63 protein-coding genes (1 of these 63 running past the window's edge) are annotated in these 57,671 nt (G+C 37.5%); 8 read left to right on the top strand and 55 right to left on the bottom strand.

Features of this window, described 5'->3' with window-relative positions; all coding sequences use genetic code 11:
* Positions 1-1,079 carry the 3' portion of an amidohydrolase family protein gene (locus tag LT143_RS16455; RefSeq protein WP_246944680.1) on the top strand. The gene continues 175 nt to the left of window position 1, outside the view, so 1,079 of the gene's 1,254 nt are visible here — the last part of the coding sequence; its start codon lies beyond the left edge, outside the window; its stop codon occupies positions 1,077-1,079.
* A gap of 779 nt (positions 1,080-1,858) precedes the next feature.
* Here LT143_RS16455 and LT143_RS16450 read toward each other — a convergent pair.
* The 6 genes from LT143_RS16450 to LT143_RS16425 form a co-directional block, all read right to left on the bottom strand.
* Positions 1,859-2,356: an NUDIX hydrolase gene (locus LT143_RS16450; RefSeq protein WP_246944678.1), complete on the bottom strand. Its 498-nt coding sequence runs from the start codon at positions 2,354-2,356 to the stop codon at positions 1,859-1,861.
* 95 nt (positions 2,357-2,451) lie between these two features.
* On the bottom strand, positions 2,452-3,105 hold the full coding sequence (locus LT143_RS16445) for an NAD(P)H-dependent oxidoreductase (protein ID WP_246944676.1): 654 nt from the start codon (positions 3,103-3,105) through the stop codon (positions 2,452-2,454).
* A gap of 66 nt (positions 3,106-3,171) precedes the next feature.
* Positions 3,172-3,324, bottom strand: a complete 153-nt coding sequence (locus LT143_RS16440; protein ID WP_246944674.1) for a hypothetical protein — start codon at positions 3,322-3,324, stop codon at positions 3,172-3,174.
* Positions 3,325-3,343: 19 nt separating this feature from the next.
* Positions 3,344-4,240: an alpha/beta fold hydrolase gene (locus LT143_RS16435; RefSeq protein ID WP_246944672.1), complete on the bottom strand. Its 897-nt coding sequence runs from the start codon at positions 4,238-4,240 to the stop codon at positions 3,344-3,346.
* A 415-nt stretch (positions 4,241-4,655) separates the two neighbouring features.
* On the bottom strand, positions 4,656-4,889 hold the full coding sequence (locus tag LT143_RS16430; protein WP_246944670.1) for a hypothetical protein: 234 nt from the start codon (positions 4,887-4,889) through the stop codon (positions 4,656-4,658).
* A 128-nt stretch (positions 4,890-5,017) separates the two neighbouring features.
* A complete protein-coding gene (locus tag LT143_RS16425) occupies positions 5,018-5,875 on the bottom strand; it encodes a VOC family protein (RefSeq protein WP_246944668.1) in 858 nt (285 codons plus the stop codon).
* Positions 5,876-6,019: 144 nt separating this feature from the next.
* Here LT143_RS16425 and LT143_RS16420 point away from each other — a divergent pair, with 144 nt between their 5' ends.
* Positions 6,020-6,379, top strand: a complete 360-nt coding sequence (locus LT143_RS16420) for a winged helix-turn-helix transcriptional regulator (RefSeq protein ID WP_246944666.1) — start codon at positions 6,020-6,022, stop codon at positions 6,377-6,379.
* Positions 6,380-6,475: 96 nt separating this feature from the next.
* On the opposite strand, the gene LT143_RS16415 is transcribed toward LT143_RS16420, so the two are convergent.
* On the bottom strand, positions 6,476-6,829 hold the full coding sequence (locus LT143_RS16415) for a hypothetical protein (RefSeq protein ID WP_246944665.1): 354 nt from the start codon (positions 6,827-6,829) through the stop codon (positions 6,476-6,478).
* A gap of 208 nt (positions 6,830-7,037) precedes the next feature.
* Positions 7,038-7,757 carry a YebC/PmpR family DNA-binding transcriptional regulator gene (locus LT143_RS16410; RefSeq protein WP_246944663.1) on the bottom strand — a complete coding sequence of 240 codons (720 nt, stop codon included), beginning with the start codon at positions 7,755-7,757 and terminating at the stop codon, positions 7,038-7,040.
* A gap of 458 nt (positions 7,758-8,215) precedes the next feature.
* Between LT143_RS16410 and LT143_RS16405 the strand changes: the two genes are divergently transcribed.
* Entirely contained in the window at positions 8,216-8,368 is a 153-nt protein-coding gene (locus LT143_RS16405) for a hypothetical protein (protein WP_246944661.1), read from the top strand.
* 69 nt (positions 8,369-8,437) lie between these two features.
* Here the strand turns inward: LT143_RS16405 and LT143_RS16400 are convergent, their stop codons facing one another.
* Positions 8,438-9,349, bottom strand: a complete 912-nt coding sequence (locus LT143_RS16400; RefSeq protein ID WP_246944659.1) for an EamA family transporter — start codon at positions 9,347-9,349, stop codon at positions 8,438-8,440.
* Positions 9,350-9,612: 263 nt separating this feature from the next.
* Here LT143_RS16400 and LT143_RS16395 point away from each other — a divergent pair, with 263 nt between their 5' ends.
* A complete protein-coding gene (locus LT143_RS16395) occupies positions 9,613-9,777 on the top strand; it encodes a hypothetical protein (protein WP_246944657.1) in 165 nt (54 codons plus the stop codon).
* Positions 9,778-10,051: 274 nt separating this feature from the next.
* On the opposite strand, the gene LT143_RS20765 is transcribed toward LT143_RS16395, so the two are convergent.
* The 17 genes from LT143_RS20765 to LT143_RS16310 all read right to left on the bottom strand — a co-directional run bounded on the left by LT143_RS20765 (position 10,052) and on the right by LT143_RS16310 (position 29,107).
* Positions 10,052-10,198 carry a YjcZ family sporulation protein gene (locus LT143_RS20765; protein WP_418909844.1) on the bottom strand — a complete coding sequence of 49 codons (147 nt, stop codon included), beginning with the start codon at positions 10,196-10,198 and terminating at the stop codon, positions 10,052-10,054.
* A gap of 84 nt (positions 10,199-10,282) precedes the next feature.
* On the bottom strand, positions 10,283-10,381 hold the full coding sequence (locus LT143_RS16385; RefSeq protein ID WP_246944655.1) for a YjcZ family sporulation protein: 99 nt from the start codon (positions 10,379-10,381) through the stop codon (positions 10,283-10,285).
* Between the two features lie 221 nt (positions 10,382-10,602).
* Positions 10,603-10,818, bottom strand: coding sequence for a spore germination protein (locus LT143_RS16380; protein WP_246944653.1), 216 nt, complete (start codon positions 10,816-10,818; stop codon positions 10,603-10,605).
* Positions 10,819-11,191: 373 nt separating this feature from the next.
* A complete protein-coding gene (locus tag LT143_RS16375; RefSeq protein WP_246944650.1) occupies positions 11,192-11,704 on the bottom strand; it encodes a L,D-transpeptidase in 513 nt (170 codons plus the stop codon).
* A 40-nt stretch (positions 11,705-11,744) separates the two neighbouring features.
* Positions 11,745-12,698: an aromatic acid exporter family protein gene (locus LT143_RS16370; RefSeq protein ID WP_246944648.1), complete on the bottom strand. Its 954-nt coding sequence runs from the start codon at positions 12,696-12,698 to the stop codon at positions 11,745-11,747.
* Positions 12,699-12,784: 86 nt separating this feature from the next.
* Positions 12,785-13,222: a BrxA/BrxB family bacilliredoxin gene (locus tag LT143_RS16365; protein WP_246944645.1), complete on the bottom strand. Its 438-nt coding sequence runs from the start codon at positions 13,220-13,222 to the stop codon at positions 12,785-12,787.
* Between the two features lie 68 nt (positions 13,223-13,290).
* Positions 13,291-14,328 carry a methylmalonyl Co-A mutase-associated GTPase MeaB gene (meaB, locus tag LT143_RS16360; protein WP_246944803.1) on the bottom strand — a complete coding sequence of 346 codons (1,038 nt, stop codon included), beginning with the start codon at positions 14,326-14,328 and terminating at the stop codon, positions 13,291-13,293.
* Complete coding sequence (gene scpA / locus LT143_RS16355) at positions 14,303-16,471, bottom strand: methylmalonyl-CoA mutase (protein ID WP_246944641.1); 2,169 nt, start codon at positions 16,469-16,471, stop codon at positions 14,303-14,305. The genes meaB and scpA overlap by 26 nt, the downstream gene beginning before the upstream one ends.
* Positions 16,458-18,461 carry a methylmalonyl-CoA mutase family protein gene (locus tag LT143_RS16350; RefSeq protein WP_246944638.1) on the bottom strand — a complete coding sequence of 668 codons (2,004 nt, stop codon included), beginning with the start codon at positions 18,459-18,461 and terminating at the stop codon, positions 16,458-16,460. Before LT143_RS16350 ends, scpA begins: the two co-directional genes overlap by 14 nt.
* Before the next feature lie 235 nt (positions 18,462-18,696).
* Complete coding sequence (locus tag LT143_RS16345) at positions 18,697-19,992, bottom strand: dihydrolipoamide acetyltransferase family protein (protein WP_246944636.1); 1,296 nt, start codon at positions 19,990-19,992, stop codon at positions 18,697-18,699.
* Between the two features lie 37 nt (positions 19,993-20,029).
* Positions 20,030-21,013: an alpha-ketoacid dehydrogenase subunit beta gene (locus LT143_RS16340; RefSeq protein ID WP_246944634.1), complete on the bottom strand. Its 984-nt coding sequence runs from the start codon at positions 21,011-21,013 to the stop codon at positions 20,030-20,032.
* Positions 21,014-21,029: 16 nt separating this feature from the next.
* A complete protein-coding gene (locus LT143_RS16335) occupies positions 21,030-22,022 on the bottom strand; it encodes a thiamine pyrophosphate-dependent dehydrogenase E1 component subunit alpha (RefSeq protein ID WP_246944632.1) in 993 nt (330 codons plus the stop codon).
* A gap of 169 nt (positions 22,023-22,191) precedes the next feature.
* The gene (gene lpdA, locus LT143_RS16330; RefSeq protein ID WP_246944630.1) at positions 22,192-23,613 is read right to left on the bottom strand and encodes a dihydrolipoyl dehydrogenase; all 1,422 of its coding nucleotides are present in this window, start codon (positions 23,611-23,613) and stop codon (positions 22,192-22,194) included.
* Positions 23,614-23,632: 19 nt separating this feature from the next.
* The gene (buk, locus tag LT143_RS16325; RefSeq protein ID WP_418909843.1) at positions 23,633-24,763 is read right to left on the bottom strand and encodes a butyrate kinase; all 1,131 of its coding nucleotides are present in this window, start codon (positions 24,761-24,763) and stop codon (positions 23,633-23,635) included.
* A gap of 70 nt (positions 24,764-24,833) precedes the next feature.
* A complete protein-coding gene (gene bcd / locus LT143_RS16320) occupies positions 24,834-25,937 on the bottom strand; it encodes a Leu/Phe/Val dehydrogenase (protein ID WP_246944625.1) in 1,104 nt (367 codons plus the stop codon).
* 50 nt (positions 25,938-25,987) lie between these two features.
* Positions 25,988-26,899 (bottom strand): phosphate butyryltransferase, encoded by a 912-nt coding sequence (gene yqiS / locus LT143_RS16315; RefSeq protein ID WP_246944622.1) that lies wholly within the window; start codon positions 26,897-26,899, stop codon positions 25,988-25,990.
* Between the two features lie 153 nt (positions 26,900-27,052).
* Positions 27,053-29,107 carry a sigma 54-interacting transcriptional regulator gene (locus LT143_RS16310; RefSeq protein WP_246944800.1) on the bottom strand — a complete coding sequence of 685 codons (2,055 nt, stop codon included), beginning with the start codon at positions 29,105-29,107 and terminating at the stop codon, positions 27,053-27,055.
* Between the two features lie 134 nt (positions 29,108-29,241).
* On the opposite strand from LT143_RS16310, the gene LT143_RS16305 reads away from it, so the two are divergent.
* The gene (locus tag LT143_RS16305; RefSeq protein WP_246944620.1) at positions 29,242-29,481 is read left to right on the top strand and encodes a DUF2627 domain-containing protein; all 240 of its coding nucleotides are present in this window, start codon (positions 29,242-29,244) and stop codon (positions 29,479-29,481) included.
* 98 nt (positions 29,482-29,579) lie between these two features.
* On the opposite strand, the gene LT143_RS16300 is transcribed toward LT143_RS16305, so the two are convergent.
* On the bottom strand, positions 29,580-30,302 hold the full coding sequence (locus LT143_RS16300; protein WP_246944618.1) for a glycerophosphodiester phosphodiesterase: 723 nt from the start codon (positions 30,300-30,302) through the stop codon (positions 29,580-29,582).
* 147 nt (positions 30,303-30,449) lie between these two features.
* Between LT143_RS16300 and LT143_RS16295 the strand changes: the two genes are divergently transcribed.
* Complete coding sequence (locus LT143_RS16295) at positions 30,450-30,596, top strand: YycC family protein (RefSeq protein WP_246944616.1); 147 nt, start codon at positions 30,450-30,452, stop codon at positions 30,594-30,596.
* Between the two features lie 159 nt (positions 30,597-30,755).
* On the opposite strand, the gene spo0A is transcribed toward LT143_RS16295, so the two are convergent.
* The 27 genes from spo0A to LT143_RS16160 form a co-directional block, all read right to left on the bottom strand.
* Entirely contained in the window at positions 30,756-31,547 is a 792-nt protein-coding gene (spo0A, locus tag LT143_RS16290; protein ID WP_246944614.1) for a sporulation transcription factor Spo0A, read from the bottom strand.
* A gap of 385 nt (positions 31,548-31,932) precedes the next feature.
* Positions 31,933-33,228, bottom strand: coding sequence for a SpoIVB peptidase (gene spoIVB, locus LT143_RS16285; RefSeq protein WP_246944612.1), 1,296 nt, complete (start codon positions 33,226-33,228; stop codon positions 31,933-31,935).
* A gap of 135 nt (positions 33,229-33,363) precedes the next feature.
* The gene (gene recN, locus LT143_RS16280) at positions 33,364-35,085 is read right to left on the bottom strand and encodes a DNA repair protein RecN (protein WP_246944610.1); all 1,722 of its coding nucleotides are present in this window, start codon (positions 35,083-35,085) and stop codon (positions 33,364-33,366) included.
* A gap of 28 nt (positions 35,086-35,113) precedes the next feature.
* A complete protein-coding gene (gene ahrC / locus LT143_RS16275; RefSeq protein WP_246944607.1) occupies positions 35,114-35,563 on the bottom strand; it encodes a transcriptional regulator AhrC/ArgR in 450 nt (149 codons plus the stop codon).
* A 348-nt stretch (positions 35,564-35,911) separates the two neighbouring features.
* A complete protein-coding gene (locus tag LT143_RS16270) occupies positions 35,912-36,760 on the bottom strand; it encodes a TlyA family RNA methyltransferase (protein ID WP_272495836.1) in 849 nt (282 codons plus the stop codon).
* Between the two features lie 6 nt (positions 36,761-36,766).
* The gene (dxs, locus tag LT143_RS16265) at positions 36,767-38,659 is read right to left on the bottom strand and encodes a 1-deoxy-D-xylulose-5-phosphate synthase (RefSeq protein ID WP_246944604.1); all 1,893 of its coding nucleotides are present in this window, start codon (positions 38,657-38,659) and stop codon (positions 36,767-36,769) included.
* A gap of 9 nt (positions 38,660-38,668) precedes the next feature.
* Positions 38,669-39,283: a hypothetical protein gene (locus tag LT143_RS16260; RefSeq protein WP_246944602.1), complete on the bottom strand. Its 615-nt coding sequence runs from the start codon at positions 39,281-39,283 to the stop codon at positions 38,669-38,671.
* Between the two features lie 733 nt (positions 39,284-40,016).
* Positions 40,017-40,913 carry a polyprenyl synthetase family protein gene (locus LT143_RS16255; protein WP_418909842.1) on the bottom strand — a complete coding sequence of 299 codons (897 nt, stop codon included), beginning with the start codon at positions 40,911-40,913 and terminating at the stop codon, positions 40,017-40,019.
* On the bottom strand, positions 40,910-41,149 hold the full coding sequence (locus LT143_RS16250; RefSeq protein ID WP_246944600.1) for an exodeoxyribonuclease VII small subunit: 240 nt from the start codon (positions 41,147-41,149) through the stop codon (positions 40,910-40,912). Before LT143_RS16250 ends, LT143_RS16255 begins: the two co-directional genes overlap by 4 nt.
* Positions 41,142-42,500, bottom strand: a complete 1,359-nt coding sequence (gene xseA / locus LT143_RS16245) for an exodeoxyribonuclease VII large subunit (RefSeq protein WP_246944598.1) — start codon at positions 42,498-42,500, stop codon at positions 41,142-41,144. The genes LT143_RS16250 and xseA overlap by 8 nt, the downstream gene beginning before the upstream one ends.
* 80 nt (positions 42,501-42,580) lie before the next feature.
* Positions 42,581-42,976, bottom strand: a complete 396-nt coding sequence (gene nusB / locus LT143_RS16240) for a transcription antitermination factor NusB (protein WP_246944596.1) — start codon at positions 42,974-42,976, stop codon at positions 42,581-42,583.
* 253 nt (positions 42,977-43,229) lie between these two features.
* Positions 43,230-43,637, bottom strand: coding sequence for an Asp23/Gls24 family envelope stress response protein (locus LT143_RS16235; protein WP_246944595.1), 408 nt, complete (start codon positions 43,635-43,637; stop codon positions 43,230-43,232).
* A gap of 22 nt (positions 43,638-43,659) precedes the next feature.
* Positions 43,660-45,012 carry an acetyl-CoA carboxylase biotin carboxylase subunit gene (gene accC, locus LT143_RS16230; protein ID WP_246944593.1) on the bottom strand — a complete coding sequence of 451 codons (1,353 nt, stop codon included), beginning with the start codon at positions 45,010-45,012 and terminating at the stop codon, positions 43,660-43,662.
* Positions 45,013-45,027: 15 nt separating this feature from the next.
* Positions 45,028-45,531 (bottom strand): acetyl-CoA carboxylase biotin carboxyl carrier protein, encoded by a 504-nt coding sequence (accB, locus tag LT143_RS16225; RefSeq protein ID WP_246944591.1) that lies wholly within the window; start codon positions 45,529-45,531, stop codon positions 45,028-45,030.
* Between the two features lie 846 nt (positions 45,532-46,377).
* Entirely contained in the window at positions 46,378-46,977 is a 600-nt protein-coding gene (locus LT143_RS16220; RefSeq protein ID WP_246944589.1) for a SpoIIIAH-like family protein, read from the bottom strand.
* On the bottom strand, positions 46,978-47,661 hold the full coding sequence (gene spoIIIAG, locus LT143_RS16215) for a stage III sporulation protein AG (RefSeq protein WP_246944588.1): 684 nt from the start codon (positions 47,659-47,661) through the stop codon (positions 46,978-46,980).
* A complete protein-coding gene (spoIIIAF, locus tag LT143_RS16210) occupies positions 47,645-48,298 on the bottom strand; it encodes a stage III sporulation protein AF (protein ID WP_246944587.1) in 654 nt (217 codons plus the stop codon). Before spoIIIAF ends, spoIIIAG begins: the two co-directional genes overlap by 17 nt.
* Positions 48,299-48,310: 12 nt before the next feature.
* A complete protein-coding gene (spoIIIAE, locus tag LT143_RS16205) occupies positions 48,311-49,486 on the bottom strand; it encodes a stage III sporulation protein AE (protein ID WP_246944586.1) in 1,176 nt (391 codons plus the stop codon).
* 30 nt (positions 49,487-49,516) lie between these two features.
* Positions 49,517-49,912 (bottom strand): stage III sporulation protein AD, encoded by a 396-nt coding sequence (gene spoIIIAD / locus LT143_RS16200; protein WP_246944789.1) that lies wholly within the window; start codon positions 49,910-49,912, stop codon positions 49,517-49,519.
* Between the two features lie 6 nt (positions 49,913-49,918).
* Positions 49,919-50,125, bottom strand: a complete 207-nt coding sequence (gene spoIIIAC, locus LT143_RS16195) for a stage III sporulation protein AC (protein ID WP_246944585.1) — start codon at positions 50,123-50,125, stop codon at positions 49,919-49,921.
* Positions 50,126-50,147: 22 nt separating this feature from the next.
* On the bottom strand, positions 50,148-50,663 hold the full coding sequence (gene spoIIIAB, locus LT143_RS16190) for a stage III sporulation protein SpoIIIAB (RefSeq protein ID WP_246944584.1): 516 nt from the start codon (positions 50,661-50,663) through the stop codon (positions 50,148-50,150).
* Positions 50,657-51,607, bottom strand: coding sequence for a stage III sporulation protein AA (spoIIIAA, locus tag LT143_RS16185; RefSeq protein ID WP_272495835.1), 951 nt, complete (start codon positions 51,605-51,607; stop codon positions 50,657-50,659). Before spoIIIAA ends, spoIIIAB begins: the two co-directional genes overlap by 7 nt.
* Positions 51,608-51,968: 361 nt before the next feature.
* Complete coding sequence (locus LT143_RS16180) at positions 51,969-52,250, bottom strand: YqhV family protein (RefSeq protein WP_246944582.1); 282 nt, start codon at positions 52,248-52,250, stop codon at positions 51,969-51,971.
* A gap of 173 nt (positions 52,251-52,423) precedes the next feature.
* Complete coding sequence (gene efp / locus LT143_RS16175) at positions 52,424-52,981, bottom strand: elongation factor P (protein ID WP_246944580.1); 558 nt, start codon at positions 52,979-52,981, stop codon at positions 52,424-52,426.
* Between the two features lie 31 nt (positions 52,982-53,012).
* Positions 53,013-54,074, bottom strand: coding sequence for a M24 family metallopeptidase (locus LT143_RS16170; protein WP_246944577.1), 1,062 nt, complete (start codon positions 54,072-54,074; stop codon positions 53,013-53,015).
* A complete protein-coding gene (aroQ, locus tag LT143_RS16165; protein WP_246944574.1) occupies positions 54,067-54,519 on the bottom strand; it encodes a type II 3-dehydroquinate dehydratase in 453 nt (150 codons plus the stop codon). Before aroQ ends, LT143_RS16170 begins: the two co-directional genes overlap by 8 nt.
* A 68-nt stretch (positions 54,520-54,587) precedes the next feature.
* Entirely contained in the window at positions 54,588-55,097 is a 510-nt protein-coding gene (locus LT143_RS16160; RefSeq protein WP_336296625.1) for a YqhR family membrane protein, read from the bottom strand.
* 212 nt (positions 55,098-55,309) lie between these two features.
* Between LT143_RS16160 and LT143_RS16155 the strand changes: the two genes are divergently transcribed.
* Complete coding sequence (locus tag LT143_RS16155; RefSeq protein WP_246944570.1) at positions 55,310-56,248, top strand: DUF1385 domain-containing protein; 939 nt, start codon at positions 55,310-55,312, stop codon at positions 56,246-56,248.
* A 74-nt stretch (positions 56,249-56,322) separates the two neighbouring features.
* The gene (locus LT143_RS16150) at positions 56,323-56,667 is read left to right on the top strand and encodes an SA1362 family protein (RefSeq protein ID WP_246944568.1); all 345 of its coding nucleotides are present in this window, start codon (positions 56,323-56,325) and stop codon (positions 56,665-56,667) included.
* 43 nt (positions 56,668-56,710) lie between these two features.
* On the opposite strand, the gene LT143_RS16145 is transcribed toward LT143_RS16150, so the two are convergent.
* Complete coding sequence (locus tag LT143_RS16145) at positions 56,711-57,595, bottom strand: patatin-like phospholipase family protein (protein ID WP_246944565.1); 885 nt, start codon at positions 57,593-57,595, stop codon at positions 56,711-56,713.
* Positions 57,596-57,671 lie beyond the last annotated feature (76 nt).

Raw genomic sequence — 57,671 nt, 5'->3', positions numbered from 1 at the left:
GCTATTCTTATGTGGCAAAGGGGATAGGAAGAGATATTAAAATTGAAGAATGGTGTAAAGATAGTCCGCAAGGTAGAGTTCAAAACCAATTGTTTAAATCCATTGACGGGTTATCAGATGAAGAGTATCAAGTGATTTGTATGAAAAGTTATATGGAAATGGCGAAAAAAGGAATAACTTTCGTGAGTGAATCTGAACCGGGGAACAATCCAGGTATTACTGCTGAAGGAATACGTAAAATTGGATTAAGAGGATTTGTTGATACTTATCATCAAATTGAGGAGTATTATGAAAGACAACAGCAAAACCTCACATTTGGAACTCACTTATTAGAGGAGGAGGATATAACGGATGAAACAATTTTAAGTTGTTTACAGGCAAAGGAAAAATATCCTTCTTCTCTCTTTTTAACTCATTGCATGGAAAACGATTGGAGAAGAGATTTAATCTATTCAGCCTATAATAAATCCTCTATCGTATTATATAAAGAACATGGATTACTTGATCATAAGACTGTGTTATTCCATAGCGTTTACGCGAATGATCATGATATTGAATTAATAAGAGATGCTGGTTCCTCAATTGTCCATTGCCCTGTCTCCAATCATTGGACGGGTGCGGGAATCGCTCCTATAGGTAGAATGCTAGAAAAAGGAATAAACGTTTGCATTGGTACGGATTATGCAAGCACGGATATATGGGAGACGATGAAGGCAGCTTATTTCCTCCTAAAAAATCATAGACCAATGGACCGATTTACAGCAGAAGATATTTTCAAAATGGCAACTATAAGTGGAGCAAAGGCATTCCACCAACCATCTTTAGGCTCCATTAAACATGGGTACGATGCGGATCTAGTTTTCATTAAAAAGGATTGTTTTATCCCTTCTATTCATACTGATGGTTTTTCTAATCTCGTACATAATTTACTGTTTGAAACAAAGGAAGAGCAAATACAACATTGTTTAGTTCAAGGTAGATGGATTATGCGTGATCGCCAGTTACTGTTGGTAGATGAAGAAGAGATCAATAAGAAGTATATGGATATATTAAATAAATTATTTGGTAACTATAAATAAAAAGATTGTGAACAGGTAAAAACATTGGAACCAATAATCTTTTTGATCTCCTATAGTATCTAGCAATTATATAGATTATATTTTTCTAGATTAAGTATTAAATGATAGAAAATAAAAGGGATATAAAATATTAGTTATAATTAATATTCTATATCTCTTTTTCTTCAGCAAACAAATTTGCTAAAATTTGTTACGTGTTTTTAGCTCAAGCCTCTGAAGTAAAAAAGGTAACTGGAGGTGCGTGAGATTAAATATCTCCACTTTTTTGTACTCTTTTTTCTCATTCTCAATCCATTCCTCAGTAGCATTCCTTATCAGGAATTCATTTTCCTTATCGATCTTTCCACTTCTAACTTTTAAATAAGTGATAGAGATGATAAAACCAATAGTAACACATCAGTGTAATTATTAAATTACCCGAATTATAGAACATAGTATTATCCACTCATTCAATACAATTTCTCTGTTCAACTCTACTCACCCGTTAGCTAAATAAACATGCCATTATTTTAAATGCACGTACTGCCACTAGATTGTTCAGGTATAATAAAACCTGTTACTCCTGTATAGCCCAGAATATTAAAAGATCCTTTATGCAAAGATTCACAAAGAAACCTGTCGTATATTTATAGGTTAATATTTACAACTACTTATATTCTATTAAAAAGAAACGACTGGCCTAATCATTTTTAGTTTTTCCTCAGTATTATGGGAAAATCTCACTAGTTTTCATCATTATTTAAGCAAGATGTACCCATTAGCGAGCATCAACTATCAATCTAGTTATTACTTTTCCCTGTAGCAACTTCAAGAATCTCTTGGTACAGTTCGTTCCAATCATGATAATACTCCGTTACATTATTAGGATTTATTAAGATCCTTTCTGCAGACTCATACTTTGCTTTAAAATCATGCATTTGGTCAATATCCATTCGATAAAAGACTTGATATCCTATTTTAGGATATGGACCATTTTCATCCCATTTTGGGTTTTCTTTGTGATCTACTGTTATATGCCCTAAAAGTGAGCAACTCCCAGTTATATAACCTTCTTCATATGCTTCTCGTTTTAAGCATTGTTCAGGAGTTTCTTCACTCTCAATATGACCTCCTGGAAAGTCCCAGCCTCTATGGCCTACATTGACTAATAATAAATTACCACCCTTAAAACACAATCCATGAACACTTGTTATTAAACCACTTGGTGGGAGTTGGTTATCGAAATTCCAGGTTAATTTAACTTTTGCTTCTCCCCAATTAACATATTTTGTAGTCATGTATAATCTCCAAATTACCATTTTATTTTGTTGAACAATACTTAATTAGTATAGGAAAAAACGATTGCAAGTTAAGAAAACGCGTGCTACTTTATTTAAATATATAAAGGAGTTTCATCTAAAATAGTTTCCAAACGCTTCGCCCAAGCTTTCTTTTGCTGCAATCTCGTCTCCTCATCTGCACCAGCTGGGAACAGAAAAGGCTCTAAAACCGTCATTCCACAATAGAATAGCTTCTCGTGTTGAATATTGTATAAACGTTCTTCCACTTTTCCCTTAATACCACTTTCACCGTATTCCGATAGATCACTAGCTCCGTGAGTTACCGATACGATAGCCGTTTTGCCTTTTAAATTTCCTTCTCTATATCTACCTGGGCCGTACGCAAAACCGTAGGAGAAAACTCGATCGAACCAGCCCTTTAATATAGCGGGTGCGTCAGTCCACCACATCGGATATTGAAAAATAATGAAATCTGCCCAATTTACTAGTTCTTGTTCTTCCACAATATCAGCTACGAAGGTGTTATTTTTTAAAGCGTGATACTGTTCGGATATGTAATTAAAACGGTCTGGATTTTTAAGCACAAGAAAATCATCTTTATCAGCAATAGCTTTAAATTTCTTTTCGTATAAATCTGTTATATGTACTTCATGTCCGTTCTGTTGTAGTATATCTACTGATAAATCTTTCAAAGCACCGTTCAACGCTTGACCATCTGGATGGGCAAAAACTATGAGAACTTTCATTCCTTCAACCTCTTTCCTGAAGTATTTCTTCCCAATCTACTAAATTCAGGCTATCTACTATTTTACTTAATTCCTCGCAAACAAAAAGCCACTAATCATAATAGAAAACATCGCAATATATTGAATAACACTAATATCCTCTATGGTTATATGTAGTAGTAACGTACCGATGAACAAAATTATAAATGAAAGAAGTTGCTTCATTATTTTACCTAACATCCTTAACCTCTCTTACGAATTACTTTATAAACTCTTTAATTACTTTTGTAAACTCATCTGGTTGTTCGTAATGTGGAGTATGTCCACAGTTTACGAAATGATAGATTTCTCCTATCTTAGCGTTTTCACTAAATGACTGAATATGTGTTTCGCATGTTGCAGCATCATGTTCAGCTGTCATAAGAAGCATTGGACGTTGTACTTCCTTAATCTTATTTAACAATGATTCAAAAATCTTTCTTTCATCACGAAGTCTGTCATAGTGAATTTCTGACTTATCATAGAACTTATCCCATTCCTCATCTGAGTAAATCGAATAATCGGTAGGATTCTCTTTAATAAATGTATATATGTCCATTCTATTCTCGCCAAGTTCATCACTCAGTTTCATATATTCTTCTGTTAGTTGTTGCGTTGTCTTTTCTTGGTTATTAGCTAGTTCAAAACATCTACGGGCTAAATCCTCGTTACCATATTTTTTTGCTAATTTAGCTGTTTTCTCCAATAGAAACCTTGATGTTAATGCAAAATCAAATGTAGGACATTCAAACACCACTCGATCAATTGAATCTGGAAATCTCGAGACATATAAGAGTGCTAAGTATCCACCAAACGAATGACCAATTAAAGACCACTTTTCTATACCTAAATGTTCTCTTAGACATTCGCAATCTTCAATAATATCATCTAGAGAAAAAATCTCATTTTCACCGATAACTTCCGAACGACAGACACCTCTTTGATCTATAGCAATGACTCTATAAAAGCTCTCTAGCCTATCTTTCTGATGAAAGGTGAAATCAAAGCAACTTTCTCCAGGGCCACCATGTAAATAAAGTATGGGAGGCTTTTCGTTTGAACCGTATTCTTCTACGTATAATTGTTTCCCCCTAATACTTATTAATTTGCTATTCATTACGTCCACCTACCTTTCTATTCCTACTTCTAAAAAATTTGCTGTGTTAAAGTACAGTGTTGATTTTTAGTAGAGTTGATTGAAGTGGAAGGACGCGAGACTCCTGTGGGAGAGCGGGTCGCTGACAAAGGAAGTTCACTTTGTCCTTGTAGACCCCGCAGGCACGTTTTTTGCCGAGGAGTGGGATTTTTCACGATAGAGAAAATATCCTTCATTTACTGCCCACGGAAAGCGAGTGTCCTGGAACGAAAATCAACAACAAGGTTTAACAGAGCCAAAAAATTTAAAATCCTTACTGAGATTAGTAAGGATTTATTCGATATTTAGGTATTCTACAAAAGGAAAAATTATCCTTCTTTATTAAAACATACTTAATCGGTTAATAATTTAAAAAAACTAAGAAAAGAGCTTTAAATTAAGAGGAAGCTTCATTTTTCTCTTTGAGATACGCTTCATATACCTTTTGAACTCGATCTGATTCTGGAGCGATCTCATTCAGCCTTCTATTAATGTTGTTAAGTAAATATACTCCTCTAACTAATCCACCTGCAACTATTCCAAATGCAAGTACGCCTCCAATTAGTGGATGTATAAGAAGCAATAAATATCCAAGCAACGTTGCTAAAATAATAGATAAAAATAGGTACATATAATCACCCTTTCTTCGCCTTACATTTTATGATATATCTTCAACAAAAAGGTGCAATAACCCTTTTTTAGGTCAATGCACCTTGATTTATTGTTACTTATTGAAACTTTATAAATCCCATCATCATATTAACAATACAGTTGAATTCGATTCCCAGCTGGATCCTCCGTAAAGAATTCCCCATTCTCTTCTAGCACCGGATAACCCATCGCTTCTAATTTCATTACCATCTTTTTTCTTGTTTCCTCGTTTGATACAACAAGTGTATAAAAAGTCATACCTACACTATTTGAAGCAGGCTTTGGAGCATTTTTTCCATTCCATATATTTGTTCCAATATGATGGTGGTAACCACCACTTGAGAAAAATACTGCTTGATTAGGTATTTCCATCTCAATGTCCAGCCCTAGCCCATCATGGTAAAAATCTTTTGTTTTTTCTAAATCAGAAACATGCAAATGAATATGTCCCATAATGGTTCCTTCTGGTAAACCGTTCCATCTTTCACCATTCGCATCAGCTATAATACTTTCTATATTCATTGGCCCATGTTTTGAGAAATCTAACTTTCCTGTTTTGTCTCTCCAGGTCGAAGGATTCGTATCTACGGCAACTTCAATACCATTGCCATCAGGATCTTGAAAATATAAAGCATCGTGGGTTCCATGGAACGTTGCCCCTTGTAATGGATACTGTTCTCTCAATAAAAGAGTGATTAGCTTCCCTAAATCTTTACGGCTGGGAAGAAGTAAAGCATAATGGTACAAACCTGTTGTGCGTTCTTGTTTGGATATGATGTCATCGGGTTGTTCGATGGTAACTAAAGGCCTCACGCCGTCTGCTGTCAATACTGCTTTTTTTCCTGTTTGATTAATCACCTGAAACCCCATCAAGTTTTGGTAAAAATCGAGAGATCGACTTACGTTTAACACCTTTAAATGGACGTGGTTTACAAATGTATTAGGTTTACTATGATATAGATTCATTATTGTACCTCCAATTTATTTGAAACATTTGAGAAAGATAACAATTTAAACTACTAAGGTTATAATAAAATCTAAGTATAAATATAGGAAGTAGGCACATAAATGTTCCATAGTATACAAAAAGATACTTAAGGAGAGAGTAACATGATGAATGAATGTAAAAGTAAGCAGACTGTTGAAGCGGCTCTTGAACTCCTAGTTGGAAAATGGAAGCCTGTCATTCTTTTTCATCTTTTGGAAAAAGGAACGCTTCGCTTTAGCGAACTCCATAAATTAATTCCTGATGTAACGAAGAAGATGCTAACCACACAATTGAGAGAATTGGAATATCACGATATCGTTAAGCGTAAGGTTTATGCAGTAATCCCACCAAAAGTTGAATACTCCATAACTGAATATGGTGAAGGTTTAAAACCATTGTTACTTTCCATGCATGAATGGGGATTATCACATTTACTGCATTTGGATGAGCTTTATGGGGAAAGTCAAGAAACAATAGAATAAATAAAAAAGAGCTGAATTCAGTTCTTTCTTTCGTTTACATTAGACAGCTCCAAAAACTTCTTATTTTTAGCTACGTCCAAGAATCTGTTGCTATTTCTAATGTTGCTCATAAAGTTTTCTTAAGCCTACTTTTTCAAATTTCGGCAATTCTACAACTATTTCTTCTAATTTTTCAAAGTCAGCATCTTTGCTTAAATCTAACCAGGCTACCTTGTACCCTTCTGTATCAGATTTTACTGTTGCTCCTACTTTTCCTTTAAGATAAGCTTCAAACTCACTTCCTTCAATGGCATTAATTGAAAACTTATTTTTCCGATCTCCACTGTGAAACATTGAGCCAATTGCAAAGTCTTTGTAAAATAAGGAAGTGTAACTTGATAATACTTGGTGTTTCAAGTGTATGTTAGAACTCATATCTACTAAAAATTTAACCTTGTTTGTTCTTACCATAAAAACACTCCTTTATTTAGATCAATAGTTTCATATTATTTATTACCTACGAAAATGCTTTGTTGCTATTATCCAATAAATAAAATTTAAGGATTCTTTAAATCTAGTAAATTCTTAGTGGTACATAAAATGAAAGTACACCATTCAAACTTATGGTGCACTTTCATTTATAGCTATATAGGTAATGATAAGGATTACTTTACTTCTGTTATTCTCCTAAATCAACATTGTGATAAACTTGTTGGACATCCTCAAGGTCCTCTAACGTATCAATAAGCTTTTCAAACTTTGTTTGACCATCTTCAGGAAGTGACACGTCGTTTTGAGCTAGCATTGTTAGTTCTGCAACCGTAAATTCTGTAATTCCCGCTGTTTTGAAAGCTTCTTGAATCGCATGAAATTGATCAGGTTCACCATATACAATCACAGAATCTTCTTCTTCTGTAATATCACGGACATCTAGGTCTGCTTCCATCAGTAGTTCTAACACGTCGTCTGCTGACTTGCCTTCAACCCCGAATACAGCCGTAGCATCAAACATATAGGCAACAGATCCGCTTACTCCCATATTACCGCCATTTTTATTAAAGGCAGCTCGGACTTCAGCAGCAGTACGGTTCACGTTATTTGTGAGTGCATCGACAATAATCATGGAACCGTTAGGACCAAAACCTTCGTAACGAAGCTCATCATAAGTCTCATCTGAAGCACCTTTTGCTTTATCAATCGCACGGTCAATAATGGCTTTAGGCACATTATATGTCTTCGCACGTTCTAAAACTAATTTTAGCGACTGATTTAATTCTGGATCTGGTTCTCCTTGCTTCGCCGCAACATAAATGACACGGCCGAACTTGGCATAAATTCGACTTGTGTTTGCATCTTTAGATGCTTTTTTTTCTTTAATATTGTTCCATTTACGTCCCATTATGAACACTCGCTTTCGACACTTTAAATCTAATGTATAAGTACTCTTAATAATCTATGTTATTATACCTCATTTTCAATTAGTTTTCGAGTTTGTTATAAACGAAAAGCTTCTATAAACAAACTTGTACCAAAATTGTATGATATCACTTCCTATAGAGAAAACTAACGACAGACTTCCCTGGAGATGAGTGCTTAAATGGTGAACGATATGGACGAAATACTAAAAACCCAACGAGAATTAAGTAGTATGAAATGGGTCTTGATCTGGATCAAGATTGTAGATAGAAGCGTGTTTTAATAGATACTTCTGATAACGAAATAAAAATCGAATATGATCATAAAACGATAGAGTTAAAAAAGATTGCAGTGTTCATTACTAAACAAGGATTTACGATAAAATAAAGCTAATTATATTCAGACGATGTTCAAATTACATATTGATAAGGCGGGATCATGATGATGAAAAAGAATCAAAACGAAGTTCCAACTATCGCAGAAGGTATTGATACTGAGGACGAATTAAATAGAGATGCAACTAACGAGGAAGTAGATCATGGTGAGTACACAGAAGTGACCACTTTATCATTGGATGAAAATGATCCTAGTTAACAATCTTAAGTCTCCCCCTAACCTCAGGGGGAGAACTAACTTATGAAAAAACTCCTGTTTTAACAGCATTCAATTTCTCCACCTTGAAATGAGAATGATGGTAGCAATAATGAGTAAAGTTCCAATCCATTGAACCCATCCAAATGATACATGTAACCAAATAATGGATACAATGGCTGCAGATAAAGGCTCAGCACATGCAAGAGTACTTGTTTCAGACGCACTAATGTACTGTAAACTCTCTAAATAACAATAAAAAGGGATTAATGTACCAAAAATGATGATGAAAAATATAGCGAGACCTGTTGAGATTCCCCAAGTCCCTTCTACTTCCCAAGGATGGTGAACCACGCTAAAACCTATTCCTCCAATTAACATTCCCCAGCCAACAGTTACCATTGTCCCCCATCTCTTAATAAGACCCGCTGGGTGCAAGGTATAGAATGCGAGAGCTACTGCTGAAATAAGTCCCCAAAATAAGCCTGCTCTAGATAAACTTAAGGAGTCAACGGTCCCATTCGTTACAAGTAAGAAAGTTCCTAATAACGCCAAAACAATGACTATTAGTTCTTTATATGTAGGCGTTCTTCTTGCTCGTAAGACTAGGTAAAATAATATAACTACCGGGCCCAAGTACTGTAGTATTGTGGCAGTTGCTGCATTACTTGATTCTATGGCTGCAAAATACGTGTATTGTACTCCCAGCATTCCCAACAGTCCGAATATTACTAATTGGACACGGTCCTTTCGATCCCCCCATACCTTCCAGACTTTCTCTTTTTGCTTTGAATAGGAAAGCACTAGCATTAATAGACCAGCTGTTAGAAGTCGAATGACAACTAGCCATCCAGCCCCAAACCCCTTCATTTGAAACAAATACTGTGCAACTGTACCAGAGACTCCCCATAATACAGCAGCAATTAATACTAGCGTGACTCCCATTAATTTATGAGTCGGCTGAATGGCAATGGAAGGCTGCATTCTAATCACGTCCTCTATACTATTTATATTCTTAAATTTATCAGAAATTTTTATAATTGCCAGACTTATTTCTTCCCTGAGACCAAATATATACATTCATGATAAATTTATACATTTCAAGAGAATCTAAATATGTCACGTAATAAACCATTTATTAACAGTTTTTATTTTCACTGATAGCAAAAACTATTGAAGGATACACTTCTGGCGTGAGAGTTCACGTCATATCGTCGTTACCTTCATCTAAAAAGGAGAATGAACTAATGGTAAACCAAGACTTTGATCGATTTACTAAGGAACAACAAGCGCATAAATCTTCATATGTAGGTAGTGATAAACCTCATCAGCAAGCTTCTAACGATTCAGATTATAATAATAATGAGGACACAGACAAATCTCCAGGTTTAACAGGGAGAGATTTATCATAAGTTAGCCCCTAATTTATTGCAAGTAGGCTCTTTTCTAAAACTTTGTTGCTTTTCAAGCTACTATTTCTAAAACCCACCCTTCTCTGTAAGTAAAACCCAAGTAATACTTGTTAGAAAAGAGCAACTCTCTCTATTTAAAGCACTGGACGCTGTACTACCGAGTAAAAATCCGGCTGTTGGGATTTTACGGAAACAACAATTTTTACGAAAACAGCCTTAAAGTAAGAGAATCCATACTTCTTCTGAAGTATGGATTCTATTTATAAGGTAATATTTACGCCCAAGCCGCTCCAACAATTATTAATAGAATAAATAAAACGACGATTAACGTAAATGTGTGACCTGTTCCATAACCAGTCATGACCGGTGCCGCATACCCATATCCCGGTGTAACTGGAGCTACATTTTCATAACCAGTCATGACTGGTGCTGTATATTCATGATTTCCGCAGCCGCATCCTGCTCTAAACATAAAATGACCTCCCTATTTTATATCGAGTCTAAATTAGTATCCAATATAAGCAGATCCCACAATGATCAGTAGGATAAATAACACAACGATTAACGCAAAACCTGAACCAAAACCTTTTACTTCACTCATCATAACACCTCCCTGATCATTTGTTATATCCTATGAATTTAGGTAAACAACGGAAGGGCAAACGCCTAGTACTGAGCCGATCGGGCTTCTTTTTATTTGACTCTAATGATTAAGCTTTTTGTTTGAGGAGTAAAGAGGAAAGGCATATAGATAGTCAAGGTTAATATGCAATAGAATGTAAGCTATAAAAAAGACACTCCAAAATGAAGTGTCTCTTGTTTCTTCTATACAACTTCCTGTATGTTTGAATCTGCCACATCTGGATCTACGGTTCCTGTTGTACTTAACCAGTTATTTGTCACAACCCAGTACCCAGTGTTAAAACCACCGGCTCCTGCTACCGTTTTACTTGTACTTGTTGGAGATACATTGAGGGCAGCCCCAGTAATAATACCTTCATTACTATTAAATATGACAGGCCCAAGGATAACGTTTGGCATCCAAAAACACCCCCTTCTTCTTGTAAATAGTCTATGTATGGCTTACATGATTGGAACGCTTAAGTTAAAAGAAAGGCTCTTAAAACCCTAAAGAAATGCTCTCTTTAAAACAATAGTAAGATTACATTCAGATCATGTAGGTTTGAGAGCAACAAAGTGTTAGAAAAGATCCCAAAGAAAAGACCCTATCAGCAGGTCATTTCCTACTATAGGGTCATCATTAATCAAGGCTGTTTTCATATAGACTGTTGTTTTCGTAAAAATCCCAAATGCCGGATTTTTACTTGTTAGTACAAAGTCTCTGCTTTAAAATTTTTTCTAACCTTTAAAATTGCTGAATTATTGAAATGCAACAAAGTTTTAGAAAAGAGCCTTAATCAATTACCTTTTGCTGCTGAGCAATGTTGTTAAAAGACTCATCACTTGAGGTAATAAATATCTTTGTACCTAGTGGGACTAGATCAAACAGCTGATTAACGTGTTCATTATGCATTCTAATGCAGCCTTGTGAGACTGCCTTGCCAATAGAAGAGGGATTATTCGTTCCGTGTACTCCATAAGTACGTCCATCTGTTTCTAAAGCATCAAACCCAATCCAACGACTACCAAGAGGATTCTCAGGACTTCCCCCCATAATATTTTTTCGACGATAATAAGGATCCTTCGCTTTTACTGTGATAGTAAAAGTACCTTCAGGAGTAAAATCATCAAATAATCCAGTTCCAACTGGATAGACCTGTTGTAGCTCACCTTTATTAAAAAAAGCAAGTTCATGTGTATTCTTATTCACAATAATATAAGGGTCACCAGGAAGTGGATTAGGTCCTAAAGGCCAGATAGGCGAAATAGTGAGAATAATGGCTACTATTACTTGTAAGATGCTCATCACCACCCTTTAAGGATAGTGTGAAACAGGAAGGCATTTCTCATTCATTTGGTCGAAAATAGCTTTTTATAATTAAGTATTGCTCCATTTCCTTTAATAGCTGAAACAGAGAGGCTCTCACTTCAAATTCTTCTCTTGTTTTTGGAAGTTCTGATTCCCTAAACTCCCTTTTTAACTCTTCAATTTGTAATAGAAACCGATTCGCTGTATTCCCAGGATGTATGGAATTACTGATGTCCTCAAGGAAATCAGCAATTTTTTCTCCTTCTTCACCAGAGTGATTTAAAGGGATAACAAGGGGAAGGATTCTTTCTAATATTTCTAGTTGTTGTTCTCGAATTCTAAAATAGGAATAATAAATATTTTCATGACGTAACAGATGATTTTGAACGTCCCGAATAGCCAAACTCTTTGCTTTCTCGAGGGTATGATGAGACATGGTAATCTCATGGCCATCCCAATCTGAATTCTTTAAACGTATGTAATTGACTATTTCTTTAAAGATTCCACTGAAGTATCGTTCTATATCTACCTGATATTTTTTCAACTGATGATCTACACTTGGCATATATAAATTCATAAGTAAAGCGATCCCTATACCAATAACGATAAGAGCAAATTCGTTTAAGATAATGGTCTGCGAGTACGTCTCCTCACTATATAGATGAAAGATAATAACACTACTTGTCACAATGCCTTCCTGGATTCGAAAGTAAACCGTAACCGGTATAAAAAAAATCATGAGTAGTCCAATTACCCATGGTTCATAACCAAGTATTTGAAAAAAAACAATGGAAAATGCCATGGCGATGGTGCATGCCAGGAATCGTGACCAAGAACTTTGAAGAGATTTCTTCTTTGTAGCCTGAATACATAATATGGTGATAATTCCGGCAGATAAATAATAATCAAGTTCAAGGAGCGAGGAGATCCAAACCGCAATGGTGACACCTAAGGCTGTTTTTATCGTCCGATACCCGATTTTTATTTTCATCATTACGCTCTCCCTCAAAATATTTAGCAACTAAATTTAAAAAGGCGATAATCATTGATTACCACCTTTTTTAAATTTACATTAAATTAAACTTCTTCACAATACTGTTCAAAAGCATTTTGTAGCTTTTGTATGACTTGCATTGGGTCGTGCCCTTCAATTTCGTGGCGTTCCACCATCATTTGAATTTTACCATCCTTTAGTAAAGCAAAGGATGGAGAAGAAGGCGGATATCCTTCAAAGAAAGTACGTGCCTGTGCAGTAGCTTCTTTATCCTGTCCAGCAAAAACAGTTACTAAGTGATCCGGACGCTTATCATAATGAACCGCATGAGTAGCTGCTGGACGGGCAATTCCTCCTGCACATCCACAAACCGAATTTACCATGACAAGTGTTGTACCCTTTTGGTTTAACGCAGCATCTACTTCTTCAGGAGTAGTTAATTGCGTATAACCTGCCTGAACCATATCTTCTCTTGCTTGATTGACCACATCATTTATAAAGAAATTAAAATTCATTGACATATTCGTATCCTCCTTACGCTATCTCATTAATATTATCAAGCTGAACGCACATATTCAATCATTCTGTATTATCTCCTACGATGATTAAATTCATCAAACAATCGTTTGACACCGAGACTTGCAGAGAGATGCCCCGACATGACCTCTTTTTCAAAATAAGGTAAATGTTCTTTCGTTACAGGAGAGGTAAAGAAGCTTGTTTCTAATTCTTGTTTAATCAATGAATAAAACCAATCCTTCATCTGAGAAGCTCTTCTCTCTTCAAACATTCCCTGGGCTATAGTGGTCTCTTCAAACTCTTGTATCGACTCCCATACTTCTGGAATACCTCTCTCATATAAAGCAGAACAAGTTAGAGCCTTTGACGTCCAGCCTCTTGTAGCAGGTTTTAGAAAATGCAGGATCCTTGTAAACTCCTCTTTTGCCTTTAGGGCTTTCTTTTCATTATCACCGTCTGCTTTATTAATAACTAACAAGTCAACAAGCTCCATAATCCCCTTTTTCATCCCTTGAAGTTCATCGCCCGCTCCAGTTAGAGCTAATAAGAGAAATATATCCACCATACTCCTTACAGTCACTTCACTCTGACCGACTCCTACTGTCTCAACAATTATGACATCATAACCAGCAGCTTCACAAACTAAAACTGTTTCCCTTGTTTTTCTAGCGACGCCTCCTAATGTACCAGCCGCTGGAGACGGTCTGACATATGCTCGTGGATCTCTTGAAAGGCGGTCCATCCTTGTCTTGTCCCCGAGAATACTACCACCTGTCACACTACTGGAAGGATCAACAGCTAACACTGCAACCTTATGTCCTAGTTGGCAAAGATAAGTACCGAATGCTTCAATAAAGGTACTTTTTCCAGCACCTGGTACACCAGTTATACCAATTCGAATAGATTGACCTGTAAAGGGAAGAATTCGGTTAATCAGTTCTTGCCCTTTTTCAAAGTGCCTTGTTGCATTACTTTCAATTAATGTAATGGCTTGTGCCAGGATCGCTCTATTTCCGGTACGAATCCCTTCAACCAGTTCTTCTATACTTCTTTCCTTCTTCCTAGGAAGTTTGCCACCAGATTCATTCATTAGAATCCACCACTTCATCATATCCTAGTCGACGACATACCTCAGATAACACCTTCTCAGCAGCAACTGGAATAACAGTTCCTGGTCCGAACACAGCAGAAGCACCATGACTTAATAAAAATTCGTAGTCTTTGTATGGAATAACACCACCTACAATGACCACAATATCGTCCCTGTCATGTCTGCGTAATTCTTCCACTAACTGTGGCAATAGTGTTTTATGACCTGCAGCTAGTGAACTTATTCCAATTACATGTACATCATTTTCTACTGCTTGAAGAGCTGTTTCTTCAGGTGTTTGGAATAAAGGACCGATATCGACATCGAATCCAAGATCTGCAAACGCAGTAGCAATGACTTTCGCGCCTCGATCATGTCCATCTTGACCCATCTTGGCAATCAAGATGCGGGGGCGTCTACCCTCATACTCAGAAAAGCTATCTGTAAGCTTTTTTACCTTTAAAATTTCTTCTTCATTTGTATACTCAGAACTATATACACCACTAATGGAGCGTATTACTGCTTTATGACGTTTTGCTACTTTTTCAATCGCATCAGAAATTTCACCAAGTGAAGCTCGAACGCGTGCTGCTTCTATTGAAAGAGCTAATAGATTTCCTTCACCTGTTTCTGTCGCTTTAGTAATCGCATCTAATGCTGATCGTACTTCTTCTTCGTTACGATTCTGTCGTAACTGCTGAAGTCTCTCGATTTGCTTTTTTCGAACTAGGGTATTATCAATATCTAATGTTTCAATCTCTTCTTCTTGTTCTAAGCGATATTTATTGACACCTATAATTGCCTCTTTTCCTGAATCTATATGTGCCTGTCTTTTCGCTGCAGCCTCTTCAATTTTCATTTTAGGAAGTCCTGTTTCAATCGCTTTGGCCATTCCACCAAGCTCTTCAATTTCTTGAATATGCTCCCATGCTCTTTCAACTAGAGAAGCAGTAAGCGATTCAACATAATACGATCCACCCCAAGGATCAATAACCTTTGTAATATGGGTCTCATCCTGTAAATAGAGCTGCGTATTTCTCGCAATTCTGGCTGAGAAATCAGTGGGAAGTGCAATGGCTTCATCTAAAGCATTAGTATGTAGGGATTGTGTATGCCCTAATGCCGCCGCTAGTGCTTCCATACAAGTTCTCGCCACATTATTGAATGGATCCTGCTCCGTTAAGCTCCATCCAGAAGTTTGAGAATGGGTTCTAAGTGCTAATGATTTTTCATTTTTAGGATGAAATGGCTTAATTAACTTTGCCCATAATAACCGAGCAGCTCGCATCTTGGCTACTTCCATAAAATAATTCATGCCTATAGCCCAGAAGAACGAAAGTCTCGGTGCAAAAGAATCAATGTCAATGCCTGCCTTTAGTCCCGTCCTTACGTACTCTAACCCGTCTGCAAGAGTATAAGCTAATTCCAAATCAGCTGGAGCACCCGCTTCTTGAAGGTGATAGCCAGAAATACTGATTGAATTAAACTTTGGCATATTTTTTGACGTAAATTCAAATATATCAGCGATGATTCTCATTGATGTTTCAGGAGGGTAAATATATGTGTTTCGTACCATATATTCCTTCAAGATATCGTTTTGAATAGTACCAGAAAGTTTTTCAAGCGGTACGCCTTGTTCTTCAGCGGTAACAATGTAGAACGCCATGATTGGTAATACTGCACCATTCATTGTCATAGAGACCGACATTTCATCCAGAGGTATCCCATCGAAGAGTATCTTCATATCCAAGATGGAATCAATGGCTACGCCTGCTTTTCCAACATCCCCAACCACCCTTGGATGATCAGAGTCATAGCCTCTATGGGTGGCAAGGTCAAACGCTACGGAAAGACCCTTCTGTCCCGCTGCTAAATTTCGTCGATAGAAGGCATTGCTTTCTTCTGCGGTAGAAAATCCAGCATACTGTCTTACTGTCCATGGCCGATTGACATACATCGTCGGATATGGACCTCTCGTATAAGGGGCAATACCAGGCATATAATCAAGGAATGGTAAATGCTCTATATCTTCCCTTTGGTAAGTATTTTTGACCGTTATCTTTTCATTTGTTTCATACGTATTTAGTGTTGGGTTCGTCTGTTTAGAATGATTGTGAGTTAGTTCTTCAAATGGAATGGAAGCAAAATTAGGCGTTTTCATTTCTTCCCTCCTCTAGGTCTTTTTGCAAGTTTAGTAAAAATTGATAACAATTCGTATGGATATGAATACATCCAGTTAAACCTGCCTGTTTATAAGCCGGTAGAGTCTCTTCATGAAGAAGCCCGGCAATATATATCTTTCCGTTCGGATTTACCTGTTTAATATGATTCAGTACCTGTAGTCCCATACTAGTGTAGGTAACATCATCTCCACACAGCACAATGACTTTTTCGTTTACTATATTGAATTCATTGCTCAACTCTTCTAATGTCGAAATACTTTTCGTTTCATGTGCATGAAACCCACCAACTTCGAAGAAACCTTTTGTAAAATCAGTTCTTGGCTTATGCTTAGCAAGCGGCCCGATGTTAATCAATCCAACTGATAATGGTGTACCAGTGAGTTTTTCAAATTGAAAAGCACGATTACGCAGTTCCTCAAATTTCATTGACCATCTTATTGCTGGAACAACTGTAATACTATCCTCTGTAACAGGCTCTTGTAGTAATTGTTGAACCTGTCTAATTGATAGCCCCTCTTCTAGTTTAGCTATAATCATTTCCTGGTCGGAAATAGAAACGGATTTATGAAGAATTTCTTGATTGCTTTCTTCGTTATACGATAACTTCTCATGGTGCTTTTCTGTTGCCTGTTCCATTGCGTTTGCATACATGTTCACGCCAACTATTTTTTCTTGACGCGCTTCTATTTTCTTGAAACGGTCTTCCCTTGATTTTGCTATGGCCTGTTGGATCGTTCCTTTTTTTAGTGCCTCCATCATACCACCAGATTTTTCAACCTCTTGTATGAGTACCCAAGCCTTTTCGGCAACCTGTTTCGTAAGAGATTCAATATACCAAGAACCTTTAGATGGATCTACTACTCTTCCAAGATACGCTTCATCCAATAAGATAGATTGAACGTTCCTTGCAATTCTTTCAGAGAATGGAGTTGGTTGTTGAAACGCCTCATCATAAGCAGAAGTTTCAATGCTATCGGCTCCACCAATCACTGCTGAGAAAGATTCAATTGTTGCTCTTAGCATGTTTACATAAGGGTCATATATCGTTTTGGTCGTAGAAGAGTTTTTCGCATGAAACCAAATTTGTTGTACTTCTTCAGAACCTCCGAATTCCTTCACAATAGAAGACCATAAAAGGTTTGCCGCTCTTAACTTGGCTATTTCCATAAACATATTGGACCCTACAGAGAATGTGAAAGCGATTCTTGAAGCTACCTCAACTATAGGTACACCTCTACTTAAGCATTGTCGTACATATTCAATACCTGTAGACAGGCTATACGCTAACTCCTGAACAGCAGTAGATCCTCCGTTATGATAAGGGTCACTAGTAACTAATATCGATTTTAGTTGTGGCTGAGATTTAATACTCTCATGTAGCATGGCCACCATTTCATCAAAGTAGAATGATAGCGTGGAAGGAAGGGATCCTTCTTTTACCCATTCTCCAATTGGATCATGACCAATTACACCAGTCAGTGTTTTATTTTCACTCACACTTGCCTGCAGAGCTCCCGATAAAAAGGCGCCATGGAGTAGTTTCGTATTTACAAAAAAAGTAACTTCTTTATCATCAGATGTCTTAAGAATTTCTTTTAACTCTTCCAATTTTGTCATTTCTACGCCTACTTGAGACTCTTTCGTTCTCAACTTAAAATGAATGACAGATTGACCATTTAACTTGGCTCGATTGATTGATAAAATAAGTTCCTCCAAGTTAGAACCTGAAAGCTCTTGATTAATTAGCCAACGATTATCACTTTGATTTGAAAAAAGCTCTAAACCTGTTTCTGTTTCTATTTGAGTGTAAATTGGCTTTAATTTTACTTCCTCTGGAGTGGATGTAAAAAGTTTTTCAAACGGCTTGCCTTTTAATGAAGAGGTTGCAGCTTGTTCCCATTGTTCATAGGACGGGACTGAAAACTCATCTAAGTCAAAAATCCATGATAATATTTGCTTTTCCTCCATTTGCTCTCCCCCTCTTTTCGGAAACGCTTACACTTTTCTCTAAATTTAAATCTATGTATATGAATCTATTCTTATATAATTTTATTATAAATACATTTTCTGTACAATGCAGATTTACTGAACATTCCGTCTAACATCTCATTAAAACAATAAAGCAGCCCGTTTTGGACTGCTTTATTTTTTTCAATTATACTAACAGGTTTCCTCACAAGTATAAAGCCTACTTCAATATTGATTAATAAATAGGCGTATTGTCTTTAGAAGTGTTTTCTAAAATTTCTTTTACTCTTGCAAGGAATCTACCGCATACAAGTCCATCAAGAACACGATGGTCTAGTGACATACATAGATTGACCATATCCCTAATGGCAATCATATTGTCATTTAACACAACAGGACGCTTAACAATGGATTCTACTTGTAAAATGGCTGCTTGTGGATAATTAATAATACCCATTGATTGGACAGAGCCAAACGATCCTGTATTATTAACTGTAAATGTTCCCCCTTGCATTTCATCCGATTTCAATTTTCCTGTACGGACTTTATTAGCAAGCTCAGTAATTTCTCTTGCAATCCCTTTTACCGTTAATTCATCAGCATTTTTAATAACAGGTACAAATAGAGCATCTTCTGTCGCGACCGCAATAGAGATGTTTATAGCCTTCTTTTGTATAATTTTATCTCCAGCCCACATTGAATTAATTTGAGGGAATTCTTTTAGCGCTTGAGCTACGGCCTTTACAAAGAATGCAAAGAAGGTTAGATTAAAGCCCTCGTTTCGCTTGAATTCACCCTTTATAGAATTTCGATAGTTGACGAGATTCGTTACATCCACTTCTACCATCGTCCAAGCATGTGGCGCCTCATGCTTACTGCGAAGCATATTAGCGGCAATCGCCTTTCTTACTCCAGTAACCGGGATTTCAATATCACCATGTTGCGTTGTAACCTGTGGAGCTGGAGCAGATGGTGTAGGTGTTGGTGTCGTTGTAACAGAAGGCTTCACCTCTGTTTGTGGAGAAACGACCTCAGCCTTTGGTGCTGTTGGAATATCTCCCGAATCTATAATTTGTTGAAGATCCTTACGAGTAATTCTTCCGCCACCACCAGTACCATTCACCAATTCTAAATTAATATTATGCTCCCCAGCTAGTCGTAATACCGCAGGAGAATAACGACGCTTATTCGGCTGCTCTAGAGATGTTGTAGCATCTGGCAAGGTGGCTGCTTTAGTAGAAGTTTCTTCTCCGCTCTTCTTTTCGGAAGGAGCAGTAGAAGCTTTTCCGTTTTCAACCTCAATGGTACAGATGACTTCTCCCACCGCTAATGTTTCATCTTCTTTTGCTACTAACTCCTTTATGATCCCTGTAAAGGAGGAGGGAACCTCTGCATTAACTTTATCAGTCATTACTTCTGCAATAGGGTCATATTTATTTACGTGATCACCAGGTGAGACGAGCCATTTACTAATGGTCCCTTCTGTCACACTCTCACCAAGTTGTGGCATCGTCATTTTTTCAATAGCCAAGACGTGACAACCTCCTTCAATTCATGTACTAGTATTATTAAAATTCTGCTAGTTCTCTGATTGCTTTTTCGACCTTATCAGGATTCACCATAAAAAACTTCTCCATTGTCGGAGCATATGGCATAGCTGGAACATCTGGACCGGCTAATCTTTTAATAGGTGCATCCAAATCGAACAGGCAGTTTTCTGCGATAATTGCAGATACCTCGCTCATAATGCTTCCTTCCAACGTATCCTCCGTTAAGAGTAGTACTTTTCCAGTTTTTGATGCCGCTTCCATAATTGCTTCTTTATCGAGTGGATAAACTGTTCGTAAATCTAGTACATGTACAGAAATACCATCACTCGCTAGTTTTTCTGCTGCTTGAAGGGCAAAATGAACACATAGACCATACGTGATCACGGTTACATCTTCTCCCTCTCGCTTTATATCAGCTTTTCCAATTGGAAGTACATAGTCGTCTGTTGGAACTTCACCCTTAATGAGACGATAAGCACGCTTATGTTCAAAGAATAATACTGGGTCCTCGTCACGAATTGCAGCTTTGAGTAATCCTTTTACATCATAAGGTGTTGATGGCATCACTATTTTTAAACCTGGCTGATTAGCAAAGATTGCCTCCACTGATTGTGAGTGGTAAAGTGCCCCGTGTATACCGCCGCCATATGGTGCACGTACTACTAAAGGACAAGACCAATCATTGTTGGAACGGTATCTAATTTTAGCCGCTTCGGAAATAATTTGGTTAACTGCTGGCATAATAAAGTCAGCAAATTGCATTTCAGCAATCGGTCTCATACCATACATCGCTGCTCCGATGGCAACTCCAGCAATGGCTGACTCTGCTAACGGAGTATCAATGACACGCTCTTCTCCGAATTTTTCATATAGACCATGAGTTGCTTTAAATACGCCACCTTTTCTTCCAACATCCTCGCCCAATACAAATACCTTGGAATCTCGTTCCATTTCTTCACGTATAGCCAAGGTTACCGCATCAATATAAGAAATTACTGGCATCCTTCTTCCCCCTCACTTACTCAGCATAAACATGCTTTAATGCATATTCTGCATCTGCATATGGTGCGCTTTCAGCATAATCAGTTGCTTCATCTACCTCTATTTTTACACGTTCCACAATGGTCTCGAACTGTTCATCTGAAAGTACTCCAACTTCACGTAAATACATTTCAAATGCGAAAAGCCCATCCTTTTTCTTCGCTTCTTCTACCTCTTCTCTAGAACGGTAAGCACGATCATCATCATCACTAGAGTGCGCTGTTAAGCGATACGAAATTGCTTCAATTAGAGTAGGTCCTTCTCCGCGACGCCCACGGTCTGCCGCTTCTTTCACTGCTTCATATACAGCTAATATGTCATTACCATCGACTGTAAATCCAGGCATACCATAACCAATAGCACGGTCTGAAATCTTTTCACAGGCTACTTGTTTCTCATATGGAACAGATATTGCATATTTATTATTCTCACACATGAAAATAACAGGTAGTTTGTGAACAGCTGCATAGTTTGCACCCTCATGGAAATCACCTTGGTTTGATGAGCCTTCTCCAAAAGTAACAAACGTTACAAGATCTTTTCCTTCAAGACGACCACCTAAAGCAACACCTACTGCATGTGGGACTTGTGTAGTAACAGGAGATGAACCTGTTACAATTCTATTTTTCTTTTGACCGAAATGACCAGGCATTTGACGACCACCAGAGTTAGGATCTTCCGCTTTTGCGAATCCAGAGAGCATGAGTTCACGAGCTGTCATACCAAACGCTAGTACAACACCCATATCACGATAGTAAGGTAGCACATAATCTTTTTCTCGATCTAATGCAAACGCTGCCCCAACTTGAGCTGCCTCTTGCCCTTGACAAGATATAACGAACGGGATCTTACCTGCACGGTTTAATAACCACATACGCTCGTCAAGTTTACGAGCCAATAGCATTGTTTCATACATTTGCAGAACTTTCTCATCACTTAAACCTAAAGCTTGATGACGATTTTCAGCCATATACGTACCCCCAATAATTAAAATTAAGGCTGTTCTTGTAGAATAGGTCGCCTATAATATTTTCTTGAACAATTGACTAAAAGGATTAAACTGCCTTATGTAATGTAAGGTTGGAAGGTATCCCTTCCAAGCCGTATTTCACGTATTGTAAACGTCCCAATTAATAAGATTACGAATGAATAGCCTTACCTTGAACCGCTAATGCCGCCTCTCCTATTGCTTCTGAGAGAGTTGGGTGTGGGTGAATTGTTTTGCCAATTTCCCATGGGGTGGCATCTAACACACGAGCAAGGCCTGCCTCAGAAATCATATCTGTAACATGAGGGCCAATCATATGAACTCCTAATAAGTCTTCTGTTTCTTCATCCATAATGAGCTTTACAAAGCCATCCGCTTCGCCAAATACTAAAGCTTTCCCAATGGCTTTGAACGAGAATTTACCAGTTTTTACTTTGTAGCCCTTTTCCTTTGCTTCTTGTTCTGTATAGCCTACACTCGCAGCTTCCGGGTTACTATAAATACATTTTGAAACAAGGGATGGATCAATTGGCTCCACTTCTTCTCCTGCTATGTGTTCAACTGCTGCTATACCTTCATGGGATGCAACATGGGCAAGCTGCAATCCGCCGATTACATCACCGATAGCATAGATATGAGATTCCTTTGTTTGATAATGCTTATTTACCGTGATAAAACCTTTCTCTACCTGTATTTCTGTGTTTTCAATTCCGATACCTTCAACATTCGCCTGTCTTCCCACTGAAACTAGAAGCTGATCTGCCTTGAACTCCTTTTTCTCACCCTTATGTTCAGCTGCAATTGTAACACCCTGGTCTTTTTGTAGTGTTTCAGGTAATACCTTTGCACTTGTGACAATCTTGACCCCTTTTTTCTTCATAAGTCGTTGCATCTCTTTTGATACTTCATGATCCTCTGTTGGTATAATACGGTCTGCATACTCTAGCACCGTAACCTCTACACCAAAATCAGCCATCATAGAAGCCCATTCAATGCCAATAACACCACCGCCCACGATAATAATGGAGTCCGGAAGTTTCTCTAATTCTAATACTTCATCAGAAGACAATACAAACTCACCATCTATCTCAAGTCCTGGAAGAGTACGAGGGCGAGAGCCTGTTGCAACGATCACATTTTTGGGTATAAGCATTTGATTATCTTCACCATTATTCATCTCAACAGAAATTGTACCAGGCATTGGTGAGAAGATAGAAGGACCAAGGATTCTACCCATTCCTTCATAAACATCAATTTTCCCTTGCTTCATCAAATGTTGAATTCCCTTATGAAGCTGATCAATAATTTTAGATTTTCGTTCTTGTACTTTTGTAAAATCTAAAGCGACTTCTTTTGCAATGACTCCAAACTCTTCACCCTTTTTTGCAGTTGCAAATACTTCTGCACTTCTTAAAAGTGCTTTACTAGGAATACATCCTTTATGAAGACATGTTCCCCCTAGTTTACCTTTCTCTACAATTGCAACTTTAAGGCCAAGCTGAGATGCACGAATCCCAGCTACATATCCGCCAGTGCCACCACCAAGAATGACTAGATCATATTCTGTTGCCACAGTTACTTCCTCTCCTTCCTTATCCTCCTACCTTAATACTTTCACGACCTTGAGTCCCAGGATAAGTTTTAGCTTGCTCTTCACCTTTGAGTACTCGTAAAGCTCCTTCTGCAAGGGCTTGCAACTCATTCTCACCAGGTTGCACCATCACATCCGCAATCCAATTTACACGGTCGGAGATTGATTTTACGAACTCTTTCCCATAAGCTAATCCACCTGTTAACACAATTCGGTCTACTTTGCCGTAAAGAACTGCAGCTGCAGATCCTATTTCTTTTGCTACTTGATAAGCCATTGCGTCATAGACAAGCTTTGCCTTTTCATCCCCAGCAGCAATCATTTTCTCTACCTTCAACGCATCGTTTGTTCCTAAGTACCCAACTAAACCACCTTGACCAACAAGCTTTTTCATTACTTCGTCTCGGTAGAATTCACCTGAAAAGCACATTGATACTAAATCACCGGCTGGAACTGTTCCTGCCCGTTCAGGACTGAAAGGACCATCACCGTGTAGACCGTTATTGACATCAATTACTCTTCCGTTTTTATGAGCACCTACTGTAATACCTCCACCCATATGTGTAACAATTAAGCTAAGTTCTTCATAAGGCTTACCTAAACTTTTTGCCACTCGGCGAGCTACAGCTTTTTGATTTAGCGCATGGAATATACTTTTTCTCTCAATTTCAGGGACCCCGGATATTCTAGCAATATCGTCTAGTTCATCTACTACAACTGGGTCCACAATAAATGATGGTATGTTAAGTCCAGTGGCTATTTCATAAGCGATAATTCCACCCAAGTTCGAGGCATGTTGTCCAGAGTAACCCCTTTTCAAATCCTCTAACATTTGATTATTTACATCATATGTCCCACCTTTAATGGGTCTTAGTAGGCCACCTCTACCACAAACTGCACTTAATTTAGATGTATTGATTCCTTCATGATCTAATGCTTCAAGAATGGTCTGTTTCCTAAACTCATATTGATCAATAATAGAAGAAAAAGTAGATATGTGTTCAGTATCATGTCGGATTGTCTTTTCAAAAATAGACACTTCATCTGAAAAAACGCCTATTTTTGTAGAAGTAGAACCAGGATTAATTACTAGTATGCGGTATTCTCTTTCTTGCAAAATATAAACCTCCATTTAGAGGTGAGCCAGGTATAAAGAACTTTTATTCACACCTAACTTCTCTCTCGTTTAGTGCTAGTTACTCTTATCGACCTAAACGGCGACTTAAAATGTGACGCCCATTTTGTAAAAATTGACTTCTTGAATTTTTCATTGTTTGAATTCTTTCTTCTGCTAATCTATCTGCCGCGACATAAGTTGGAATTCCATCACGCTTTGAGATGTTAATTACTCTTTCGATATTATCGTAGATCATTTCAACTTTTTTCATTGCACGATCACGATTGTAACCATACAATTCATCAGCAACATTAATAACTCCACCTGCGTTAATGACATAGTCAGGTGCGTACACAATGCCCATTTCATGAAGAATATCTCCATGACGTGCTTCTTTCAGCTGATTATTTGCTGCACCAGCAACTACTTTAGCTTTTATCTGTGGAATTGTATCGTCATTAATCGTAGCCCCAAGAGCACATGGCGCATAAATATCGCAATCAACTGAGTAGATATCGTTTGGATCTACTGCCTTTGCACCAAACTCTTCAACCGCTCTTGCTACTGCTTCCTTGTTGATGTCCGTTACAATTAACTGTGCACCTTCTTCATGAAGATAACGACAAAGTGTAAAAGCAACATTCCCAACTCCTTGAACAGCTACTACCTTACCTTCAAGTGAATCAGAACCAAATGCTTCTTTTGCAGCAGCTTTCATACCACGGAAAACTCCATAAGCTGTGACAGGTGAAGGATTACCTGAAGAACCAAATGCTGGTGAAATACCTGTAACAAAATCTGTTTCTTCATGAATTAAATCCATATCAGCTACAGTCGTTCCAACATCTTCAGCTGTAATATAACGACCATTTAACCCTTGAATGTAACGACCAAATGCTCGGAACATTGCTTCATTTTTATCTTTACGAGGATCTCCGATGATAACTGTTTTTCCACCACCAAGATTTAAGCCGGCAGCCGCATTTTTATATGTCATACCTTTTGCAAGTCTTAGGGCATCTTCAATAGCCGCTTCCTCTGAATCATATGTCCACATTCTTGTACCACCAAGTGCTGGCCCAAGTGTTGTATCGTGGATACAGATAATAGCTTTTAATCCAGACTCCTTGTCTTGGCACAATACTAATTGCTCGTAATCATAAGTCTCCATATACTTAAACATTTCCATTTGTAAAATCCTCCCCAGTATATACTCTTCTTTTCATTCTAAATTTTTATCTATAGACGGTTGTTTGTTGTTGCTGTCGTAACAGCTAAAGCAAGCGAATATAATTTACTTTCAGCAGAATCAGCTCTTGAGGTAAGAACAATAGGTGCCTTAGCACCCGCGATTACCGCTCCAACCTTACCACCGGCAAAATAGATTAATGATTTGTATAAGACATTGCCAACCTCAATTGTCGGAACAAGCAGAATGTCTGCTTGACCAGCAACTTCATTTTTTATCCCTTTATGTTTAGCTGCCGTTGTTGATACGGCATTATCTAATGCAAGTGGACCGTCTATTAAGCAATCTTTAATTTGGCCCCTTGCTTGCATTTGTGTTAGAACAGATGCATCTATAGTTGCTTGCATGGCTGGATTAACAACCTCTACAGCTGCTAAAGGTGCAACCTTAGGTAGTTCAATACCAATTGATTTAGCTACTTTCACAGCATTTTGTATAATTTGTACCTTTTGCTGTAGATCCGGAGCAATATTAATACCCGCATCGGTTACAATTGTAAAACGGTCAAACCCAGATACTTCAAAGACCGCTACATGTGAAAGAACATTTCCAGTTCTCAGTCCAAAGTCCTTGTTCAAAACAGCCTTTAATAAGATCGCTGTAGATATATTACCTTTCATTAGTACATCAGCATCTAAAGTACTTACGGCTTTTACAGCCAGATCAGCGGCTCTTTCTCTTGTATTAGCATGAAATACTTTGATAGCTTCATGACGCTCTATGCCTTTTTTTGCAAGCATAGCGTTAATTTCTTGTTCATCACCATATAACTGAAAGGTCGCTAAATTTCTACTTAATGCGAGACTGACCGCTTCAATGACTTCCTCATCTTCAGCAGCGGCTACAGCGACAATTTTCTTTTCCAATTGTGCTGCTTTTTCTACGATTGTTTCTAGCTTCATTGGATTTCTTCTCCTTTTACCATTCAGCTCGTTTAGTTTATCTAGCCATATTATATATAAGCAAGAATCGTGCCAACTTTTCCATCACTGTTTCATTGCTTTAAACACTCAAACCCCTGCAATTATTTGCAATGCATGCATATTTTTGCATGCTTATTTTTGCAATAGGTGATACTTTTCTAATTTATAGTAAAGACTTCGTAAGGAAATATTTAATTGTTTGGCAGTCTTCGTTTTATTACCGTTATTTTGCCTTAATACTTCCTCCAATACTCTTGCCTCATAAATCTCTACCATCTCAGATAACGGCTTTACTTCTGTTGGATCTAGAACAGAGTCTATTTTTGCTTGCCCGTGACGCTCTAATTCAGGGATGTGAGACAACTGAATCTTATTTTCTGAGTATTTCATGTAAATTACAGCTCGTCCTAGTATATTTTCTAGCTCCCGCACATTTCCTGGCCATTCATACGTCAGAAGATAATCAAGTGCACTTGTTGAGATCGACTCTATCATTCGACCATAGTCTCGATTAATCTTTTGTAGCAAATGCTCACACAATGCCGGGATATCTTGCTTTCTTTGACGAAGAGGCGGAATTTGAATAGGTAAACGATTTAATCGGTAATATAAATCCTCCCGAAACGTTCCATTCGCAATTCCTTTTTCTAAATTAAAGTTCGTCGCCGCAATCACTCTTACATTGATCGAAACAGGCTTCGTTCCGCCCACTCGAATGATTTCATTTTCCTGAAGGACACGAAGAAGTTTTACTTGCATAGCAGAGGAAAGCTCTCCAATTTCATCCAGAAAAATACTTCCGTTATTCGCTTCCTCGAAGAATCCCCTTTTTCCACCACGTTTTGCCCCAGAAAAAGCACCTTCTTCGTATCCAAATAATTCACTTTCTAAAAGAGATTCCGAGATGGCCCCACAGTTCACTCTTATAAATTTATTAAATTTGCGATCACTTCCATTATGAATGGCATGAGCAAACAACTCTTTCCCTGTCCCCGATTCACCTCTTAACAAAACTGTAGCCGGAGTCTTCGCCCCCAATTTAGCTTGCTCAACAGCAAATTTCATTTCTTCGGAGGTTCCAATAATATCATCAAACGAATACTTCGCTTCGAGGGTACGAATAATTTGTCTAGCTCTTTTTAATTCTTGAGTCAAAGATTTAATTTCTGACAAGTCATGAATAACCCCAACACTACCCTTAAGCTTCCCATCTACAATAATCGGTGCAACATTTACAATGACATCCCGGTGGTGTGGACCCACTTTCATTCGAGCCCCTCTAATCGGCCTTCTGGTTTGAAGAACCTGCATATGCACACTCTCACCCTCAGAAATATCGGCTGTAGCAGGCATCCCTACAACATCTTGTTTCGTTAAGCCCGTAATTTTTGTGTAGGCAGGATTAATAAGCGTCCCCTTCCCTTCTTCATCTACTACAGAGATAGCTTCCTCAGAAGAGTTAATAATAGCCTCAAGCATAATCTGAATTTCCTTCACATTCGTTAATTCTTCTGCTAAATTCACCACTTCTGTAATATCTTTGAAGACAGCAAACGCACCAAGCAATGTCCCAGTCTCTGTTACAATCGGAATTCTTGTAGTAATAATTTTCTTTCCATTTTCAAGGATTAATTCTTTATTTTTTTCCACCTGTCTACTATGTAACACTCTCGGTAACTGACTATTCCCTATAACTTGACTAACATTCTTCCCTATTACATCCTTGCTTTTCTTCCCTGTCATTTTCTCCGCACTTCGATTAAACAGAATGATATTTTCTTGAATATCAATCACGATCATACCGTCGTGAGTAGAATTAAAGATGAGGTCATTTTTATATGATTGGTTGATCAACTCATTAATAAGCAACTCTTTTTCTTCCATTAATCGCGAGAGAAAATGAGCAACTGACCCAGGGATGACTACCGTACGTTTACTTCTTTTTTCTCTGATTTCTTTAAAAACAGCTTCTACTCCAGTTGCCTCAATGACAATATCAATTTCTGCTGTCAAATAGTCTTGCCATCTCTCTCCTACAGAAATGCCAAGAGATTTAGCATAAGATATTCCGGGAGCTAATGGATCTTGGTCAATGACTGCGATAATCTCCATAAGATCAGTTTCTTTAACCAACCTCAGTATGGAAGTTCCACCTTTCCCCGCACCTACTATTAACACTTTTTGCATAGTCTCTACCTCTCCGTTTGCAAGTTCTTGCATACCCACCCCCTATTCTACACACTATTTTCCTTTTTGACAATTTTCATATAAGCAAATCTCCGTTATAATAGAACTACATTTAAGTAGAAAGGATTTCAATCATGCAACGTCTTATAGCCTTAGTTATCGTGTTAATCCCGGTCATCCTTGCCGTTTTAGGGATTAAGTTGATTAGAGATATGTCATTCGGTATTCTCCAAGCCCCTATTCCGGCGCTTTGGATGCAATTTATTATAGGTGCTTTATTTCTTGTATTAGGTATGTACTTAATTGGTGGGTTCATCTTTCATCGTGATAAGAAAAGAAATAAACTTCAAAAAAGGTTCTCAGAAAAGAAATAGCCTGCACAAACGTGCAGGCTATTTCCTTTGATTATCGATATTTTAGGTGTCAGAAAGTTGATTACTACGTTTCTAAAGCTAGCTGTATATAGATACCCTTAAAAGCTTTTCTTTATATCCAATGCCTTCTTAGGATAATCAGTAATAATAGCTGCAGCACCAACTGCTATAAGCCTTTTTAAATCCTTTGTTTTGTTGACAGTGTAGGTTCTAACGGGTATTCCACTTTGTTGAGACTTTTGAACAATTAAATCTGTGGCCACCTTATATTGTGGATGAATAGAATTGGCTCCTAACCGCTTCGCATAGTCATAGGGCTCGTATAATGGTTCACTATACAAAATTCCTAAGTTTAAATCAGGCGCTTGTTTGTGACATTCTACCAAGCTGTAATGGTTGAACGAAGAAATCACTACTCTGTTTTCATACTTGTAGGTTCGGATCAGCTTTATGACTTTTTCTTCAATTCCTTCGTATAAAACGGTAGTATTTTTAAGTTCAACATTAATAAATAAGTCATTTGACAAGGCCCAATTAAACACTTCATCTAGAGTAGGAATTTTACACACTCCATATTCCGGAAACTTATAACTAGCATCGAACCTTCTTAGTTCCTTTAGATTGTAATCCTTTACCCAACCTTCACCTGTTGTCGTCCGATCTAGTGTCTCATCATGTATAACAACAATTTCACCATCTTTAGAAAGCTGAACATCTAACTCAATACCATCTGCTCCTACTCTTTCTACTTCTTGAAAAGAAATCATCGTATTCTCAGGATGTGTTCCCGCTGCCCCTCTATGGCCTATTATTTTTGTCATATATCCTCACCTTTAGTTTTTTATTGTTACTGGCATTTGTCTACAGCTTGGGTAACTAGTGTAGTACACCACATTAATAACAACTAGAAAGAACCCACTTGTTTTACTTATGTTATTACTATATCCTACTTAATAAGGAGGAGACTTATGAAACCTTTACAAATTTCTGCAGATACAGCTTTAAAATTATCCGAAAAATTAGGCGTGCCACTTGAACAAATTATGCATATGCCACAGCATATTCTTGTCCAAAAGTTAGTCGAATTACAACAAGAAGAAAATAACGAGAAATAAAATTGAATACAGTTGAAGGCCCAATAAATAGTCATTTATTGGGCCTTCATTTTGTATTAATAGAGGTTTTCCCTAGTAACAATGTCCTTTACATGGCATTGGTTGGAGCCAACGATCCGATGTGGATGTTATGCAAGTAAAAATTTAACTAGAGTATGATTACGAAGCCTTATGCTCTAAACGTAATTTATCGGCAACCATCGCGATAAACTCTGAATTAGTAGGCTTAGCTTTTGTCATGCTTACCGTATAACCGAATAATGATGAGATGCTATCAATGTTTCCGCGACTCCAAGCAACTTCAATTGCATGACGAATGGCGCGTTCAACACGCGATGCAGTTGTGTTGTATTTTTTCGCAATATCCGGATACAACACTTTCGTAATGGAGCCTAATAATTCAATATCATTGTAGACCATTGAAATCGCTTCACGAAGATATAAATACCCTTTAATATGTGCTGGTACACCAATCTCATGAATAATACTTGTTATACTTGCATCAAGATTTTTAGGCTTAGATTCTGAATGTGATCGTAGGCTACTACTTGATGATCTCTTAATTACTGAGACGGAATTCCCACTTACTTGGCGAATGTGGCTTGTTAAGTTTTCCATGTCAAATGGCTTAAGGATAAAATAAGAAGCTCCTAGTTCTACCGCTTTTTTCGTTACATCTTCTTGTCCAAATGCAGTTAGCATAATTACATTTGGTTGTTTATCCTTCTTTAGTTCACGCATCTTTTCAAGAACAGCTAAGCCATCTAAATGTGGCATGATAATATCTAGAACTAATACATCCGGATCTTTTTCTTCTAATAGGTTAAGACACTCTTGTCCATTATATGCAACACCAATTACCTCTATATCTTCCTGAGCCGATACATAGTCCTCTAATAATCCTATTAGCTCACGATTATCATCCACTAAACAAACCTTAATTTTCTTCAACACACATTTCCTCCTCAGTACCCTTTTTCAACGAGTTTAAATTATTTAGTAACAAGTAAACTGATGCCTGAAAACCATTACACCTTATAGAATCGTTTTTTAGTATGCAGCTTTTATTTAGTGTCGCTTTTCGATTGTACAAGGAAAAATTTAATAAATGTATATTAGTTCTATTTCTATTCTAATTGAAGAATTCGACAATGCAACCAAAAATCCTTTATTTTTTTAAAAAAATCCTGAAAATCTCAATATATCTCTTGTTTTCTTCATTTTACTTTAAATTTCGACTAAATGTGATACAGATTCTTCACATTTGTCGAAAAATCTTTGTATCTTCTTAATTATAATATATATACTTTTCAAACAAAAGAAAAAACGAGCTATATTAGCTCGCCTTTTTCTCTTCACTGCCTTTTTCATATATATCTAATCCTGCTTCATTCAACATCCACTCAATATGAACGCCGTATCCAGAAGTCGGATCATTTACAAATACGTGCGTTACTGCACCAATAAGCTTCCCATCTTGAATAATTGGACTTCCACTCATCCCCTGTACAATTCCACCGGTCTTCTCTAATAGTTCTGGGTCTGTAACTTTTATGACCATACCTTTTGTAGCAGGAAACTTCTGTGGTACTGTACTCACAATGTCGATGTCAAACAATTGTACTTGATCATTATCAACGACTGTCAAAATCTTAGCTGGTCCTTCTTTTACTTGATGTGATAAAGCAACTGGCATTGGTTCATCCATAATACCATTCTTCATGGTCTTCGATAATGCTCCAAATATACCAAATGGACTGTTCCTTGTAATATCACCAATGACTTCCTTTTCAGATGAAAATCTTGCATGCTTTTCTCCAGGACTTCCGTTTGCGCCCTTTTGAATGGAAGTAACCGTTGATCTAATAATTTGCCCATCATCCACAACGATTGGCTTTTTAGTATCCATATCGGAAATAACATGACCTAATGCACCATATTTCTTACTTCCAGGGTGATAGAAAGTCATTGTTCCAATACCTGCGGCTGAATCGCGGATATATAGTCCAATTCGAAACGAGTGTTCATTTTTATCTTTAAGCGGTACAAGTTTTGTTTTTATCTCTTTGTCTTCGCGAATAACAACTAAATCTAGAGGTTCCCCTGTCTTACCCGCTTCTTGTACGAATGGAGTTACATCACTCATTTTATCTATTGTTTTGCCATTGATTTGTTTGATGATGTCTCCGACTTGTACACCTGCTATTTCACCAGGGGATTGTTTTCCTTTTTCAGTTTCAATCTGATGATGCCCTACTACTAAGACTCCTTTAGAGTTTAACTTAACTCCAATTGATTGTCCTCCTGGTATGACTTTAAAATCAGAAAGGATCTCTACATCTACCTTCTTAATCGGAAAGCCAGCCATTTCTACAATCATATCACTAGCCCCGCTTTCTGTTCCTTTGATGGAAAGCGTACCTTCATCTTCTTTTTCAGCACTAAACGCTTCAGTCGAGAAAGTTTCTACAGTTGCAGTAGCAGGGATCGAAAGTTGTTCTTCTTGATTTTCAAATAAAACAATCTTCTTCGGTAGTTCTACATAGTTCTGTACTGTTTTTGAAAAACCCATCGCAACTAAAGAAACAAGGAGAATTGCGCCAATTATTTTTCTGATCGTGTCTGTTGTCATGTTTTCACTCTCCTCGCTCCTACCCACACCATACCACTTGTTTGGCTACATAATTAATTTTGCCTTAGAACACCTCATTTATAACCTTTGTTCAACAAAAAAAGCTACCCATTATGGATAGCTTTACATGTATGATTAGCTTTTTACTAATGAGGCAAGGGTTAGTAGCTCTTTTGCATGTTGAATTGTAAGTTCTGTTATTTCTACACCAGATATCATGCGAGCTATTTCTTTGGTTTGTTCACTAGTATTTAATTTCTTTACTGATGTTTTGGTTCTGTCATTATTCGTCTTCTTTTCAATAAAAAGATGCTGATCCGCCATTGCAGCAACTTGTGGCAAATGAGAAATACACAGAACCTGGGAATCAATGGATACTCGATGTATCTTTTCAGCTATCGCCTGTGCAACTCTTCCACTAACACCTGTATCTACTTCATCAAATATAATGGAAGTAACACCTTGGTGCTTAGAGAATATGGATTTCAACGCAAGCATAATTCTAGATAGCTCACCACCAGATGCAATCTTTGTTAATGGTTTAAGAGGTTCACCAGGATTGGGTGAAATATAAAAATCCACTACATCAAACCCATTCTTGTGGAGCTTCAGCTTTTTACCGTCCAGTTCTGGATCTTCATTTGCTCCTTTATGTTCATCAAAATGTATCTTAAAGTTAGCCTTTTCCATAAAAAGCTCTTTTAGTTCTTTTAAGATCGCTTTCTCTAACGTAACCGCCCATTTTTTGCGGAGTTCCGAGATATTCTGTGCTTCAAGCAAAAGATCCTTCGTAATGTGGTTCAATTCGTTCTTTACTTTATTAACATGTGAATCTCGATTCACAATTTCGTCGATTTCATCCTCTATCTTCGCTGCATAACGTAAAATGTCCTCAACCGTCTGTCCATATTTACGTTTTAATTGATTAATTTCATTAAGTCTAGATTCAATAAAATTCAAACGGTTCGGATCATGTTCTAGCTCATCTAGTTGATCACGTAGAGAATAAGAGACATCCTCTAATTGATAAAAACAAGTAGACAGCGTCTCAAAAATGTTCTTAAACGTAGAATCAATGGAAGAGATGGATTCTAACTGATTCATCGCAAGACCTACCCAGTCCATGCCACGTTGGTCACCATGCAAAGCATGATAGGCATTGCTTACTGATTGGTAGATCTTTTCAAAATTAGCTATTTTCAGCCGCTCTTCTGATAAGACTTCATCTTCACCCGGCTCAAGTTCGGAAGTAGTAATTTCGTTTAATTGAAATTGGAGAAGGTCTAATCGATGGACTAGTTGCTGTTCGTTTGTCGTAAGATTTTTAAGCTGAGCGGTTAAAACTTGGTATTTTTTATATAACTCCTTATATTCATCTAAAGCCGGATGAATAGCCTCTTCACCATATTGATCTAATAATTCAATATGATGTTCCTGATCCATTAGGAGTTGATGTTCATGTTGGCCATGAATATCTAGAAGTGTTTGACCAATTTCTCTTAGTATCCCGAGAGTGACTAGTTTGCCATTGATCCTACATACACTCTTTCCATTTTTTAATATATCTCGCCTTAATACGAATGTTCCTTCTGAAACTTCAATTCCTAGTTCACGTGCTTTCTCATAACAAGGGTGTACTCCTTCATCTAATAGGAATAATCCCTCAATCTCTGCCTTGTCCGTTCCGAAACGAACAAATTCAGACGATCCCCGGCCACCTACCAAGAGACCAATCGCATCGATAATAATTGATTTTCCTGCTCCCGTTTCTCCTGTTAATACTGTTAGGCCTTTCTCAAAGGAAACCGTTAATTCTTCAATGATGGCAAAATTGCGAATTGATAATTCTGCTAACAAAAAACATCCACCTCGTATATCTTTTCTCTTACAGCATGTCTAAAAAGCGCTGAGATATTTCATCAGTTAATTCAGCATCCTTGCATATGATGAGAATGGTATCATCTCCGCAAATGGTACCTAGAATCTCATCCCAATCCAAGTTATCAATTAGTGCACCAATAGCGTTGGCATTACCAGGCAACGTTTTCATCACTAGCATGTGACCTGCTGAATCAATCTTTACAAAGGCATCCATTAAGGCTCTCTTTAATTTCTGGAGGGGGTTAAATCGTTGATCTGCAGGAAGACTGTACTTATATCTCCCATCAATCATCGGCACCTTAACAAGATGAAGTTCTTTAATGTCTCTAGATACAGTTGCCTGTGTCACATTAAAGCCTTCTTCTTTTAACAAGTCCACTAATTCATCCTGTGTTTCAATTTCGTTAGATGTGATGACTTCTCTAATTTTTATATGTCTTTGACCTTTATTCACACTTATACCTCTTTCCTAGTCGAGCTCTCTTAACTTTATGTTATATGATGAACAGATTCTTGTACAATCATTTTATGTAAGAATGATGTTTTTATTTAAGCTCTTTCCTATACTTTGTTGCTTTTCAAGCTACTTTCTCTAAAAACCTCCCCTTTTTTATATGTTAAATCTAAGTGGTGATTGTTAGAAAAGAGCAACTCTCTCTACGAAAACAACCTTTATTTAAGGGGCTTTTCTAAAAAGTGATTAGATTAGAGCCATTCTATATGGATAACCGCCAAAACTTTTCGGTATGCTTTAGGATTAGTCCGTAAAAAAAGCACTCAGTGTATGAACTGAGTGCTCCTTTTACTCTGAATCTTGTTCTGTTTTTTCACTTTGCTGTTTTAGTTCAAGATGTGCATTTTTCACGATTTGCTCTGCCGAGTGAGAATTAACGTTCATTCCGTTTTCTTCTCCTGACCAGCTAAGATGAAGGAGAAATTCTATATTGCCATCTCCACCAGTTATTGGGGAAAATGTCATATTGCGAATGACATATCCTTGTTTTATTGAAAATTCAATCATGTCCTCTAATACTTGCACATGAACTTTAGAATCCCGCACAATTCCCTTTTTCCCAACCTGTTCCCTACCAGCTTCGAATTGAGGCTTAACTAGCGCGATCACCTCACTATTTGGTGTAAGGATTGTTTTTAACACAGGAAGGATGATGCGTAAAGAAATAAAGGATACATCAATGGTGGCGAATTCGGGCAAACCTTTATGAAAATCTTCGGGCTTTGCGTATCGAAAATTAGTTCTCTCCATTACGACAACTCGTTCATCCTGACGTAACTTCCAAGCTAGTTGGTTATAGCCAACATCTACAGCATAGGAGAGCTTTGCACCATTTTGTAGTGCACAGTCCGTAAACCCACCTGTCGATGATCCGATATCAATCATGATTTTTTGATCTACGGTTAAGTCAAACTCCTTTAATGCTTTTTCCAGCTTAAAACCGCCTCTACTCACATAAGGCATAAGCTTACCTTTAATCTCAAGGGCGATTTCTCGATCCACTTTTTCCCCAGGCTTATCTAGTCTATTTTCATTTGAATAGACGAGTCCCGCCATGATTGCTCTTTTAGCCTTTTCTCTTGTTTCAATAAGGCCTCTTTCTACTAATAAAACATCTATTCTTTCCTTTTTACTCATAATGGCTTATGCCCTTTGTTGTTTTTTATTTAAAATAAGCTTTGCTCTAGTAACGGTAGCCTCAACTGTTAAATCTATCTCTTCTAGTAACTCGTTGACACTTCCATGCTCAATGAACTGGTCAGGAATCCCTATGCGGTCGATTTTACTTTGATAATACCCATGATCATTTGCATATTCTAAAATGGCACTACCAAACCCGCCTTGTAACATCGCTTCTTCAATCGTAAGGATTGGCATGTCTTGATCTAATAGTCCTCTTAACAACCCTTCATCAAAAGGTTTGATAAATCTTGCGTTTACTACTTTTACAGATAGTCCTTCTTCTTGTAATCGATCTGCCGCTTCGATTGCCATAGGTATGGTTGTACCGAAAGTCAGGATTGCTATATCCGTCCCCTCACGTAAAACCTCCCAAGAGCCAATTGGAATTTCTTTTAAATCTTCATCCATTGTGACACCCAAACCATTACCTCTTGGGTAGCGAAGTGCAATTGGACCATGATCATACTTTACCGCTGTATAAACCATATGTTGCCCTTCATTCTCATCTTTTGGCATCATAAGAACCATATTTGGAACATGACGCATAAATGAAATATCAAATACACCCTGATGTGTCTCTCCATCTGCGCCTACTAAGCCGGCACGGTCAATACCAAAGAACACATTAAGATTCTGTCTACAAACATCATGCACCACTTGGTCATAACCACGTTGCAGGAATGTAGAATATATAGCCAAGAAAGGTTTCATTCCCTGTGTCGCTAACCCAGCAGCCATCGTGACAGCGTGTTGCTCTGCAATACCGACATCAAAAAGACGTTCTGGAAACTCCTCCCCAAAGCCTTCAAGCTTGGAGCCAACTGTCATAGCAGGAGTGATTGCCACTACGCGCTTATCCTCACGTGCAATTTTCCTAACGGTTTCACTTATGACCTTACTCCAAGCAGGAGGAGCACTAGCTGGCTTAATAAAATCACCAGATTCAATTTTATACGGTCCCGGACCATGCCATGTCCCAATCCGATCTGATTCTGCCGGATGATACCCTTTACCTTTTTTCGTAATGACATGTACTAGTACTGGACCCTTAGTTTTCTTTGCATACAGAAGATTTTCGATTAGATCTTCATAATTGTGACCGTCAACTGGGCCTAAGTACGTATAGCCTAACTCCTCAAAAAACACACCTGTCACGAGAAGATATTTCATACTATCTTTGATACGTTCCGCCGCCGCAGCAAGCTTTCCACCAACAGCAGGTATTTTCTTCAGGATGTACTCTAACTCATCTTTTGCCCATTGGTACTTACCTGCTGTTCTAAGCTTCCCTAAAATATTATGTAAAGCTCCAACATTAGGCGCAATTGACATTTCATTATCGTTTAGAATGACAATCATATCAGTCTTTTCATGGCCAATATGATTTAATGCTTCAAGAGCCATTCCGCCTGTTAAAGCACCATCTCCGATAATAGGCAGGATATATTCATCTGTTCCCTTCAGGTCTCTTGCTACTGCCATTCCCATGGCAGCTGATAGTGAAGTTGAACTATGACCCGTTTCCCAAACATCATGCTCACTTTCATTTCGCTTTGGAAATCCTGATAATCCTTTATATTTCTTTAAAGTTTCAAATTGATTCGTTCGACCCGTTAAAATCTTGTGAACATACGATTGATGGCCTACATCCCAAATAAATTTATCATTTGGACTATTAAAAACCTTATGTAATGCAACAGTTAACTCTACTACCCCAAGATTTGGCCCTATATGTCCACCCGTTCTAGACGTTACATTAATTAGGAAGTCACGGATATCGGCACTTAACTGCTCTAACTCATTTATAGATAGATCCTTTAAAAATGAAGGATCTTGAATTTTTGTGAGATCCATAAGAATCACTCACTTTCGTTTCAAATTTTGCTTTTTCTTTTTATCCCGATTATCTTTTAATAGTTTAAGCTTTAACTTATTTTCTGCAAAATAAAACAATTTACCTACCTGAAAGACAATATCAGTAGATAAATGAATAGCAAATGTCTTACCTAGTGCCTTCCCACCAACCGTTAACGCGGCTATGACACCGGTAAAGATGACAGAAATGGTGAATTGAACTGGTCCATTATCAGCAACATCTAATACCATTGCTACTTGAACTAACACAATCGCAGAAGCTGTACCACTAATTATACCAGAAATATCTCCAATTACATCATTACAGAAATTTGAAAAGCGGTCAGCATTCCTAACAATTAAGATGGCATGTCTCGCACCTTTAACTTTTTCAGACGCCATCGCATGAAAAGGTACTTCGTCAGCAGCTGTTGCAGCTACTCCTAACATATCGAAGAAAATACCGACGAAAACAATGGACAGTACAATAATCATCCCAACTGCCAATGTCGCTCCACTTAGGGTAAAAGTTGAAACTATTGAAAAAATAGCCGCTAACACAAATGTGATAACGGCAATTCCTAAACTCCAATTTATCGATTTTCGAATTGTTGTATCATTCATGAACCTAATCGTCACCTTTTTAGCGTTCCATTATTATTTTGAAATATGTAGTAGGAGGAGTGGCCAAATAAAGAGTAAAAACTGCGGCTTAGGTCCAGTAGGTTTTCCCAAGTGTGTACCGAGTGTTGCCACTCTGGCGGTTTCCCATTAAACTCACCTTAGCAATGTCGCCAGTTACTAGACTGGATTACCACTTAGTCCGCACTATAATCCCCTTTATTTGTCTTAGTGAACAGTCTAGGAGTTTTCCTCGGGCAGTCTCTTTACATTTCCTAGCCTCTTTTGCAGTATTGATTTCATATGGACATACAAGGTACAAGAGCCAATGGCCATTTTGATTCTCGTACCCATACCATAATCCCCTCAGGTACCACTCAAGGCAGGCTACGCTGCGCATAACAAGAATAGAATGTTATGATCACAGGTTTATTACCATTTCTAATCTAGGATTTCCTCTTAGGTTAGAAGATGGTCCTCCGCGGAAAAAGGGTCAACGCCCACATGCCATTGTGGATCGCCCTTGATCCTTAACTCCCAGCATCAACCCAAGGCTGGGCGCCTCAAGCCAACACCAGGAACTTCATCGATGTGCCCTTTGGCGGATTTTTAGGCCCGCCTTCAGAAACGGGAGACTGACTAGAATACTGCACCACCCCATATCAAGCTTACTATACCACAATTTATCATTTTGCTCAATGAATCATAGCGCCTAAATAGGGCTTAACTTCTACTTCTAGTTTTTTCGATCGGCAATTAGATTACAGATTTCTTCTAAGTAAAAGGAGTCCATATCTGGTATTTGTGAAAGAGCGTACTTGGCCTGATGTATGTGTTGCGTTAATTTCTCTTTCGCACCTTCTAAAGTCAACACTGATGGATAGGTACTTTTTTGGTTATGCTCATCAGAACCAATTGGTTTTCCAATTTCCTCTACTGTTCCTTCAATATCCAGAATATCGTCTCTAATTTGAAAGGCTAAGCCTAAATGAAAAGCAAAACTTCTTAGATGTTGAATCTGTTCCTCAGAAGCATCTGCAACAATTCCACCTGCAATAATGGAATATTCAAGTAGTTTCCCCGTTTTTCTTTCATGGATATACTCTAGCTCGCGTAGTGAAAGGGATTTTCGTTCTCCTTCTAGGTCTGCAACCTGTCCCCCAACCATTCCTTCTGGACCAGCTGCCCTAGACAATTCTAGTATGAGTCGCATTTTTTTTTCTGGACTAATTTCTTCATGATTGAGTTCAGCTAATACTTGAAAGCTATATGTAAGTAAGGCATCCCCTGCTAGAATGGCATGTGCTTCCCCAAACACCTTATGATTGGTTGGTTTGCCTCTTCTAAGGTCGTCATCATCCATGCTTGGTAAATCATCATGAATTAATGAATATGTATGGACCATCTCTAAGGAAACGGCAATGGGTAATCCCCATTTAGGGTCTTTATGAAAGCCATTTAATGTTGCAAATAATAAAAGTGGACGTAGACGTTTCCCCCCAGCTTGTAAGGAATAGTTCATCGCCTCTACTAGGCTTTTAGGTGCAGATATTTTTTCAAGTGATGCATAAAGTGTCTCTTCAAATTGGTTTTTTTGGATGGACAAAAATTCTTGAAAACGAGTCACACTCACTCTTTTTCCTCCTCCTGGATTTGGAACGGCTGCAGTTCACCATTATCCTGAAGTAGCTTGTCCATCTGCTTTTCAATTGTTTTCAATTTATCATGACATAGCTTCGAAAGAGACATACCGTCCTGAAAATATTCAATTGCCTTTTCTAAAGGGACATCGCCTTCTTCTAATTTTTCTACAATTTCTTCAAGCTGCTCCATCGCTTCTTCGAAGGAAAGTTTCTTTTCTTTACTCATTTACTGGTTCCCCCTCAATCCCGTTAATTTTACAATTCAATGAACCATCTTTCAGTCTCACTTTGATCGTGTCCCCTGTTGACACTTGGCCGGTTGATTTCACGATTTGTTCTTCATTTTCTGAATAAACAATGCTATATCCTCTATCCATAATCTTTAAAGGACTCAATCCTTCTAATCGTGAAAGGCTAAGAGAGAATCGTTGTTCATTTTTATTTAAGACATCTAACATCAGTTTTTTCATTTCCTTATTCAATCTGCTATGACGTTCGATTTGCCATTGAACTTGAGCTGCTGGGTGGCGTTGAGTAAGCTTTGCACTTACTTTTTCTAGCTGACGCGTTTTTTGTTCAATGAATCGTCTACTTTCTCTTTGCAATGAATCGAGTAAACGATCTAATTGTTGTTCTTTTTGGTTATATAATTGTTTAGGATACCTAAACGCATAGGATTTTTGTAAGTGTACTAACCGCTTTCGTTCAGACTGAGCCTTCTCTTTCATCGCTCTCGTTAGCCTCGTACGGCGCTGATTAATTCTTTCAACTAACTCATCTATATGTGGAACAGCTAGTTCAGCTGCTCCTGTAGGGGTAGGTGCACGTAGATCAGCTACAAAGTCGGCAATAGTAAAATCCGTTTCATGTCCAACTGCCGAGATCACAGGGACATTAGATTCAAAAATGGCACGTGCGACAGCTTCCTCATTAAATGCCCATAGTTCCTCAATGGACCCTCCACCTCTACCTACAATAAGGACGTCCAGATTCCCTAACTCATTTGCTTTTTTTATTGATTTAACGATAGACGGTGCTGCATATTCTCCTTGTACAAGGGTTGGTAAGATAATGATTTCACCAATTGGGTATCTTCTTTTAATCGTAATGAGGATATCTCGTACAGCCGCTCCTGTTGGAGACGTTATAACACCAATTCTTTCGGGGTACTTGGGGATGGGTTTTTTATGTACTGATGAAAACAATCCTTCTTGTTCGAGCTTCTTTTTCAGTTCTTCATAAGCTAGAAATAAGCTTCCAATTCCATCGGGCTGCATCTCGGTTACATATAGTTGATAATTTCCATTCGGTTCATATACTGATATATCTCCCTTAATCAGTACCTTCATCCCGTTCTCTGGCTTAAATTTTATCATGCGATTATTCGTTGAGAACATGACTGCTTGAATTCGGGCATTTTCATCCTTAATCGTAAAGTACATATGACCTCTACTATGCTGTTTAAAGTTAGATATTTCACCTTTTAATAGCACACTTTGCATATGAGGATCAACATCAAATTTTTTCTTAATGTATTTTGTTAATGCAGTAACTGTTAAATACCTTATTTCAGACATGATCCTCCCCCTATCCTGGTCATCAACTATTTTTTTAAACTCTTTTGTAAATCTTTGTTCCTTACACAATGTGTTCGGAATTATTTAACTGGTAATTGATCCTTTACTTTTGATAGAACACTGTTGATGAACTTACTTGAATCGTCATCTCCAAACGTTTTTGCAAGTTCAATGGCTTCATTCATACTCACATTAGTTGGTATAGATGAGGCAAATTTCATTTCATAAATAGCTATCCTAAGAATTGCACGGTCCACATTACCGATTCGCTCTATCGTCCAGTTTTCTAAGTTCCCCTTTATAATCGTATCAATCTCTTCTTTATGTGAGGTTGTTCCAAAGACAAGCTCCTCCAAAAATGAATCCGTTGCTTCTTCCTCTAGTACATTTGAGATGGCAATTTGAGGCTCTTGTTCGTTAAGATCTAAATGAAAAAGGACTTGAAGTGCTTTTTCTCTTGCTTGTCTTCTGTTCATATTTCATACTCCTTTAAGTAGTTCCAATTTTTCTAAGAGAAATCATATCATAAGATTGCATTATACAATAGATAAACCTATTTCTTCTTAGTCTTAACTGACTAATGATAAATTATTTTCAGTCTCATTATACATGATTAAACAAAATAATGAAAAATGTCGTATAAAAAGTGTGTTGGGAATTTCACGAGAGCAAAAAAGTTTTAGAAAAGAGCCTAAAAAAAAGAGCCAAGAAAGCTTGGCTCTAGCATTTTTACATTTCCTGATCAATTTCTACTTCATGCTTTTGGTTTTCAAATTGAACCCCTACCACGTGAATATTCACTTCATCAATTTCAAGTGCTGTCATGGTAGCTAATGTTTGTCGAACATTATCCTGAATGTTTTTGGCAACCTTTGGAATGGAAACTCCAAAGTTCATTGTTACATAAACATCTAGTGTAATCCCCTCATCAGTGAGCTCAACTTTAACACCCTTACCATGATTCTTTTTCCCTAATCTTTCAACGACTCCAGAAGCAAAGTTCCCTCTCATTGAGGCTACGCCCTCTACCTCAGCAGAAGCAATACTAGCAATTACCTCAATAACTTCAGGAGCAATCTCCACTTTTCCGAGACTCGCGTACTCATGGTTCATTTCTAATACTTTATTTTCACTCATCTTGACACCTCCTATAGGTAGTTTACTTCTTTATAACCTCATACATTTCAAGAAACTTTGTATTGAAGTCACCTTCCACAAACTTTTCATGTTCCATTAATTTTAAGTGAAAAGGAATCGTTGTATGAATTCCTTCAATGACAAATTCACTTAATGCTCTTTTCATTCTAGCGATTGCCTCTTCTCTAGTAGCACCATACGTAATGAGCTTAGCAATCATTGAATCATAATAAGGTGGTATCGTATAACCTGGGTAAGCCGCAGAATCCACTCGGACACCTAGTCCACCTGGTGGTAGGTACATTTCTATTTTACCAGCAGATGGCATAAAATTCTTTGCTGGATTTTCAGCATTTATTCTACACTCGATCGCCCATCCGTTATAGGTAACGTCCTCTTGCTTAATTGAAAGAACTTCACCTGAAGCTACCTTAATCATTTCCTTAATCAAGTCAATTCCTGTTACCATTTCTGTTACAGGGTGCTCTACTTGAATTCTAGTATTCATCTCCATGAAATAAAACTTTTGTTGATGATGATCAAAGATAAACTCTATCGTACCAGCTCCTGAATAATTAACAGCCTGTGCTGCTTTAACAGCAGCGTGTCCCATTTGCTCACGAACCTCACTACTAAGTGCAGGAGAAGGAGTTTCCTCTACTAATTTTTGCAAGCGTCTTTGAATGGAACAATCGCGTTCACCTAAGTGTATGACATTCCCATGATTATCTGCTAATACTTGAATTTCCACATGTCTGAAATCTTCGATGTATTTTTCAATATAAACACCTGGATTACCAAAAGCAGTAGCCGCTTCCTGCTGTGTAATTCGAAGACCTTTAATTAGGTCCTGCTCAGTCTTAGCAACTCGAATACCTTTTCCGCCACCACCGGCAGTTGCCTTTATAATGACAGGGTATCCCATTTCGTTTGCAAGAGCAAGTGCTTCCTCTTCGTCTTTAATGATCCCCTTTGAACCTGGAACAATCGGCACTCCTGCTTCTCTCATTGTTTCTCTTGCAACGTCCTTCGTCCCCATTTTGGATATAGCCTCAGGACTTGGACCAACAAACGTGATATTGCATTCTCTACAGATCTCTGCAAAGTCAGCATTCTCAGCAAGAAAACCATATCCTGGATGAATAGCGTCGCATCCTGTTAAAGTTGCCACACTAATAATATTAGTCATGTTTAGATAGCTTTCTTTAGATGGAGTAGGTCCAATACAATATGCCTCATCTGCTAGTTGAACATGTAGAGCCTCTCGGTCAGCTTCAGAGAATACAGCGACAGTTTCAATATCTAACTCTCGGCATGCTCGAATAATCCGAACCGCAATTTCTCCTCTATTTGCAATTAACAATTTTTTAATCATTAAGAACGCTCCCTATTAAGATTTTACCAGAAACATTGGTTGGCCATATTCTACTAGTTGTCCATTTTCAACTAAAATCTCAACAATTTCCCCAGTCACTTCTGCTTCAATCTCATTAAAAAGCTTCATAGCTTCAACGATACATACAACACTATCTTTATTTACTTTATCGCCTACTTTTACGAATGGACCAGATTCAGGATTTGGTGCTGAATAAAATGTTCCTACCATTGGTGAGACAATCTTATGTAAATTCGGATCTTCAGCCTTTACTGGAGCAGGTTCTTCCACCTTTGCTACAGGAGCTGGAGCTGCTTGAACAGCTGGCTGAACTGCTTGTTGCACAGGTGTTTGTAGCTGATTCACCGGCTCTGCCACTTGCGTTTGACTTACAACTGTTGTTTGATTTTGGTGCTTTTTCATTTTAATTTTTGAGCCTTCATGCTCATAACTGAATTCATCGATTGATGCTTGATCAATTAATTTTATTAATTCACGGATTTCTTGTATTTTCAACATGATAACTCTCCTTTACCCTTTTATTACTAATTAGGATAATATTTTTTAGGACATTAAACAACTTTATGATGAGAAATTATAGCCTACTCCTAAAAGTTTGTCCTATCTATATTTTATAAGAAAAGCCCGGTAAAATGCTACCGAAAAATTGATAATTTTTCGGTTTAATCTTTTTTAAATGGTGTTTACTAATACCAATTCTTTTTACAAACCTCATTTTTTACTTTTCTAATATACTAATAATCAATCTTTCAAATCTAGTCATACCACATCTTATCTAAATACACTTAAACATCTTAACTGTTATTCATTTGACTGATGTATCATACACTCCCAATATATTATCCTGGGATACTTTAACAGATATCTTTGACTCTCACTATTATGCATAATAAATTTTATCCTTTTTGGCATACTAGATAAGTATTTCAAGATCTAAATCAATAAATGTGAAGTTATTCATAGTAGATGGAGTGTTGTAGAGGACATACTCGAAAACATTTAAGTGCATCCTCCATTTCCGATATCTTTTATGCAGAGGTACAAAAAGACGGTTTCTTAAATAGGGCTGTCTTCGTATAGATTGTTGCTTTCGTAAAAATCCCATAAGACGGATTTTTACTTGGTAGTACAAAGTCTCTATTTAAATCTAGAGAGTTGCTCTTTTCTAATCTTAAGAAATCAGTTTAACCCTACTAAATATAGCGAAATTGCTGAAAAATAAGATTAAAAAGCAACAAAGTTTTAGAAAAGAGCCTTATATATAGACAAACGAGATGATGTCGAACAGGTGTAGTTAAAAGAAAAATACCCATTGATTAGCACCAATAGGTATTTTTGCATTCCTTACTTATTAGAGAACTCAACTGCCACGTTTTTCTTGCCAAGTTCTGTTCTAACTAACTGGATAATCTTATTAGCTTGTGCTGGAGTGTGATCCTTAGATTTTACAATAATACGAACATTTTCACCATCTGCACGAACTAACACGTCTTGATATTGATCAGATTCAGCTTTGATTAATGTTTCTAGTACTCTTTCTTTCGCAGACACTTCTTGTACCTCAATCATTTTGTCATAAGCATCACTCTTTTGTTCTGGTGATACATCACTTGAAGCCATGATTGCTTGTAGGTCGCTAACAAGCTTGCTACGTTGGTCATCCATTTCTAATCGAAGGGCTGTAAATAATTCATCACTTGTTACACTTGAGATGACAGTTCCATCTTCTGCTTCTTCCGTCGATTCTTCAACTACTACTTCTTCACCTTCTGCAGCAGTTGCCTCTTCAGTACCTTCCGTGTTTTCTGTCGCTTCTTCTGTTGCTGTCTCTTCATAAGCCAGATTGTCTCCAGTAGTTTCTGGTGACGTTACATAATAGACTGATAATACAACGACTAAACTTAACATTGTTAATAACCAAACTGTTTGCTTTTTCAATAACATTTATGATTCCCCCTTAGGTTTTTTCTTTGGTAATACTGACACGCGATGACTTGGTACATCTAGTACACGTGTGACAGCTTCAATAATATTTTTCTTAACCTGAATGTTATCTGCACCATTTGCTACTATTAAGACCCCTCTAACTTCAGGCTTCTTAATTTTTATCGTAACAGGTGTTTCTGTATCACCATTACGAATAATGACCAGCTGCTCATCCGTTGAAGTATCCTCTACTTTTCGCTTTCCCCCTTCCCGGTCCGTTTCGTCCGTAATTTGTGTTTGAGTTGTTACATTTTTTTCAAAAACCTTTGATTCTGTGGCATCTAGATTGACCATTATGTCCACTTCATCTACCCCTACAGCTGATTGAAGGATTTCCTTTAGCTGAGTTTCATAATGATTCTCAACCTCTCGGAGAACATCCTCACTGTCACTACTCTCTTTACCAAACGTCGGTTGGTCCTTTGGATCATCTTGATTAAAGACCGCTAGCTCGCCTGACGGAGCAGATGAAGAAGAATCTGTAAGCATGTTACTAACCAGCATAAATGAGATCCCTACAGCTAAAATGGCAATTGCATAATGATATTTTGATAGTCTCTTATCAGATGTTTGTTGGTCATTGGATGATTTTTTAAATAATGATTGGAGCCAGTGAAAGAATTGATTATTCTTTTTGTCCATCTAGATCGCTCTCCCCCCCTTCCATTGCTACATTGATCTGTTGTGTCTGAAGTTGCCATTCTTCAGCTAAAAACGATACAATTTGTTTTTCATTTACATTCCTTTTGCTCTCTTCTTTCGGGAGCTCTTGGCTTGTATCAATTTTTACTTCTTTGACAACAGGAATGGCATCTTCTGTTTCTACTTTTTGCTGTTCTGATAGCTGTACAATTACGGAGAAGTGCTCTGTAGAGTCAGAAGACCTATCAATCGTTTCATCCACCTCAATTGAAACGTGCGAGACTTCTAAATTGAAGCGTTTCATGATCTCATCCTTTACTCCTTCTTTCATTTGGACAGCCACTTCTTCTAAACTATATGCACGATTTAGTGCTTGTATTTCTTTTTTCTTAAATTCTATTAAATTTTCTATATTTTCTTTATCAACTGGAGCTGAATTCGTTGCTGTAGCAAGGATTTCATCGAAATTGTAACTAAAAAATTTAAATAGCGGTGTTAAGATAATCACAATTAAAAGTAGCCCGGTTACCATTTTCGCATACCGTTGGAGATTCGAGTTTGGTAGAAGCATATCAATAATAGTAGCTAGCAAAATAAATACGATGATATTAGCAATCCAACCTGTTAAAAACTCCATAGATTCACCTCTCTACCTCATCATAATTGTGATATTACCCGCTGCGATGATAATGGTTAAACTTAAGAAGAACATTAACGACACAATAGCTAATGCAGCAAAGATATATATCACACTTTTCCCGATAATATCTAAGCACTGAATGACCGGCCCTCCACCTAACGGCTGAAGGATTGCCGCTGCAAATTTATAAATAAATGCTAATGATAAAATCTTAATTGCTGGAAATGCAGCTATTAGGAGAAGTATGATGACCCCTACGATCCCAACGGTATTTTTTAATAGAGCCGATGCACTAATGACTGTATCTGTTGCATCCGTAAACATTCGCCCCACGACCGGAATAAAATTTCCTGTCACAAACTTTGCTGTTCGAACCGTAATGCCATCTGCAACTGCACTTGAAGCACCTTGCACTGAAATGACTCCTAGAAAAATTGTTAAAAAGACTCCTAAAAGCGCAATGCTTGTCTTACGTAATAATTCCGCTAATTGAGTAACCTTGTAATGATCTGATAAAGTACTTACGATGCTAAGTAACGCTGATAAAAAAAGCATGGGCAAGACTACGTATTGAATGAGAAGTCCACTCGTGTTCATTAGAAAAATAATGATCGGATGGAAGAAGGCTGCAGAGAGTATGCCTCCTGAAGCAGAAATTAACGCCAGTAACAAAGGAATGAGCGCAATAATAAAGCTAATCATGGTTTGTATGGCTTCTTCTGTATACGATATTGCGACTCGAAAGCTATTTAGAGCTAGTATAATTAGCACCATATAAATTAAGGCGTAGGCCACTTTGCTGACTGTGCTTTGCTCAAACGCATTTTGTAATGATTGTAGAATCATACAGAATATGGTTAGCATGATAAGTGTTCCAAGTAGCTTTCCATTTGCAATTAATTCATGAAATAAGAACCGGGCGATCCCTTCTAGCCATTGCTCAATCGAGAATTTTTTCTCACCTTTTACAAAATCCATAAAACTTCCCTTTTGGCTTTCAGGTAGGTATCCCCCATAATCCTGTACGACGTCATCCCAAAACTTTCTTATTTCTTCTATTCCTAGCCTGTCTAACTGATCATCAATTACTCTGTCTTGGATAGAGGGAGTAGAAGCTTGTACACTTAAGGGAGAGCAGATACTAATTAACAACAGTACGATTACAGCAATGAATCGTGAATTCATTCATTCACCTCTTTTTAAGACAACGAGTTTTTATGATGGTAGTAGTCCTATGATTGTTTCAATAATGACCGTGAGGATGGGGATGGCCATTGCCATGATTAGTATTTTTCCACCTAATTCAATTTTGGAGGCAATAGCACCTTGTCCAGCATCCCTTGTGATTTGTGCACCAAATTCAGCAATATAGGCAATTCCTATAATTTTAAGAATGGTTTCTACATACATTAAGTTTACATTCGCATTGACTGCAATTCGTTCGAGCATCGTAATAATCTCTTGAATTTGACCTATTAGGAAAAGAAAAATACCACACCCAACAAATACCACAAGCATAAATGCAAATATTGGTTTTTGTTCTTTTACAATTAACGCAAGAAAAGTAGCAACTAGCCCGATCCCAACAATTTGTAGAATTTGTATAGCAATCCCCTCCTAACCTTGAAAGAGAAAGACAGCCTTAATTTTTTTAAATAATTCATCCATAATCGTAACTACCCGAAAAATAATATAAACAAATCCAACTAGCGTTACCCAGTGGGCATAATCTTCTTTCCCCATTTGTTTTAGTACGGTGTGAAGAAAGGCAACTACTATTCCAACTCCTGCTATTTGAAAAATCGTTCCAACATCGATCTCCATCTTCCGATACTCCCCTCGTTCCTTACATCAGCAATACAATTAAAAGTAGACCGGATAAAAATCCTAAGCTTTTAATCATCTTTTCGTATTTAGCTTGTTTATCTCTTGCTTCTTGTTCTTCACGTTCTAAATGAGTTAAAGCAAGCATGATATGCTTTTGCTGTGATGTTCGGTCGTGCTGACCTAGTGTCTCTCCAAATTGCTGAAGTACTTCTATTTCACCCTGTTTAAATGCAGTAAATCGTTTCACTTCTATTAAACTGTCATGCCATGCTTCTCTTACATTTCCTGTGCCTTCTTTTAATCTCTTAGCAAAATCCTCAAAAAACCAGGATAATGGCTTTTTTAGCTGCTTTGAAATATGTGTACAGGCATCATACAAAGGTAGGTGTCCATACATAATCTCAGCTTCTAATGACTGCAGCGCGACCTTTAACTGTCTAAGCTGTCTTGGTCTTTCACTAAGGTGTTTGGCCGCTTCAAAGCCAGTCCATGTTGTAGCCAATAATATGAATAAAGCTCCCAAAAGCTTTACCATCTTGCTACCTCCTTGTCCCTTCTCACTTCATGACCGGTAGAATCTAATATTTTAAAAGAGGTACCGGGACCATTTTCCTTAGAAAGGATGATAAATCGCGAAAAAATTCCTAATTCGAGAAGAGGTCTTATGCTAGGTCTTTTCTCAAGATCAGCCCATGTATTTCCATGAGCTGTTACCATTAACTTAACGCCTGCATTAACAGCTTCCATGATTGCCTTACTATCTTCCACACTTCCAATTTCATCGACTACGATGACATCTGGACTCATAGAACGAATTAACATCATCATTCCCTCTGCCTTAGGACAGCTGTCTAGTACATCAACACGCCAACCAAGTTCAAGCTGCGGCACTCCTTTTACACAACCAGCAATTTCGGACCGTTCATCCACAATCCCCACTTTATACGATGGGAGATTCATCTCTTCTTTTCCGACACTGACTAATCTTGCAAGGTCTCGTAAAAGTGTAGTTTTTCCTGCTTGGGGAGGTCCAATAATCATCGTGTTCTGCCATTCACCTGTACTTACTAAAAGGTGTGGTAGATAACTTTCAGCAATTCCAATCTTCTGCCTAGCAATCCGTATATTAAAAAAAGTGACATCTCGGATTGCTTTTACCTCGCCTTTTTCTGTAATAACCTTTCCTGCAAGTCCTACTCGGTGGCCACCCTGAACCGTAATATAGCCCCTTTTCAACTCTTCTTCTAAAGTATAAATGGAGTACTGACTTAACCGATTCATCAGCTGTATTGTATCTTCACTAGTGACAATGTATGGAGTATTCATGTTGCGTGGAAAGTCTGGTTTGCCCATGATGATAATCTCAAGTGGCCGATTAAGTCTTAACCGAATTTCTTCGATCCTTTCCCGCAGATGAGAGGGATAGCGATTTAAGATCGTGAGAATATTAGGCGATAATAGTTCGAAAATTTCGTTCAAAATATGTCCCTCTCCTTTCATCAGTGAATGGGTTGAAGACTAAGGCTAGTCCTTCATCTTTGCAGTAGCCGGATTTTCACTCGGTAGTACAGTGTCCAGTGTTTTAAATAGAGAGAGTTGCTCTTTTCTAACTATGATCACTTCGGTTTTACGTACAAAAAAGGGTAGGTTTTTAGAAATATTAGCTTGAAAAGCAACAAAGTTTTAGAAAAGAGCCTTATAAATAAACATCCATATGCGTAATTTTTTCTATACTTCAATGTATGCAGGCTTGGACATATTATGACCTGGCATTTGAATACTTGTTTATATTTGTACGAGTTACCGCTTTGTAAAAGTTATAAAAGGATAAGATCGAGCCTTACTTGTAAATTCCGATTAAGATAAAAGCAACCCCAATTCCGATGAAAAAGAGTTTTGAAAATGATAGTTCATCTGTCATACTTAATAGCCCAATTGTCATCGTTGCAATAAAAATAAAAGGTCCTACTAAAGCTAACATGGCGTTAAGTGCAACTGCCTTTTTCACATCATTAAGCATAAGCATGGCAATAGCAGCCGTTAGTTCAATCGTCGCTGATACAAACCGAAGACCAGCCATAGATAGTATGGTTGTATCAATTGTGGAAAGCCATTTTTTCATGGATCTGATTCCCCTTATCATTCAAAGTCTGTTCTATTAGTACAACCTATGCGGTATCCAGGAAAATTAAGACTACTGATTGTTAAAGGATTCATTTAATCTAGAACTAGATCAATATTAAAATTAAAAAAGAGGTGTTTGCTTTTTAAGCAAACACCTCTTTTTTTACTATCTTATGCTCTTGAGATATACTTGGACTCTTCTGTGTTTATAATTAGTACATCCCCTTCATTAATAAAGAAAGGTACTTGTACAGTTAGACCTGTTTCTAAAGTTGCAGGCTTTGTTCCACCAGAAGCGGTATCACCTTTAATACCTGGTTCCGTCTCAACTACTTTAAGTTCAACCGTATTTGGAAGTTCTACTCCAATAGTCTCCCCTTGGTATGTTTGGATGGATACATTCATGTTCTCTTTTAAAAACTTTAATTCATGTTCAATCGAGTTTGCTGGTAGCTCTGTTTGCTCATACGATTGAGTATCCATGAAAACATGTTGATCACCGCTTGCATATAAGTACTGCATTGTACGGTTTTCGATTTGGGCTTTTGCCACTTTTTCTCCACCACGGAATGTCTTTTCTTGTATAGCACCTGTACGGAGATTACGAAGCTTAGAGCGAACAAAAGCTGCTCCTTTTCCTGGCTTTACGTGTTGGAAATCTAGAACGCGCCAGATTCCTCCGTCTACTTCGATTGTTAAACCTGTACGAAAATCATTAACTGAAATCATTAAAAAGATCCTCCTAAAAATATATCTGTTTTTAAAGAATAATTAATTCTTTAGTTGAGAAAGAAAGGGATTGATTTCCATCATTTGTAATAACGGTATCGTCTTCAATTCTTACTCCACCAAGATTCGGAACGTAGATCCCTGGTTCCACTGTAACAACCATTCCTGGTTCTAGCTTCATGTCAGATTTAAAAGATAATCCTGGCCCTTCATGAACCTCTAAACCGATACCATGACCAGTAGAGTGACCAAAATACTCTCCATACCCTTTTTCTGAAATATAATCTCTCGTTAAAGCATCTGCTTCTTTACCTGTCAGACCTGGCTTAATTCCAGCCATTCCTCGTAATTGAGCTTCTAATACAACATCATAAATATTCTTAAGCTCATCACTTGGTTGCCCTACTGCAACTGTTCTTGTGATGTCTGAGCAATAGCCTTTATAATAAGCACCAAAATCAAGTGTTACAAATTCACCAGATTCAATGACCTTTTCTGATGCCACACCATGAGGTAAAGCCGAACGATAACCTGAAGCAACAATAATATCAAAAGAAGAAGAAGCTGCACCTTGATTTCTCATGAAAAATTCTAACTCATTTGATATCTCAATTTCAGTTTTTCCAGGACGGATGACTTTTAGAATATGTTCAAAAGCAGCATCTGCTATCTCCGTCGCTTCCTTTAATATCTTAATCTCAGAATCAGTCTTAATCAAGCGTAACTTTTCAATTACTCCAGAGAGTGGAACTAACTCTGATTTTACTGCAGATTGGTATGACTTATATGTACTGAAAGTAACATGATCTTCTTCAAATCCAAGACGTTTAATTCCTAACACTTCAACCTGGTTCGCTATTTCATCTAAAATTGCCGCTTTATGCTGTACAACCTCAAAACCTTCAACTTGATTTGCGGCTTGTTCTACATAGCGGAAATCTGTAATAAATACTGCTTTATCATGAGATATAATAGCGACACCTGCAGTACCAGTAAAACCTGTAAGATAGCGTCGGTTATAGCCACTTGTTACTAGAACTCCATCGATATCATGTTCTTGAAATTGATTTCGAAGCTTCTCCAATTTAGTCATGCGTAAGTTCCTCCCCTAATCTTTCTTTTAATGCCATCAACGCTAATTCGTATCCCAGCATACCAAAGCCAACAATTTGGCCGCTTGTAACAGGTGCAATGACAGAATGATGACGGAATTCTTCACGGGCATGAATATTAGAAATATGTACCTCTATAACCGGTTTAGAGATGCTCGCAATAGCATCCCGAATCGCATAGCTATAATGTGTAAAAGCGCCCGGGTTAATAATAATTCCATCAATATTTGTGTCTGCATCATGAATTTGATCAATAATCTCTCCTTCATGATTGGATTGGAAGCAGATCAATTCCAACTGATTTTCTTTAGCAAGCAGATCAAGTTTCTGTTCAAGCTCCCTTAACGTCACGTTTCCATATGTACCTGGCTCTCGAATGCCCAACCGATTTAAATTTGGACCATTTACTAAGAGAATGCGTCTCATCGTCTTGCATACTCCCTTTTTTGCAAAATTTAAAAATAGAATGTTCATTGAACATTCTATCATATGTCCTATTCATTTGAATAGTTTGGCTCTGGCTCTTGGGCAAGCTGAGCAGCCTCAAACGAGATGGAATAGCCAATAAAAGTTCCATATAAGACAAATAAACATAAGGTTGTAACAAGTGTGTTGATGTCCATATCTTTAATAGGATCAATACCAGGAAATATCGGGTTCAGTACTAGGAATACAAGCCCCCATAAGACCAAGCCAAATCCCATGGCAACATACAGCTTCTCAAACTTTCTAAGTATTGCCATATAACCAAACGCTACCATAATGGAAATGAGACCTAATGTAAATATAGAAATAAATTGTCCTAATACTCCATTTTTCCAATCACCAATTAACCAAGGCTCAAGGATGACGTTCGGTGGTACTTTTGTAAAGTTAAATAAATAAGCTAAATATCCGAGTAAACTCCAAAAAATCCCTCCAAAGATACCCGTTATCGCTGTCCGTGCTCCAGGAGAGAGTGGTTCTTCTGTCTTGTTTTGCTCCAGATTTTTTTCATCTTCCACGATCCTTCACCTCCGGTATTAGTATTTCCACGCCGACCAAAATTATGAAGAAGTTTTTTTCGGGACGTCTAGCATTCCCAGAACTTGTCTATAATACTGTAATGAATAAAATAGGATTTTTCGAACATTCATAAAAAAACTACCTCCACCTAGAGCTTTTTTAAGATTTCTAGTAAAATATTCAATATAAGTCATAATTAGGTTGGTGGTATATGTCTGAGAAGAAAAAGCCTGTCTACGGAGGACAAGCAGTCGTAGAAGGAGTCATGTTTGGAGGTAAACATAACTACGTCACTGCTATTCGTCGTAAGGATTCTACAATTGATTATTTACGTTTAAAAAGAGAATCAAATCCAACTTTACAATCTTTGAAGAAAATTCCTTTTTTAAGAGGAATTGTCGCGATCATTGAAGCAAGTGCGAATGGAACGAAGCATCTTAATTTTTCAACAGAGCGTTACGATGTGGATCCAAGTGATGATCATACGATCCAAGAAGAAAAGAAGGAATCCAAGCTGACTATGATTCTTGGAGTTGCTGTAATCGGTATTATTTCCTTTTTGTTTGGAAAGTTTGCCTTCACGTTAATTCCTGTTTTTTTAGCCCAGCTCTTTAGACCTATTTTTACAACTGATTTATCACAGATACTCTTAGAAGGATTCTTCAAGTTGATTTTATTATTAGGATACATTTATGCCATTTCTTTTACCCCCATGATTAAACGAGTTTTTCAATATCATGGTGCCGAACACAAGGTAATCAACGCTTTTGAGAATGAGAAAGAATTAACAGTAGAAAATGTTCAAGCTCAATCTAGATTACATTATCGCTGTGGAAGTAGTTTCATTTTGTTTACAGTTATTGTAGGAGTATTTGTTTATCTATGGGTTCCTATTGATCCTCTATGGGTTCGAATCCTCAACAGATTAGCTCTCATACCAGTCGTTCTCGGTATTTCTTTTGAAGTCTTGCAAATAAGCAATGCTGTGAGAAATGTACCGGTGTTGCGTTACCTAGGCTATCCAGGTTTATGGTTACAACTTTTAACTACTAAGGAACCGAGTGATGATCAAGTGGAAGTTGCAATAGCATCCTTTCAGGAATTACTCAAATTAGAACAAGCGGCAGAAAGTACTACTAAAATTGTGTAAAAAGTGACAACATCTCATTTTTCATAACATATTGTAAGTAATAATGTCTGCTTTTCGTTTAGGAGGTGCTGAATGTGAAACTGAAATCTCGTCAGTTTATATTTATAGCTTTAGTTGGTCTAGGTGCAATTGGACTATTAACAACAAGTCCCACTCAACTACTAAAAATGATTGGATTTGCTGTTTTATTTGCTGTCATTATTTATTTTGTTTTTAGATGGTTCCAACGAAGAAACGGAACGAATTGGGCTGAATATTCAAGATATCGCAAGGCTGCTATTCAATCAAAGAAACGTTATAAGAGTCAACAAATTAAAAAACCATCCACACCTTCAAGCTTCAAACGGAAAAGCAACTCACACTTAACAGTTATAGAAGGAAAAAAAAATAACAAAAAGAAAAATCGGGCTCTTCATTAAGAAGGGCTCGATTTTATTTGCTGCTGTATTTTATATCTTACTGTTAATAACTCCATTTCTGCAAAAATTGTTTAGCATGTTGGTAACCTTTTTCTATTAGTTCTCTCTTCTGTTCTCCAGCAATATCAAATTCGCGGGTTTTAACTGAATCAACTGGTATAAAAATGATATTCTTTTCAACGTTCTTTGAAATATATTTTAAATCATGTGCATCCATCATTGTTTCGAATAATGCTTTAAATAAATCAAATCCATTCCTTATTTTATTTGGCACTCTATTACTTAAATCGGGACTTAATTGAACACCTAACAATGGTCGTTTCTTTTCATTCCGTGTTTGCTCAAAGAGCCATACAGGGAAATTACTTAACAATGCTCCATCAACAATGACAGTTACACCATCCTTCTTCTTTAACTTCGTAGGTTCAAAAAAATAAGGAATGGATGCACTCATTCGTACAGCTTTCGCAATTGAAAAAGTAGAAGGATCTAGTCCATAAGAAGGTAAATCGTCGGGAATAACCATCATACGACTATTCGTCAGATCTGAAGCGATGATTCTTAACGAATGAGTCGGTAAATCTCCGAATACTCGAATCTGTTTATCTAGTAGTTTTTTTTCAACCCACTGTTCAAGTGCTTCTCCCTTGTAAAGACCCAACCGCCAATATAAGAAAAGCCATTTCGCAATACCGTCTGGCGCCCAAGATTTTCTTGGATCTAGAAAGTGTTTCAGTTCCGCTTCTTCCATTAAGGCTTTTATCTCTTTTGCAGTATATCCTGCCGAAATAAAGGTAGCAATTAAGGCTCCAGCACTTGATCCTGCTACTCTTACAAAACGATATCCCTTCTCCTCTATTGCACTAATAGCTCCAATTAATGCATATCCTTTTATTCCACCACCAGAGAAAACTCCATCTATCTTCACTCAGTCACCTCGCTTAAATAACATGGTTTCTTACATCCTAAGCAGAATAACTGTCGAATAGTACTAAAAAAAAAAA

The organism is Bacillus pinisoli (assembly GCF_023036475.1).
Taxonomy (GTDB): Bacteria; Bacillota; Bacilli; order Bacillales; family SA4; genus Bacillus_BS; species Bacillus_BS pinisoli.
This window is presented reverse-complemented; position numbering and strand designations above follow the sequence as displayed.

Excerpts from the sequence above, each read along its gene's own strand:
- LT143_RS16450 (WP_246944678.1), bottom strand. The coding sequence starts at position 2,356 with ATGACTACAAAATATGTTAATTGGGGAGAAGCAAAAGTTAAATTAACC.
- LT143_RS16445 (WP_246944676.1), bottom strand. The coding sequence starts at position 3,105 with ATGAAAGTTCTCATAGTTTTTGCCCATCCAGATGGTCAAGCGTTGAAC.
- LT143_RS16440 (WP_246944674.1), bottom strand. The coding sequence starts at position 3,324 with ATGTTAGGTAAAATAATGAAGCAACTTCTTTCATTTATAATTTTGTTC.
- LT143_RS16435 (WP_246944672.1), bottom strand. The coding sequence starts at position 4,240 with ATGAATAGCAAATTAATAAGTATTAGGGGGAAACAATTATACGTAGAA.
- LT143_RS16430 (WP_246944670.1), bottom strand. The coding sequence starts at position 4,889 with ATGTACCTATTTTTATCTATTATTTTAGCAACGTTGCTTGGATATTTA.
- LT143_RS16425 (WP_246944668.1), bottom strand. The coding sequence starts at position 5,875 with ATGAATCTATATCATAGTAAACCTAATACATTTGTAAACCACGTCCAT.
- LT143_RS16420 (WP_246944666.1), top strand. The coding sequence starts at position 6,020 with ATGATGAATGAATGTAAAAGTAAGCAGACTGTTGAAGCGGCTCTTGAA.
- LT143_RS16415 (WP_246944665.1), bottom strand. The coding sequence starts at position 6,829 with ATGGTAAGAACAAACAAGGTTAAATTTTTAGTAGATATGAGTTCTAAC.
- LT143_RS16410 (WP_246944663.1), bottom strand. The coding sequence starts at position 7,757 with ATGGGACGTAAATGGAACAATATTAAAGAAAAAAAAGCATCTAAAGAT.
- LT143_RS16405 (WP_246944661.1), top strand. The coding sequence starts at position 8,216 with ATGATGAAAAAGAATCAAAACGAAGTTCCAACTATCGCAGAAGGTATT.
- LT143_RS16400 (WP_246944659.1), bottom strand. The coding sequence starts at position 9,349 with ATGCAGCCTTCCATTGCCATTCAGCCGACTCATAAATTAATGGGAGTC.
- LT143_RS16395 (WP_246944657.1), top strand. The coding sequence starts at position 9,613 with ATGGTAAACCAAGACTTTGATCGATTTACTAAGGAACAACAAGCGCAT.
- LT143_RS20765 (WP_418909844.1), bottom strand. The coding sequence starts at position 10,198 with ATGACTGGTTATGAAAATGTAGCTCCAGTTACACCGGGATATGGGTAT.
- LT143_RS16385 (WP_246944655.1), bottom strand. The coding sequence starts at position 10,381 with ATGATGAGTGAAGTAAAAGGTTTTGGTTCAGGTTTTGCGTTAATCGTT.
- LT143_RS16380 (WP_246944653.1), bottom strand. The coding sequence starts at position 10,818 with ATGCCAAACGTTATCCTTGGGCCTGTCATATTTAATAGTAATGAAGGT.
- LT143_RS16375 (WP_246944650.1), bottom strand. The coding sequence starts at position 11,704 with ATGAGCATCTTACAAGTAATAGTAGCCATTATTCTCACTATTTCGCCT.
- LT143_RS16370 (WP_246944648.1), bottom strand. The coding sequence starts at position 12,698 with ATGAAAATAAAAATCGGGTATCGGACGATAAAAACAGCCTTAGGTGTC.
- LT143_RS16365 (WP_246944645.1), bottom strand. The coding sequence starts at position 13,222 with ATGTCAATGAATTTTAATTTCTTTATAAATGATGTGGTCAATCAAGCA.
- meaB (WP_246944803.1), bottom strand. The coding sequence starts at position 14,328 with ATGAAGTGGTGGATTCTAATGAATGAATCTGGTGGCAAACTTCCTAGG.
- scpA (WP_246944641.1), bottom strand. The coding sequence starts at position 16,471 with ATGAAAACGCCTAATTTTGCTTCCATTCCATTTGAAGAACTAACTCAC.
- LT143_RS16350 (WP_246944638.1), bottom strand. The coding sequence starts at position 18,461 with ATGGAGGAAAAGCAAATATTATCATGGATTTTTGACTTAGATGAGTTT.
- LT143_RS16340 (WP_246944634.1), bottom strand. The coding sequence starts at position 21,013 with ATGCCAGTAATTTCTTATATTGATGCGGTAACCTTGGCTATACGTGAA.
- LT143_RS16335 (WP_246944632.1), bottom strand. The coding sequence starts at position 22,022 with ATGGCTGAAAATCGTCATCAAGCTTTAGGTTTAAGTGATGAGAAAGTT.
- buk (WP_418909843.1), bottom strand. The coding sequence starts at position 24,763 with ATGGAGGTTTATATTTTGCAAGAAAGAGAATACCGCATACTAGTAATT.
- bcd (WP_246944625.1), bottom strand. The coding sequence starts at position 25,937 with ATGGAAATGTTTAAGTATATGGAGACTTATGATTACGAGCAATTAGTA.
- yqiS (WP_246944622.1), bottom strand. The coding sequence starts at position 26,899 with ATGAAGCTAGAAACAATCGTAGAAAAAGCAGCACAATTGGAAAAGAAA.
- LT143_RS16310 (WP_246944800.1), bottom strand. The coding sequence starts at position 29,107 with ATGCAAAAAGTGTTAATAGTAGGTGCGGGGAAAGGTGGAACTTCCATA.
- LT143_RS16305 (WP_246944620.1), top strand. The coding sequence starts at position 29,242 with ATGCAACGTCTTATAGCCTTAGTTATCGTGTTAATCCCGGTCATCCTT.
- LT143_RS16300 (WP_246944618.1), bottom strand. The coding sequence starts at position 30,302 with ATGACAAAAATAATAGGCCATAGAGGGGCAGCGGGAACACATCCTGAG.
- LT143_RS16295 (WP_246944616.1), top strand. The coding sequence starts at position 30,450 with ATGAAACCTTTACAAATTTCTGCAGATACAGCTTTAAAATTATCCGAA.
- spoIVB (WP_246944612.1), bottom strand. The coding sequence starts at position 33,228 with ATGACAACAGACACGATCAGAAAAATAATTGGCGCAATTCTCCTTGTT.
- LT143_RS16270 (WP_272495836.1), bottom strand. The coding sequence starts at position 36,760 with ATGAGTAAAAAGGAAAGAATAGATGTTTTATTAGTAGAAAGAGGCCTT.
- dxs (WP_246944604.1), bottom strand. The coding sequence starts at position 38,659 with ATGGATCTCACAAAAATTCAAGATCCTTCATTTTTAAAGGATCTATCT.
- LT143_RS16260 (WP_246944602.1), bottom strand. The coding sequence starts at position 39,283 with ATGAATGATACAACAATTCGAAAATCGATAAATTGGAGTTTAGGAATT.
- LT143_RS16250 (WP_246944600.1), bottom strand. The coding sequence starts at position 41,149 with ATGAGTAAAGAAAAGAAACTTTCCTTCGAAGAAGCGATGGAGCAGCTT.
- xseA (WP_246944598.1), bottom strand. The coding sequence starts at position 42,500 with ATGTCTGAAATAAGGTATTTAACAGTTACTGCATTAACAAAATACATT.
- nusB (WP_246944596.1), bottom strand. The coding sequence starts at position 42,976 with ATGAACAGAAGACAAGCAAGAGAAAAAGCACTTCAAGTCCTTTTTCAT.
- LT143_RS16235 (WP_246944595.1), bottom strand. The coding sequence starts at position 43,637 with ATGAGTGAAAATAAAGTATTAGAAATGAACCATGAGTACGCGAGTCTC.
- accC (WP_246944593.1), bottom strand. The coding sequence starts at position 45,012 with ATGATTAAAAAATTGTTAATTGCAAATAGAGGAGAAATTGCGGTTCGG.
- accB (WP_246944591.1), bottom strand. The coding sequence starts at position 45,531 with ATGTTGAAAATACAAGAAATCCGTGAATTAATAAAATTAATTGATCAA.
- LT143_RS16220 (WP_246944589.1), bottom strand. The coding sequence starts at position 46,977 with ATGTTATTGAAAAAGCAAACAGTTTGGTTATTAACAATGTTAAGTTTA.
- spoIIIAG (WP_246944588.1), bottom strand. The coding sequence starts at position 47,661 with ATGGACAAAAAGAATAATCAATTCTTTCACTGGCTCCAATCATTATTT.
- spoIIIAF (WP_246944587.1), bottom strand. The coding sequence starts at position 48,298 with ATGGAGTTTTTAACAGGTTGGATTGCTAATATCATCGTATTTATTTTG.
- spoIIIAE (WP_246944586.1), bottom strand. The coding sequence starts at position 49,486 with ATGAATTCACGATTCATTGCTGTAATCGTACTGTTGTTAATTAGTATC.
- spoIIIAC (WP_246944585.1), bottom strand. The coding sequence starts at position 50,125 with ATGGAGATCGATGTTGGAACGATTTTTCAAATAGCAGGAGTTGGAATA.
- spoIIIAB (WP_246944584.1), bottom strand. The coding sequence starts at position 50,663 with ATGGTAAAGCTTTTGGGAGCTTTATTCATATTATTGGCTACAACATGG.
- LT143_RS16180 (WP_246944582.1), bottom strand. The coding sequence starts at position 52,250 with ATGAAAAAATGGCTTTCCACAATTGATACAACCATACTATCTATGGCT.
- efp (WP_246944580.1), bottom strand. The coding sequence starts at position 52,981 with ATGATTTCAGTTAATGATTTTCGTACAGGTTTAACAATCGAAGTAGAC.
- LT143_RS16170 (WP_246944577.1), bottom strand. The coding sequence starts at position 54,074 with ATGACTAAATTGGAGAAGCTTCGAAATCAATTTCAAGAACATGATATC.
- aroQ (WP_246944574.1), bottom strand. The coding sequence starts at position 54,519 with ATGAGACGCATTCTCTTAGTAAATGGTCCAAATTTAAATCGGTTGGGC.
- LT143_RS16155 (WP_246944570.1), top strand. The coding sequence starts at position 55,310 with ATGTCTGAGAAGAAAAAGCCTGTCTACGGAGGACAAGCAGTCGTAGAA.